The organism is Streptomyces sp. NPDC031100, assembly GCF_055570785.1.
The window spans coordinates 113,127-170,797 of the sequence record NZ_JBVIGN010000012.1 but is presented as its reverse complement, the minus strand read 5'-3'; the positions used below and the strand labels follow the sequence as shown (position 1 = coordinate 170,797).

Genomic DNA, 57,671 nt, shown 5'->3' with positions numbered 1-57,671 from the left:
GATCTCATGAAGCTCAGCCGCCCGGTCTCCTGGTTCCTGCTCGCCTTCGGGGTGTGGAGCTGGGTCATCTGGGTCACTTTCGTCAAAAACCTGATCAAGGACAGCAGCGGTCTCGCCTTCGACGACGGTCACCCGACCGCGTACTTCTGGGTGCACCTGCTGCTGGCGGTCGTTTCCTTCGTATTGGGGACGGCCATCGGGGTCATCGGGTTGCGCGGACTGCGCGCACTGCGCCGGAAGTCATAGCGGGGGATACGGCAGCGTGGTCATCGTCTTCGTGCTCGTGGCGCTGGTCGTCCTGGCCGTCCTGGCGCTCGGCCACTGGTACGTGTGGCGGCGCCTGGTCCGCGACACGACGCGCGGCCCGGGCCTCGCCCGCCGCGCCGGCACGGCGGTCTTCGTCGCCGGCCCGCTGCTGATGATCACGGCCCTGGTCGCCGAACGCTCCGGCGCCCCCTTCCGGCTCCAGCGCACCCTCGCCTGGCCCGGCTTCCTGTGGATGGCGCTCGCGCTGTACCTGCTGCTGGCGGTGGTGGCGGGAGAGGCGATACGACCGCTGCTGCGACGCCTCCTGGACCGGAGGCCGGGGGTCCAGGGGGCGGAGCCCCCCGGCACGCCCACTGCGGCACCGGAACCGCATCAGGAACCCACCCGCCGCCTCTTCGTCTCCCGCGTCGTCGGCGGAGCCGCTGCCGCCGCCGCAGTAGGGACCGTCGGCTACGGCACCTACGGCGTCCTGCGCGGGCCGCGTGTGAAGCGGGTCACGGTCCCGCTCGCCAAACTGCCGCGCGCCGCGCACGGTTTCCGGATCGCGGTCGTCAGCGACATCCACCTCGGCCCGATCCTGGGCCGGGACTTCGCGCAGAAGGTCGTCGACACCGTCAACGCGACCCAGCCCGACCTGATCGCGGTCGTCGGCGATCTGGTGGACGGCAGCGTCAAGGACCTCGGTCCGGCCACCGCACCCCTCGCCCAGCTCACCGCCCGGCACGGCGCCTACTTCGTCACCGGCAACCACGAGTACTTCTCCGGCGTCGCACAGTGGGTCGCCGAGGTGCGCACGCTGGGCCTGCACCCGCTGGAGAACGCCCGCACCGAGCTGCCGTACTTCGACCTGGCCGGGGTGAACGACCTCCAGGGCGAGAGCGAGGGCCAGGGCCCCGACTTCGAGAAGGCGCTCGGCGACCGGGACCCGGCACGCGCGTGCGTGCTCCTCGCCCACCAGCCGGTGCAGATCCACGAGGCCGTACGGCACGGCGTCGACCTCCAGCTCTCCGGCCACACCCACGGCGGCCAGCTCTGGCCCGGCAACCTGATCGCGGCCGCCGCCAACCCGACCGTGGCCGGTCTCGACCGCTACGGCGACACGCAGCTGTACGTCAGCCGGGGCGCGGGCGCCTGGGGTCCGCCCACGCGCGTGGGCGCGCCGTCGGACGTGACGGTGATCGAGCTGGCCGCAACGCGCGCGTGAACCAGGCCCCAACGGGCGCTTGACGGAAATCGCTTGCAGCCGCTGTGAAGACGCTGTGGAACCCGGCGGAGACAACGCCTCGGTAAGTTCTTTCTCATTCGGTCGGATTGCTCTTCCCCCCGCTGAAACACGTGTGGTTAGGTGAGCCGCGCCACTAGGGGAGTGGCGGAATTTGTGCTGGGCCAGGGGTAGGGCTCTGACAGGCCTGGGGAGGGCACCACCATGCGATCTGTTCGCATGCGCATTCTCGTGACGCTGCTCGTACTCGCCGTCGTGGGAATCGGCGGCTGGCAGTTGCTGCCGTCGCAGGAGGACAAGAACAAGACCATCACGGTCGGCACGACGGACGCCGTCACCTCACTGGACCCGGCCGGCGCCTACGACGCCGGATCCTGGGCCCTGTTCAGCAACGTCTTCCAGACGCTGCTCACCTTCGAACCGGGCGGTGTCGAACCGGTCCCGGACGCGGCGAAGAGCTGCGCCTTCGAGGCCGGCGGACTGACCGCGTACCAGTGCACACTGCGCGGCGACATCAGCTTCCCGAGCGGACGCAGGATGACCGCCGAGGACGTGAAGTACTCCTTCGAGCGCGTCAAGAAGATCAACTCCGAGGTCGGCCCGGCGTCCCTCTTCTCCACGCTCCGCTCGGTGAGCGCCGACAACGCGACGACGGTGACCTTCCACCTGTCGTCCCCGGACGCCACCTTCCCGCTGAAGGTCGCCACCGGCGCCGGTTCGATCGTCGACAAGGACAAGTACCCGGCCGGTGCCCTGCGCACCGACACCGGTGTCGACGGCACCGGCCCGTACACGCTGGCCTCGTACACGAAGGACACCAAGGCCGTCCTGGCGCCGTACCGGAACTACCGGGGCTACCTCGGCGGCACCGGCCGCCCGATCGAGCTGCGTTACTTCGCCGACTCCGAGAAGCTGAACGGCGCGTGGAAGGACAAGCAGGTCGAGGTCGCCACCCGGACGCTGCCGCCGAGCGTGCTCTCCCGGCTGAACCCGAGCGACCCCACGCAGCGTGTCACCGAGTCCGACAGCTCCGAGATCCGCAACCTCTACCTCAACACCCGCGCGAGCTCCCCGCTGCACGATGTGCGCGTGCGCCGCGCCCTGGCCTGGCTGGTCAACCGCGAGCAGCTGGCGGCCACGGTGTACGAGGGCACGGTCGATCCGCTGTACTCGGTGATCCCGACCGGCATCACCGGCCACACCACGTCCTTCTTCGACAGCTACCCGCAGCAGAGCACCAGGAAGGCGCGGGAGCTGCTCACCGAGGCCGGGGTGAGCCTGCCGGTGCGCTTCACCTTCGGGTACGGCAAGGGCCGGGGCGCGGGCGAGGAGGAGGCCGCGGAGCTGAAGAAGCAGCTGGAGGCGGGCGGCCTGTTCAAGGTGGACGTCCAGGGCTACGAGTGGACCGACTTCCAGAAGCGCTGGGCCGCCGGGAAGATGGACGCCTGGGCGGTCGGCTGGGTGGCCGACTATCCCGACCCGGACACCTTCGGCGCACCGCTCGTCGGCACCGGCTCCACCATGAGCACCGGCTACAGCAACAAGGTCGTCGACAACCTCATCCTGGACAGCCAGCAGTACGCCGACCGCTCGCGGGCCGCCGCCGACTTCCGTTCCCTCCAGGCGGACGTGGCGGCCGACGTGCCGCTGATCCCGCTGTGGCAGCGCAAGGAGTACGTGGTCAGCACCGAGGACGTCGGCGGCAGCCAGTACCTCTCGGACGGCACGGGCGTGTTCCGCCTGTGGCGTCTGCAGTGGATCTGATCAGCCCGTCGCGTCGCGCCGCGCCCTGGCCTTCGGGTCCGGCAGTGCCTTCGTCATCCCCGGCAGGAAGTCCGTGAACAGTTCGTGGACGTCGAGCACCAGGGGGCGCAGCACCCGGAAGCGGGCCAGGGCGACCCCGCGGGCGGTCAGCCGTGCCCCCCGACGAGCCAACCGGTAGCTGCGCTCGTACGCCTCAGTGCGGTCGAACACCCAGTACAGGACGAGGCCCATCTGGGAGAGCCACATCAGCTCCGGGAGGATGTCCCTCAGTTCGGGTGGCACCTTGGACTTGGAGCCGGCCAGTACCTCGCGGTGGACGCTGATGGCCTGCTCGCGGGCGTGCTCGCTCTCCGGTGAGAAGGGGCTGAGCGGGCTGTCCGGGTCGGCGGCGTTCTTGAAGAACTGGACGGCGAACTCGTGGTACGGCCGGGCGATGTCCAGCCATGCCGTCAGCACGCCCGCGAGGCGCGCCTCCAGGTCGGTCTCCCGGTCCAGGATCCCCCGGACCGCCACCTGGTGCTCGGCGGCGATCCGGTCGTAGAAGCCCTGGATCAGGTGCTCCTTGCCCGCGAAGTAGTAATAGGCGTTGCCGACGGAGACCCCGGCCTCCTTGGCGATGGCCCGCATGGTCGTCTTGTCGTAGCCGTGCTCCTGGAACAACCGCATCGCGGTCTCCAGGATCAGCGCGCGGGTCTGCTCGGACTTGGTCTGGGGGCCGGCCTCGGGGCCGTCGTTCTTCGCGGGCACGACAGGAGCCTAACCAGTGGCGCAGGCACCGCCGGAGCAGGACGGCGGGTTGTACGTCCAGCCCGTGCTCGGGCGGTATTCCCAGCCGTCCGCGCGGGGGTACGACTGCCCGCCCCACTGCCCGTTCCGCCCCTGCGCACCCCGCCACTTCGCGGCCGCCAGCACCGCGCCCCGGGCCAGCTTCGCCCCGGCCGGAGTGCTCAGCCTGTGGGCCAGCGGCCGGTGTTCGCGCAGGGCCCACAGGACGACGATCCAGGCCCGCGAGCCCTGGTAGACCTGGCCGGAGTCGCCGATCACGGTGACCTCGTCCAGGGTGGCGCCGTGATCGAGCCCCGGAAAGCGCCTGCGTGCCTCGGCCGACCCGGCCGGGACCAGCTCCAGCGGCACCAGCTGCGCCTGTCGTACGAGCCAGCCGCGCAGATGCGTGCACAGGCCGCACTCGGCGTCGTACAGGACGGTGAGTCCGCGGACCGGAGCGCCTGCCGCGCCCCGGTCCTGACCGGCGGTCACGGTGGTCACGCCCCGACCGTCGGCGCAGCCCAGCCCTGCGGGGCCACGGGCGGCTGCTGCTCGCGCTCCATGAGCCCGCGCCGCCGGATCTTGTTGAGCACGTACACGTTGCCCAGGTGCATCGCGCCGAGCACCAGCAGCACCACGCCGAGCTTGACCGACAGGACCTCGAAGATCGCCCGGGTGTCGCCGACGTCGCTGTTGTCGGTCAGGAACAGGGCCACGAAGCCGAGGTTGACGAGGTAGAACCCGACCACCAGGAGGTGGTTGACGGCGTCGGCGAGCTTGTCGTTGCCGTGCAGCACATCGGCGAGGAAGACCCGGCCGTTGCGGCTGAGCGTGCGGGCGACCCACACGGTCAGCGCGATGCTGACGACCAGGTAGATGACGTAGGCGATGACAATGCGGTCCATGCGCCCCACCCCTTCTTGAACGCGTTCAAAACGCTGACAGGGATGACTGTAGCCCTGCTTTTGAACGTGTTCAACTCAATGGAGGAGGGGGCTGGTGAGGCCTTCGTCTCAGCTTCTGCGGCCCAACTCCCGCCGCTTGGTGTAGTCGGTGAGGCCGAAGACGTTGCCCCAGGGGTCCGCGAACTCCACGGTCCAGCCGGTGGCCACCTGGAACACCTCGTCCAGCGGCTCGATCCCGGCGTCCGCCAGCCTCCGCGCGGCCACCCGCGCGTCCGGCACCTCCAGCCAGAGGCGCGGCGCCAGCCAGAGCGGCGGCCGCTCTACCAGCGCCTCCTCGGCGCGCAGCAGGATGCCGGGCGTCTCCCCGCCGACCTTCAGCAGCGCGATCCCGGCCTCGTCGAACCGGAACCCCACGGTGAACCCTGCCTGTTCGTAGAAGGCGATCGCCTCGTCGAGGTCGCCGACGGACAGCAGTACGTTGTCGAAACCGAGTAGCTCGTACGACTCTTCGTCTGACATGTCGTCACATTAGTGGCCAAGCCGGACAAGATGCGAGGAGCCCCACCGAAGCGGATTCGGCGGGACTCCTCAGGAAGAGCTGGAAACCTGCCCGTTCCCGGCCCGGGAGACGCAGAGCCCCAGAGGGGCTCACGGGCGGCGAGGGCGGCCCGCTGCGAGGATGGCGGCCACGTCCAGGGTGACCTTGGCGCCGATGGAGTCGGGGAGGGTGACGATCTCGCCGGGGGCGTGGACGCGATGGCTGTCGTAGTCGTCCTCTGCGGGGTTGGTGAGGACGTGAACGCGCTGATGCTTGCGGTCGATGATCACGTACACCGGCACGTCGGCGTCGGCGTATGCGGCGGTCTTGATCTGCAGATCGGACTTCCAGTTGTTGGAGGTCACTTCGAGAACGAGACGGAAGACCGCGGGGTCGTAGCAGTTGCGCTCGATGTGGTGGTCGTCGATGTCAGCGTCGACGACACACAGGTCGGGGGTCGCGAAGCCCCCTGGTCCGCCGGGGAGCCAGATGCTGATGTTCTGACCGACCTTGGTCTCGGCACCGTGGAGGCCGGCCGTGACGAACGGGATGGTGAGGTCGGTCAAGATGAAGGAATGGGGAGCGTCCGGGGACGGGGTCACGAGGATCTGGCCTCCGATGATCTCGACGCGGTAGCCCGGATGATGCTCCATGATCTCGTCGGCCACGTCCCACAATGACGGCTCGTCGTTGTGCGGCTGCTCGACAGCTTCTGTGGACATCAGATGCCTCCTGTGGGCTGGTGCCGAGGGAATCATCGTAGGCGCGATGTGCCAGGCGTGTCCTGTACGAACCGGTTCACCCGATCGTGTCCCAGACATATGCCTGGGGCCCCGATTCCCGGTGCGAAACCGGGAAGCGGGGCCCACAGCCACGTACAGGTAGGGACCTCAGAAGCGGCGCGTGATCAGCGCCTTCTTCACCTCGGCGATCGCCTTCGTGACCTCGATACCGCGCGGGCAGGCGTCCGTGCAGTTGAAGGTCGTGCGGCAGCGCCACACGCCGTCCTTGTCGTTGAGGATCTCCAGGCGCTGCTCGCCCGCCTCGTCACGGCTGTCGAAGATGAAGCGGTGCGCGTTGACGATGGCGGCCGGGCCGAAGTACTGGCCGTCGTTCCAGAAGACCGGGCACGAGGACGTGCACGCGGCGCAGAGGATGCACTTCGTCGTGTCGTCGAAGCGCTCGCGGTCCTCGGCGGACTGCAGACGCTCACGCGTCGGCTCGTTCGTGTCCTTCGTGATCAGGAACGGCATGACGTCCCGGTACGCCTGGAAGAACGGCTCCATGTCCACGACCAGGTCCTTGAGGACCGTCAGGCCCTTGATGGGCTCGATCGTGATCGGCTTCTCGGGGTTGATGTCCTTGATCAGCGTCTTGCACGCCAGGCGGTTCTTGCCGTTGATCCGCATGGCGTCGGAGCCGCAGATGCCGTGCGCGCAGGAACGGCGGAAGGTCAGCGTGCCGTCGACGTCCCACTTGATCTTGTGGAGACCGTCGAGGACACGCTCCTTCGGGTCGATCTCCAGCTGGAAGTCTTCCCAGGTCGCCTCGGCCGAGACCTCCGGGTTGAACCGGCGGACCCGGAAGGTGACCGTGATGTACGGGGAGGCCGCGGACTCCGCCTCGACCTTGTCCAGAACAGGGGTAGCCATCAGTACTTACGCTCCATCGGCTGGTAGCGGGTCTGGACGACCGGCTTGTAGTCGAGACGGACGGTTTCCGAGCCGTCGGCGCCGACCTCGCGGTACGCCATCGTGTGGCGCATGAAGTTGACGTCGTCGCGGTTCGGGTAGTCCTCGCGGTAGTGACCGCCGCGGGACTCCTTGCGGGCCAGCGCCGACACCGCCATGACCTCGGCCAGGTCCAGCAGGTTGCCCAGCTCGATGGCCTCCAGCAGGTCGGTGTTGAACCGCTTGCCCTTGTCCTGGATCGCCACGTTCTTGTAGCGCTCGCGCAGCTCGGCGATCTTCTCGACCGCCGTCTTGATCGTCTGCTCGGTGCGGAACACCATGACGTTGGCGTCCATGGTCTCCTGCAGCTCGCGACGGATCGTCGCCACCCGCTCGTTGCCGGTGGAGTTGCGCAGCCGCTCGATCTGCTCGACGACGAACGCCTCCGGGTTCTCCGGCAGCTCGACGAAGTCGGCCGTGTGGGAGTACTCGGCGGCGGCGATGCCCGCACGGCGGCCGAACACGTTGATGTCCAGCAGCGAGTTGGTGCCGAGGCGGTTGGCGCCGTGCACCGAGACACAGGCGACCTCGCCGGCCGCGTACAGACCCGGGACCACCGTGGTGTTGTCCGCCAGGACCTCACCCTCGACGTTGGTCGGGATGCCGCCCATCGCGTAGTGCGCGGTCGGCTGGATCGGGATCGGGTCCGTGTACGGCTCGATACCGAGGTACGTCCGCGCGAACTCGGTGATGTCCGGGAGCTTGGCGTCCAGCTGCTCCGGCGGAAGGTGCGTCAGGTCCAGGTAGACGTGGTCGCCCTCGGGACCGCAGCCGCGGCCCTCGCGGATCTCCGTGTAGATGGAGCGGGAGACGACGTCACGGGACGCGAGGTCCTTCATGACCGGCGCGTACTTCTCCATGAAGCGCTCGCCGTCCTTGTTGCGGAGGATGCCGCCCTCACCACGGGCGCCCTCCGTCAGCAGGATGCCCATGCGCCAGATGCCGGTCGGGTGGAACTGGAAGAACTCCATGTCCTCCAGCGGCAGACCGCGGCGGTAGACGGCGGCCTGGCCGTCACCGGTCAGGGTGTGCGCGTTGGAGGTCACCTTGAAGAACTTGCCGGTGCCGCCGGAGGCGTAGATGACCGCCTTCGCCTGGAAGACGTGGATCTCACCGGTCGCCAGCTCGTACGCCACGACACCGGCCGACTTCTTGACGCCGTCGACCTCGGTGATCAGCTGGTCCAGGACGTAGAACTCGTTGAAGAACTCCACGCCCTCCTTGACGCAGTTCTGGTACAGCGTCTGGAGGATCATGTGGCCGGTGCGGTCGGCCGCGTAGCAGGAGCGGCGGACGGGCGCCTCACCGTGGTTACGGCTGTGACCGCCGAAGCGGCGCTGGTCGATGGTGCCGTTCGGGGTCCGGTTGAACGGCAGGCCCATCTTCTCCAGGTCGAGGACGGCGTCGATGGCCTCCTTCGCCAGGATCTCGGCGGCGTCCTGGTCGACCAGGTAGTCACCGCCCTTGACCGTGTCGAAGGTGTGCCACTCCCAGTTGTCCTCCTCCACGTTGGCGAGCGCGGCGGCCATACCGCCCTGCGCGGCGCCCGTGTGGGAGCGGGTGGGGTAGAGCTTGGTCAGGACCGCGGTGCGGCTGCGCTTCGTCGACTCGATGGCCGCGCGCATGCCCGCGCCGCCGGCGCCGACGATGACGGTGTCGTACTTGTGGATCTTCATGTTTCTCGCAGCCCCGTGCCTAGCGGATGTTCGGGTCGAAGGTGAAGATCACCAGCGTGCCCAGCAGGATGGTGAACACCGTGGCCGTGTAGAGCAGGCCCTTCAGCCACAGCCGGGTGTTCGCGCGCTCCGCGTAGTCGTTGATGACCGTGCGCAGGCCGTTGGCGCCGTGCAGCATCGCAAGCCACAGCATCAGCAGGTCCCAGACCTGCCAGAACGGGGACGCCCAGCGGCCGGCCACGAAGGCGAAGCCGATCTTGGAGACGCCGCCGTCCAGCACCAGCTGGATCAGCAGGTGGCCGAGGACGAGGACGACCAGCACGACGCCGGACAGGCGCATGAACAGCCAGGCCGCCATCTCGAAGTTGCCCCGGGTCGACTTCGGGGTCTTCTTGGTGCGCTTGCGCGGAGGCTCGATGAGCGGGGCCGGGTTGTCGACCGTGTAGAGGGGGGCGCCCTCGACGGGGCCGACTCCGGACGCGGTGGTTTCAGTCGTGGACATGGGCGTCAGCTCCCGAACAGAACACGAGCGGCGTGGCCGAGGACGGGGTAGAGCGCCCCGGCCATCAGGACGACCCAGATGCCGACGACGGTCCAGAGCATCTGCTTCTGGTAGCGCGGGCCCTTCGACCAGAAGTCGACGGCGATGACGCGCAGGCCGTTGAGCGCGTGGAAGAGGATGGCGGCGACGAGGCCGTACTCCAGCAGCGCGACGATCGGCGTCTTGTACGTGGCTACGACCTTGTCGTAGTCCTCGGGGGAGACACGGACGAGTGCGGTGTCCAGCACGTGAACGAACAGGAAGAAGAAAATGAGGACGCCGGTGACTCGGTGAGCCACCCAGGACCACATTCCTTCCCGGCCGCGGTACAGCGTTCCAGCCGGCACGGAAGAACCCTCCGGGAGCGGGGACTAGGGCCGCGCCGGCTTCGGTGTCGGTCGGGCCCGGCCGGGTACGGTCCACCGGCCCCCAGCATCGTATCCATGCGGTGCGCTGCCGCTTACGGGGGGCCTGCCTGTGTGATCAAATTGGCACGCGGTTGGGCTAGCCGTGCGGCATCCGGGGTGGTGTGTGCGGTTATGTGCCGTGTGCGGGTGTGTTGTGGCCGGCCGCTCCCCCCGGCGAAGCCGCTGGTAGATGCAGGCCCGCGCCCCGCAGGGACGTGGCCAGTCTGCTTCTTGCCAGGCGCCGTAGTTCCTCCGCCGCTATCACCCGCTCCTCCTCCGGATCGTTTGTCAATCGTGATCGGATGCCTTCGAGGATGCGGTCGATGGCCTCGTCCGGGTGTACATCCCCCAGATAGATGACGAACGCATGCCCGAATCGGGCTTCGTAGGCGGCGTGTGCCGCGCCCAGGGCCATGTGGGCTGCCGAGTACGTGCCTTCGGGCAGCTCCGGAAGTGACTCGCCCGCCAGGGCCTCCGACAGATCCCCCGGGGACAGGTCGTACGCCGCCTCGTCCGCTGCCGCCAGGAGGGAGTCCAGGTCGGGGTAGGGGCGGTGGGCCGTGATGCGGAGGGACCAGCGCCGGCTGCGGAGGCAGTGGAGGAGCAGGACGCCGGCCTCGTCGGCGGGGGCCGCGTTGAAGGCGTCCAGTGGTGCGGGGAGGTACGGGAGACGATGCGCAGGCAGCGTGGGTCCTCGCGTCACATGTGGTGTGGCAGGGGATCTGGTGAAAGGTGTGTCATCACGTTATCGAGAGTGGTCACTGTGTGTCCGAGGGATGCCCGAATTTCACTCGAACGGGAGAGTTTCGGAACGTGTCGATGACGAATGATCCGCCGATCGGTCGTACGTTGTTTGAGTGAGCCAGCACAGGCGCCGGGCTTCGGCGCAGCAGGTCAGACGGAAGCAGGCGGTCGTGGCCGCCGCGTTCGTGGGCACCGTCGCGCTCGGTGTGGGCGTCGGCGTATGGGCCTCGGCGGACGGCGGCGAGAAACCGGCCGGAGGGGTGGCACCGGCGTCGTCGGAGCGTGGCTCCACGGCCGCGAGCGGGCGTGTCGCCGCGCCGAGCAGCCCGTCGCCCAGCCGGTCCTATCCGCTCTCCCAGGCGCCGCGCACGATCCCCGCGGTGCGTTCGCACACCGCGGCGCGTGGCCCCGGCTGGCGGCCGCAGCGCGGCGGGCGGGTGGTGGTGAGCGATGCGCGGCTGGCCGACGAGGGGCGGCTGATAGCGAGCGAGCTGGGGCTGGCGTACGCGGGGGAGAAGGGCGACCGGCGGGCGGGTGACGTCCGGCTGGCGCTCGGGGGCAAGGGCGGGAACCCGGAGTCGTACACCATGACCGTCCGCGGCGGGCGGGTCGACATCAGCGGGCCGGGCGAGGCGGGCGTCTTCTACGGCAGCCGCACCCTGAAGCAGGAGGTCCACGGCGGCGGTACGGCCCCCGAGGGCGTCGTACGGGACGAGCCCGCGAAGCCGGTGCGCGGCTTCATGCTCGACATCGCGCGCAAGCCGTTCACCGCGTCCTGGATCGAGGACCGGATACGGGAACTGGGCGACCTGAAGTTCAACGAGCTGGGGCTGCACTTCTCCGACGACCAGGGCTTCCGGATCGAGTCCAGCAGCCATCCCGAGATCGTCTCCCGGGACCATCTGACCAAGGCGCAGGTCAAGCAGATCGTCGACCTGGCGGCCGCCCGGCACATCACCGTGGTCCCCGAGATCGACTCGCCCGGGCATCTGGGCGCGGTCATCGCCGCCCACCCCGACCTGCAGCTGCGCAATGTGAACGGGGTCGCGACGCGGGGCGCGATCGACATCTCCAAGGACGCCTCCGCGAAGATCGTCGACGACCTGCTCAACGAGTACGCCGGCCTCTTCACCGGCAACCAGTGGCACCTCGGCGGCGACGAGTACCAGGCGCTGACCGTGGCGAACCCGCAGGCCTCCTTCCCGCAGCTGGCGGCCGCCGCCCGGCAGAAGTTCGGCTCCGGCGCCACCGTCGCCGACCTCGCCACCGGCTGGCTGAACGACCGGGCCGCCACCGTGCGCGCCCACGACCGGGCCATGCGGGCCTGGAACGACGGCTTCTTCCGCAACACCTCGGTGCAGCCCGCCAAGGACCTCCAGGTCGCCTACTGGACCGGCAAGGAGATCGGAGCCCGGACGCCGGTGCAGTACCTGAGCGCGGGCCGCAAGGTGCTCAACTACAACGACGAGTTCCTCTACTACGTCCTGGGGCAGCCGCAGACCTTCGTCTACCCGACCGGCCGGCGGATCTACGAGCAGTGGAACCCGCGGGTGCTGCGCGGCACGACCGCCGTGCCGGCGAGCTACGACGGGCAGATACTGGGCGGGTCGTTCGCGGTGTGGTGCGACCTCGCCAACTCCCAGACGCAGGCCCAGGTCGCCGCCGGCATCCGGATGCCGCTGCGGGCCACCGTGCAGAAACTGTGGGACCCGGGCGCGCCCGCGCTGTCCTGGGCGCAGTTCAAGCAGCTGGCGGGCCGGCTGGGCTGACCGTTCGAGTGGACATGACAGGTCGGTGAACCGTATCTTCCGCGTGCACACCGCACCTGAGGGACCTGGGGGGAATCACCGTGAGCAACTACGCCCCGAGCACCGACGCGAAGGGCGCCCGGCTGCGTTCGCCGGTCGGGCTGGGCAAGGCCACCGCCGTGCTGCTCGGACTGGTTGTTCTGACCGACCTGTCGGCCGTCGTGGCCGGCTTCCACGTGTACCGCGTGGAGGACGACCTCTTGCACAAGGGCCTCTCCGGGCGCGTCGACCAGGCGGACACCCTGTACACGGCGGCGGGCACCGCGCAGACCCTGGCCTGGCTGGTCTGCGAAGTCGTGTTCCTGGTCTGGTTCTGGCGGGTGCGGGTGAACGCCGAGGTGTTCAGCCCGGACGGGCACAGCAGGGCGCGCGCATGGACCCTCGCCGGCTGGGTGGTGCCCCTCGCGAACTTCTACATCCCGCGCCGGATCGCCCTGGACGTCTGGGACGCCAGCCACCCCGCCGGCGGGCGTGCGCGGCACGGGCTGATCAACGCCTGGTGGGCGTGCTGGCTGGTCACCACCCTCGGCCGGCTCGTGGCGAACGAGTACGACGCGGCGCGCACCGCCTCGGCGATCCGGGATGCCGCGCTGCACGTCATGGTCGCGGACGGCGTCGACATCCTGGCCGCCGTGGTCGCCCTCCTGCTCGTGCTGCGACTGACCCGCATGCAGCACGAGAAGGCCCTCGCGGGCCCCGTCTTCGTCCCGGCCCTTGGCTGAAAACCATCTGCTGTGACACTCTCTCGCCGTCGCACGCAGTAAGGGGAAGTGCGGGCTCCGTAAAGGCGGCGCCCTGGCGAGGGAGGCTTTCATGAGCCTGATGGAACTGATCACTCAGGCCGACGAACGCGGACTGGCCGCCAGTGGGCTGGCTTGTTTGGATCGGTGCGTGCCACTGCTGGGCGGGGACGACGAGGTGCTGCGCCCGCTGTGGGCGAACATCGCCGACGGCTCCGAGTGGGGCGGGAACCTGGAGAAGGCACGCGGCGCGCTCGGTCCGGCCCAGGCCGGCGAGGACGAGGCCGAGCTGCTCGCCCACCGCATGCTGGACGCGGCGCCGGCCGAGCGCACCGGCGAGGCGATACGGGCCTGGGCCGACGCCTGCTCCGTCGCCTCCCTGCGCATCCACCGGCTCCTCGACCCCGCCGCGGACGTCACCTCGTCGACCGACGGCGCGGAAGCCGGGCGCGCGGGCGGCACCGAGGACATGTCCCCGCTCGTCGCCGCAGAGCTGCGGCGCCAGGTCGTCGTCCTGGAACTCCTCGCCGAGCACGGCAAGCACGGCCTGCGCCGCGCCCTGGACGTCTCGGTCGAGGGCCGCCGGGTGCTGCAGGCGGTCGTGTCCCGCCGGGCCCGCGTCCGCGGCTGACCGCAGTCAGCCCGCCGACCGGACTTCAAACCTCACTTCTGGGCGAGTCCTGTGCCCGTCGTGGGGTGGCGGTGGGGCGGTCCTGCACCGGTTGCGGAAACGTTCCGGATCCGCGTGACGGATGCCCGGCCGCGCCCGCTCTTCCCTATGTGACAGCCCAGTACGTGACAGCACAGCAGGAGACCAGGCCGCACGCCGCGGCGAAGCCCGTGCGGTGGGCGGCGGACGCGGTGGCGACCATGCGCGAGGGCGCGCGGGTGCGGCTCGACTACTCGGCGCAGAGCCTGTGGCGGGTCGACCGGATGATCGAGGAGATACGGCGCGAGGGAGCGCCGTACGAGGCGGTCGAGAACGTGCTGCGCGGCTTCGGCGCCTACGCCGGCGAGGTCGTCGTCCGCCAGACCGGCGCCGAGTGGTGGGCGAGCGGCTCAGACCACTGGATCCGGACGCCCGACGGCCGCCTCTGGGACCCCATGGCCGAGGCCCGCCGCTGCTTCACCGGCAACGGCTCGCTGCGCCTGCTGTGCCGGGACGCGACCGCCGCCGGCTGACCGCCCGGCCGGGCTCCTTCGACCGGGCGGGGCAGCACGGCGTGTCCCGGACCGGTGCCTGGGGAAGAGGCGTGCGGCACGTCAGGCGGAACCGCGCTGCCGGGCGGGCCGGTCGAGGTGCCGCTACGGCTGTGGGCGGACAGGAAGACGGCGCTGAGAACCACGGCGGTGGCGAGCGCGAGCCTGCCCGTGTTCCGGCGCAGGGAACTCACCCCGCGGCCCCCGAGGGCGCCGGCGTCGCCGAGGCCGGCTCGGCCTGGCAGGTGGCGCGCCCGAACCTGCCGTACGCGGACGCCGTCTGGACGTGCCGGCCGCGCACCGCGAGCGAGCAGCTGGCCTGTCCGCCCTTCTCGCCGAGCGTGATCGAGACCAGCGGCGGCTTGCCGAGCGGCACGTCCACGGTCTTCTTCCAGGGCAGTGCGACGGCACGGTCGACGGTGGCGGTCCCGGCCTCGCTGCGGCCCTGGTAGGCGATGTCGGCGGTGCCCTTCCCGGTGACCTCGTAGGTCACGGGGGCGGTCGGGACGCGGGGCCGGGCCGACGTGTCGGCGCTGCCGAGCACGCCGTGGAGGACGAGCGCGCTGCAGGCGGCCAGCAGGGCGCCGCCGATGAGGAGGCCGGTGCGGTCCGGGCGCAGGGCGCGCGCCGGGGCCTCGGTCCCGGAATTCCCGCCGGGCTCCCCGGAACCGGCCGTGCCCGCTGCCATTTCCTGTTGTTCAGCGCCCATGAAAAGTCCCTTGTGAATCGGCCCCTCGGAATTCGCGTGCGTGCGCCGGAATTCCCGGATCCGGGCTCTTATACATGACGGCGGACAACGTTCGCCAGCGCATGGACAAACCGGACGCCGATTTCCCGTGATGGGTGAACTGTCATGATCTGCGAGCTCGATTGACACGCCGTGACCTGCGTGATTACAACCGCGGCGCCGCTACGTGCGGCCTGCCTCTTCTCGGGCGGGCCGGACGTCGCCGGTCGATGTTTACGACGTACGAGCAAGAGGAAAGGGTTGCTTTGAAACCCAGATTGGGCAGGCTTATAGCATGCCTTGTGGTGTCCGCGGTGACGAGTACCGCGCTGCCACAGGTCGCCTATGCGGCGTCCGATACGGACGGCGGTGACGGAAAGGGAGTAGTCGATACCGTCAAGGGCTGGCTGGGCGTCGACGACGATCACCCGCTCGCCGAGCCGCCGTCCCACGACGAACTGGACGTGGCCGACCGGCAGAAGCTGCCGAAGGGCAAGAACGCTCCGAAGGCGAAGCGGGTCAAGGAGCTGACGAGCCGCCGCACCTCGACCGCGCGGTTCTGGCAGCTGTCCGACGGCCAGGTACAGGCGGAGCTGTCGGCCGTGCCGACCTCGTACCGCTCGGGCTCCGGCAGGAAGGCGGACTGGAAGCCGATCGACACCTCCGTCCACGCGACGGACGCGAAGGGCTTCGACTTCGCCAACACGACGAACGAGGGCCGCAGCTGGTTCGGTTCGGACGCGGACCACCTGGTGCGCTTCCGGTCCCCGGACGGCCGTTCGGTGACGCTGGGCCTGGAGGGCGCGGACGGTGCCCTGAAGCCGGTCGCCAAGGGCTCGACGGTCACGTACAAGGACGCCGTGCACGGCGCGGACCTGGAGTACGGCGTCGGTCCCGGCCGGGTGAAGGAGAACATCACCCTCGCCGAACGCCCGTCCGGACCGCTGAAGTTCACCTTCACTCTGGACACCGACGGTCTGGTGCCGCGGGCCCGCAAGGACGGTTCGATCGCGCTGTACGGCGCGCTGCCGAACACCCCGGTGATGGTGATCCCGGCGCCGTTCATGACGGACGCGAAGAAGGCGGACCGGTCCGTCTTCGGCAAGACCTACAGCACGAAGGTCACGCAGAAGCTCACGAAGGACGGCACGTCCTGGAAGCTGACCGTGACCCCGGACACGAAGTGGCTGGCGTCCAAGGACCGCCAGTACCCCGTGGTGATCGACCCGACGATCACGATCGCGCCGTCGCCGACGGACTCGCAGGACACGATGGTCCTGCAGGAGGCGCCGACGACCAACTACAACACCAGCTGGAAGCTGTCGGTCGGCCGCACGGCCACCGGCACGGCCCGCTCCCTGATCAAGTTCCCGCTGAACGAGATCCCCTCGGGCACGAAGATCGACTCGGCGCGTCTGGAGATGTACTTCGACAACGCGCACGACGGCGGCGGCACGAAGGTGCCGGTCGAGGTGCACCGGGCGACGGGAGCCTGGGACGAGACGACGGCGAACTGGAACAACACCAGTGCGCTGGCGGGTGAGCTGTCCGGTACCAGCTACACGGTGGACGACGGCGACGCGGGCACCACGGCGGCCACCGGCTCCTGGCCGCTGACCACGTCCTCCCTCGCGCAGTACGGCATCGGCGGCGACTACCGCTACAACAAGGACACGGTCGCCGGCGACACCTACACCTGGCAGCCCGACATCAAGGACGCGGGCACCTACCAGGTCGACGTGCACTACGTCGCCGCCACCGACCGTGCCACCAACGCCCCGTACACGGTCACGTCGAAGACCGGCTCCACCACCTACACGGTGAACCAGCAGTCCGGCACGAACGGTGTCTGGGCCCCGCTGGCGGGCGGCGCGCAGATCGACTTCGCCGCCGGTACGGCGGGCAAGGTCGTCCTCGGTGACGGTCCGGCCTCCGCGACCACGTCGGTGATCGCGGACGCGGTCCGCTTCACCAACCCGGCGATGATCAACAAGGACATCGGCGAGTACAGCCAGTGGCACAAGTTCCCGGTGACCGACACCGTGCAGCAGTGGCTGGACGGCACCTCGGTCAACAACGGGTTCGTGCTGAAGGCGGCGGACGAGTCGACGGCCGGTCCGATGGGCGGTCCGCGCTACGAGGCCGGCGACGGCGACTACGGCGGCGAGACCTCCACGATCCCGCGGCTGACGGTGACGTACGGCAAGGTCGGCACCACGCTGAACTCGCCCACCGTGGTCCACGGCACGGGCCCGGAGCTGTCCTGGAAGGCGTACTCGAACACCACCGGTGACCCGAGCAACGACATCGTCGAGTACCAGCTGCACCGCTCCACGCAGCAGGCGTTCACGCCGTCCGCGGCCACGCTCGTCGCCCCGATCGACAAGTCGGCGACGGCGTACACGGACACCACCGCGACCCCGACGCCGGACTCCTCCTCGGTGGAGATCGGGCGGTCGTACTACTACCAGCTCGCGGTGAAGACGAAGGGCGGCCAGCTCCTCGGCTCCCCGACCCGCGTCGTCGGCGTCCCCAAGGCGGGCCGCACGATGCAACTCGTCCAGGGCACCGCGGCGAGCGTCACGGACACCACCCTGTCCTCCGCGACGCCGACCACCAACCTGGACACCATCAGCCGGGACGGCGTGGGCCAGAAGTGGCTGAGCGTGGGCAACAACACGCCCACGAACGCCACCGAGAAGACCCGCGCGGTCATGAAGTTCCCGACCACCGCGATCCCCACCACCGCCACGGTGCTGGAGTCGCGGCTGTTCCTGTGGGGCGCGGAGACCACCACCAAGACCAACGGTGCGATCTACGAACTCCACGGCCTGAACAAGGACTTCACCGAGACCCAGGCCACCTGGAACAACGCCGCGACCGGCACGGCCTGGACGACCGCGGGCGGTGACTACTCGGCCACCGTCTCCGACACGGTCGCAACGGTCTCGGACGTCGGCCGCCACTGGTGGGACGCGACCTCCCTCACCCAGGGCTGGACCCGCACCCCGTCCTCCAACCACGGCGCCCTGATCAAGCTGAAGGACGAGACCTCCACGGGTCCGCAGGAGCAGACCATGTTCCTGGCCTCGGAGGCCGCCGACCAGCAGATCGGCCCGCTGCTGCGCGTCATCTACGTCGACTCCACGACGGACGACACGTACTACGCGCCGCAGACCCCGGCCCGTATGACCCCCAACTCGGCCTACACGGTGGACTTCACGGTCACCAACACCACGTCGAGCGCGTGGGCGAGCGGTGAGCGGGTGCTGTCGTACACCTGGAAGCTGCCCGACGGCACGGACGTGACCAACGGCGGCAACCAGCTCTCCACGGCCATCCCAGCGCTCAGCCCCGGCCAGTCGGCGACCATCCAGGCGCAGGTCAAGACGCCGGTCAACTCCGACTCGGGCAGCAAGCGCACCAAGTACACGCTCGGCTGGGACGTCAAGAAGGTCTCCGACGGCAGCTGGCTGTCCGCTGGCACCGGCGGCATCCCGACGCTGAAGCAGGACGTGGCCGTCGAGGACCCGACGTCGAATGCGCTGGGCCTGGAGAAGTTCTACTCCTACACCGGCAAGAACACGGGCGCCGGCTCGACGGTGATGAACAACACGGCCTCCGGCAACACGGTGTGGTCGTACAACGCGTTCACCAACCCCGGCCGGGGTCTGACGACGTTCGCGCGGTTCGCGTACAACTCGCAGGACACCGACAACACCACCGGTGGTGCGGGTGCGGGCTGGTCGGCGCAGTTGGGCGGGCCGATCCGGCTCGGTGCGCAGCTGGACTTCCACCCCAACCCGGTGCAGAACGCCTCCGAGATCCGGCTGCCGGACGGTGACGGCACCACGCACACCTTCACCAAGCAGGCCGACGGCACCTGGAAGGCCCCCGCGGGCGTCCACTACCGCATCACGATGAAGGCGGGCCTGGACTGCACCCCGACGAAGGACCCGGTCCCGGACGCGTGGACGCTGCTGCGCCCGGACGGCACCCGCTTCCTCTTCGGCTGCGACGGCTACCTGACGTCTGTCGTGGACAAGAACGGCAACACGCAGACCTACACCTATGAGCAGCACAAGACGCAGGGCAAGGCGGCGAAGTTCCTCGCCTACGTCACCGACCCGGCGGGCCGGCAGTCCCTGACGATCGACTACTACAAGAGGGGCGACGCGTCCTACGACTACATCGACGGCACGGGCGCCAAGGTCACGGGCACGAGCCTGACCGACCCGGACATCTACGACCACGTGAAGTCCATCACGGACATCTCGGGCCGCAAGGTCTCCCTCTTCTACACGGTGCAGGGCCTGCTCGGTCAGTTCACCGACGGCGACGGCTCCGCCCAGCCGAAGAACTTCAAGTTCACCTACGACGCCATCCAGGGCAACAAGAACGTCAAGCTGGTCACGGCCACCGACCCGCGCGGCCATGACACCAAGCTGGCGTACTACGCGCCCCAGACGGGTGACGACCCGAAGTACCACTGGTGGACGAAGACCATCACCGACCGTCTCGGCGGTGACATCGGCTTCGCCTACGCCGCCGACACCGTGAACACCAACTTCACCGACACCACGGTCACGGACGCCGAGTCGCACGCCACGAAGTACGTCACCGACGACTTCTTCCGTCCCGTCCAGACGACGAACGCCAAGTCCCAGACGTCGAAGATGTCATGGGACGCGGACAACAACGTCACGTACATGGAGGAGGACAACGGCGCCAAGACCGCGTACTGCTACGACCAGAAGACCGGCTACCCGCTCTGGCAGCGTGACGCGGAGAACAACAAGGCGGGCGTGCCGGACCAGACGGCGACCTGTGTCACCGACGCCACCAAGTGGCCGGCGAACGCGTCGAAGTACGAGTACCAGACGCGCGCGGACGGTTACTCGGCGGACCTGTTCCGCAAGACGTCGCCGGAGGGCCGCGCCTGGCAGTTCGGCTACGACTCGTTCGGGAACATGAAGACGGTCACGGACCCGAAGGGTGTCGCGACGACGTCGGTGCCCGACGACTACACGACGAAGTACGACTACGACGGCTACGGGCAGTTGACCAAGGCCACCGACGCCAACGGCAATGCCACCGTCAACTCCGACTTCGACGCCGTCGGCTACCCCAAGACGATCACCGACGCGGAGAGCCACGCCACCACGTTCGTCTACGACGAGCGCGGTCAGGTCACCTCGGTGACCGACGCGCTGGGTACCACCACCACCCAGACCTACGACACCTTCAAGCGTCCGCTGGTCAACAAGCTGCCCAAGGAGCAGGACAAGGGGGTGTTCATCACCACTCCGGCTCCGGTGTACGACGCCAACGACAACGTCACCAGCAGCACCGCCGCGGACGGCGTGGTGTCCACCGCGGTCTATGACTCCGCGGACCAGGTGACCGAGACGACCGGCCCGGACAACAACCTGAGCGGTCGCACGACGCGCTACACCTACGACAAGGTCGGCAACCTCAAGACCACGACCGAGCCCAAGGGTGTGGCGACGACCTCCGTCCCGGACGACTACGTCACCACCAACAACTACAACGAGATCTACCAGCTCATGTCGGTGGTGAACGCCACCGGCGACAAGGTCTCCTACGAGTACGACAACGTCGGCAACGCGGTCACGGTCATCGACCCGAAGAAGAACGCCACCGCCGACACCACCGACTACACCAGCAAGTCCGCCTACGACCTCAACCACCGCGTCACCAAGGTCACCGACGCGGCGGGCAAGTTCACCACGCGCGAGTACGACAAGGACTCGCTGATGGTCAGGAGCACCGACAAGGAGGGCAACACCAGCGAGGTCGTCTACGACGAGCGCGGCAAGACGATCGAGCAGCGGGTCCCCTACTCGGGCACCACCCTTCGCACCACGAAGTTCGAGTACGACCAGATGGGCAACACCACCAAGGTGATCAGCCCGCGCGGCACCGCCACCGCGGCCGCGGACGACTTCACCAGCCGCACCGAGTACGACAAGCTCAACCGTCCGGTCAAGCGGTTCCAGCCCTACGACCCGGCGGACGGGCGCTACAACGACCCCAACGTCTACACCCAGACGACGTACGACGCGGTCGGCCGCGTCTCGCGGGTCTCCGCGCCGCCGTCGGCGGGTCAGACGGTCCGCAACGACACCGACTACACCTACTTCGACAACGGTTGGACCAGGACGTCCACCGACCCGTGGGACATCGTCACCTCCTACGGCTACAACCAGACCGGCCAGCAGGTCTCGCGCACCCTCACCTCCGCCGGCGGCTCGAGCTCGCGGACCCAGGGCTGGGCGTACTACCCCGACGGCAGCCTCCAGGCCCGCTCCGATGACGGCGTGCCGGTCGGCTCCCACGTGGTGGTGGCCGACAACTCCGACACCCAGACCACTTCGTCGACCGGCACCTGGGCCACGGCTTCGGCCACCGGCCAGCAGGGCTACGACCACCGCACGCACGCGGCGGGGGCGTCGACGGACACGTTCACCTGGACTCTGAACGTTCCGCAGGACGGCAGCTACACCGCCTACGCGAAGTACCCGACGACCTCGGGCGCCTCCACGGCGGCGAAGTACACCGTCACCCACGACGCCGGCACCACCGACAAGACGGTCGACCAGACCACCGGTGGCGGCACCTGGGTCTCCCTGGGCTCGTTCACCTTCAAGCAGGGGAACACGTCCAAGATCACCCTGGCGCCCGACGCCTCCGGCAAGGTCGTCGCCGACGCGGTGAAGATCGTCCGCACTGTCACCGAGACGGACAACGAGAAGAAGGACTTCACCTACTCGTACGACCTCAACGGCAACCTCACCTCGATCGCGGACGCCTCCTCGGGTGCCAAGATCGACAAGTACACGATGACCTACACCGGGCTGAACCAGGTCCAGAAGGTCAGCGAGTCGCTGAACGGCACCGAGAAGAAGGCCACGTCGTTCACCTACGACGCCAACGGCCAGAAGGAGACGACGAGCCACCCGGACCAGTACGCGCAGTACTTCTACGACGTGCGTGACCTGGTCAAGACGGTGAAGATCGGCAAGTCCGCCTCGGACGCCTCGCCGGAGACCACCGACTACACCTACACCGACCGCGGTCTGCGGCTGAAGGAGACCAAGGCCAACGGCAACACGGTCGACTACACCTACTACCTGAACGCGGCGCTGAAGACCCAGACGGAGAAAAAGCCCAACGGCACCCTGGTCTCCTCGCACACCTACGCCTACGACGCCAACGGCAACCAGGCGCAGGACGTCGCGTCCAAGATGAACGCCGACAACCACGGCGCGTACCTGAACTCCACCACGGACTACACCTACGACCCGGTCAACCGGCTCGCCCAGTTCGTGAAGACGGGATCCGGCGCGGGCACCGAGACCTACGTCCACGACGCCAACGCCAACGTCGTCACCCAGACGATCAAGAACGTCACGACCGACTACACCTACGACCGCAACCGGCTCCTCAGCTCGAGCATCGGTTCCGCCACCAACAACTACAACTACGACCCGTACGGCCGACTGGACACGGTCGTCGCGGGCGGCAAGGTCGTCGAGGACCGGGACTACGACGGCTTCGACCACGTGGTCAAGAACGCCAAGCTGCAGACCGACGGGGTCACGACGAAGACCACCACCTACGTCTTCGACCCCCTGGACCGCACGGCATCAAAGACGGAGGCCGGCAAGACCACCGACTTCAACTACCTCGGTACCTCCAGCGAGGTTCTCAACGAGGCCGTTGCCGGCGAGGTCACCAAGTCCTACCAGTACAGCCCGTGGGGCGAACGCCTGACGCAGCTGAAGAAGAACACCGACGGCTCCGAGGAGCTCGGCGTCTACGGCTACAACGGCCACACCGACGTCGAAACCCTCACCGACAGCAGCGGTGACACCAAGTCCACCTACGGCTACACGGCCTACGGCACCAACAACGACGCCGAGTTCACGGGCATCGACAAGCCGGACACCGCCCAGCCGGACAAGGAGGCGTACAACCCCTACCGCTTCAACGGCAAGCGCTGGGACGCCGCCAGCGGCACGTACGACATGGGCTTCCGTGACTACAGCCCCGGCCTGAACCGCTTCACCAGCCGGGACATGTACAACGGCGCCCTGGCCGACATGCAGCTGGGATCGGATCCCTTCACCGGGAACCGCTACGCCTTCACCGGCGGCAACCCGATCAGCAGCGTCGAGCTCGACGGACACAACTGGTGTGAAGGGGGCGCCTTCTGCCCCTGGGACGACAACTTCGCCTCTGCCTGGGTCGGCACCGTCGAGACCGTCGCCGACACGCTTGCCAGCCCCGTGATCGCCGCGGAGCCGATTCTCCGGGAGAAGTGCCCTGGATGTTTCGGAACCCCTGGTGATCCCAATGGAGTGGACCTGGGATTCGAATGGGTCTCGGGCAAGGGCCCCAAGCATCGGGACTTCGGCGGAAACGACGCCTTCACGCAGTCGCTCATGGACCACTACCACGTCCAGCGGGTGCGGGAGATCGCGGCCGACAACATCAACATCGGCAACTACAATCTGGGCAAGAATGTCCACCAGTACACAGATGATTCGGGGGTCGTGCAGAACAACGGCCTGGATCAATCGCTGAACACCAAGTCCCTCATCAAGGACTTCACGTCGAACATGTCCGCGGCGTTCCTCGGTTCCTACACCATGGACTACACGGTCAAGTCGGTCGACAAGAAGGCGGGGACGGCGACCATCCAGTTCCATGTGCAGAACAGCAGCACCATGAACTCCGGAACGCATATTGCCCCGGGGCTCGGCGGGTACAGTGACTGGTGGACTGAGCACATCGCCAAACCCCTCAACAAGTATTACGATACGGGGCGTTTCAGCACGAAAACGCAGGACATCACGTGGACGGAGACGGTGGACCTCGACCATCCCAAGGCCCCGTCGGCGTCCTCGGGTTCATCGGGCTCATCGAGCTCGTCGAGCTCATCGGACTCGTCGTCCGGCCTGCTGGAAAGCATCACAAGTTGGGTCTCCAGTCTCTTCTGACGGCAGCCTGACGCGCTCGCTCCCGCCGGTCGTCCGGCCGGGATGCGCCCTGAAAAACGGCGGGTCGCCCCCAGGAATCCCTGGGGGCGGCCCCGCCGCCCGGAACGACTGGAAGTAGATGGCGTGAAGCTCGACATATTTCGCATCGGTGCAGGCCTTGCGACTGCCACCTTGACGGCGCTCGCCTCGACCGCTTGCGGGGGGACAGGTAAGCCCGTCTACATCTATCCGGAGACCGTACATCATTCCGAATTGGTCGGCCGATGGGGCGGGGATCGGAAATGCGGATCCCCACTTCCGGTAGTTCGACTGCGTGATGACTACACGTTTTCCGCCAAGGATTATCCGATCGAGTGGGACGGCCCCGTGCCGGACGCAAAGGTGACGCGCATTTCAGCCGGCGGGAAATGGCATGCGGTCACAAAAGACCCTGGCCTGCCTCCCTATTTGGTTCTCAATTTCGAGAATCGGAATGACAGCAGGACTCTCACGTTCACTTTGGATCATGGCAAGCTGCGAATGGATGGGAGTGTCCAGGCGAGCGGCGGGGACCCCTATATCTACCCATGTCACTACAAGCGCACTTCTGCCGACCCTGAATCCGGGCGATAGCAAGCCTGTCAAACGAAGGTACCGGCCCGCGTCCCACCGCTACGCGTTTACCTTCCTCGTGCCGTTCCAGGAGCCGGCCGAGGTGAAGTGATCAGCAGCGACGCACGCCAGGGTAAGAAGGTTGTACGCTCGGTGTGAATTCCTCTGTGGCGATTGACACTTCCGTCACCCGTGACGCTGGAGAGACAGCTTCCGCTTGGTGATCTGGGGGAGCGGGGTCGCTGCTCCCCTGATCCGGGTGAAGGGGGAGCGGTTCTCATGGGTGAAGTGGACACGCGGCCGTACGCGAGCGCGATGCGTGCCTACGCGGCGACTTTCGTTGCACGCGCCACCGCCCGCAACCGGCTGCCGCTGGACTACTCCGTGCGCAGTCTGCGGGTCGTGGACTTCCTGATCGACGGGCTGCGCAAGGGCGGCGCCGACCGGGAGCCGGCGCGGGGCGCGCTCTTCGGGCTCGGGGCGTACGTGGGTGAGGTGCTCGTGCGCCGCGCGGGGGCGGCGTGGCTGGACTTCGATGCCGAGCAGCGGGCGTACTTCGGGCAGCCCGTGGGCGTACGCATGCCGGACGGGCGGGTGTGGAACCCGCTGGGCAAGGTGGCCAACCGATTCGAGGCGGGCGGTCCGGAGGACTCGTTGCAGACCTTCTGGCTGACGCTGCACGGGCGGGCACATCGACAGGGGCGGCACTGACCGTGGCAGCACTGACAGTCGTCCCGGGTGCGCGGTTCGCGCGGACTGTCCGGTTCATCTTCCCGGTCGCCTCCGTGTTCACCGCTGTTGTATAACCGGCCCTCGTTCCGGTCGGCCGCCGTTCTCTGGCCGAGCTTTCGCGTTCCGCTGCCCATCGAAGGGTCTCTTCGTGCTGCCCTCTTCGCGTTCCCGTGTCCGTATGTGCTGCGTCGCCGCGCCTGCCGTCGCCGGTGTCCTACTGATGGCGTCGGCCTGTGGAGGCCCAGGTGGGGAGGGAGGAGAGGCGACGGGCGACGCCGGGGCCGACAGCGTCGCGGTGGAGGCGTCGGGCGGGGCGGGGGCGCCGAGTGGCTCCGCGTCGTCATCGGCATCGTCTTCGTCGTCATCCTCGCCGTCGAAGTCCGCGTCCGCGTCCGCCTCCGCCTCAGCGAAGGCCAAGGACGGAGCCGAGGGCCCGGGTAGTGCCTCCGCCTCGCCGAGTGCAGTCCCGGGGGCGACCGGCACCCCGCAGACGGCGGCCGCGGCGCCCGCTGCCGGCTCCGCCCCGAACTTCCCCGTCCCCGCCTCCCCGGGCGACGCCACCCAGCTCATCACCGTGCAGGCGAGCGGCTCCTACGCCACCGTCACCGCCTGGGCCAAGGGAGCCTCGGGCTGGAAGGCGCAGTTCAGCACGGGTGCCGGCCGGGTCGGCTCCAACGGCGTCACGAACGGGGCGACCCGGAGGCAGGGGACGTACACCACGCCCTCCGGGACGTACACCCTCACCGAGGGTTTCGGGGTCGAGGCGGGCGGGACGAGCATGCCGTACCACGTCGTCAACAGCTCCGACTGGTGGGTGGAGGACCCCCAGTCCAGGTTCTACAACTCGATGCACAGTGCGGCGGGCGCCGACTTCCCGCTCACCGAGGCCGGGGACCGGGGCAGCGAGCATCTGATCAACTACCCGGCCCAGTACGCCAAGGCGCTGGTCATCAACTTCAACCGGTGGCCCGCCACGCCGGGTCGCGGCGCCGGCATCTTCCTGCACGTCAACGGGAAGGGTGCGACTGCCGGCTGTGTGTCCGTGCCGCGCGCCACGATGGACCGGATCATGGCGTGGATACGGCCCGGCGCCCACCCTCGCATCGCCATCGGCTGATGAGCCGGGGCAGGTGAGGAGGACCACAGGGGGCGCCGGGGGCTGTGACACTTCTGTGAGCCCTGACGCTGATGTCCCTGGGGGACGCGGGACGCGGGAGAGCCGTGTCGCGCCGTGCTGATTCGCTATGAGCACGAGCACAGGTCCGAAGGCGGGCCCAGTGCTCGGTACGGACGAGGACGGTTCTTGGGCCACGTAGGGGAACGCCGGCGTCAGCAGGCGTACGACGGTGAGCTGGGGGCGGCCGTACAGCGGGCCCAGGACGGTGACGAGAACGCCTTCGCGGTGGCCTACCGGATCGTGCAGCCGGGGCTGCTCGGCTATCTGCGCGGCCTGGTCGGCGACGACGCCGAGGACGTGGCGTCCGAGGCCTGGCTGGAGATCGCCCGCGACCTCGGGCGGTTCAAGGGCGACGGGGCCGGGTTCCGTGGCTGGACCGCGACCATCGCCCGGCACCGGGCCCTGGACCACCTGCGCAGACAGCGGGTACGGCCCCGGGCGGCGGCGCTCGAACAGGACGTACTGGACCTGCCCGGACCGCACAGCACGCACGACCAGGCGCTGGAGTCCCTGTCCACCGAGCGCGCCCTGACCCTGGTCCGCGGGCTGCCGCAGGACCAGGCCGAGGCCGTGCTGCTGCGGGTGGTCGTCGGCCTCGACGGCCCCTCCGTCGCGCGGGTCCTCGGCAAGCGCCCCGGCGCGGTCCGCACGGCCGCGTACCGCGGACTGAAGCGGCTGGCCCGCCAGCTGGGTGTCGAGGGGGCGGCGGACACAGGTGTGACGGATGACGGCTCCCGGACGCTGGGTGAGTCGAAATGAACGGTGACGACCGCCGTACGTATGGATCTGACAGAAACAGTGGGGCGGGGCCCCCGGCGGAAACGAGCGGCCCGGCGGCCGGACTGGGAGCGGGAACGGACATGGGTGAACGGGACAGCGGCGACGGATCCGGTCGTCGGCGCGCGCACCCCGGCGGCACCGTCCTGGGCCCGGCGCCGGCCGACGGGGACGCCGAGTTCGAGGCGCGGTTCGCCGCCGCCCTCCGCCGGGACACCGCCCAGGCAGGCATCGATCCCGAGGCCGAGCAGCGCGCCGTGGCCGCGTTCCGCGCCGCCCGGGACTCCGGGGCGCACCGGGTGCGGACCCGACGCCAGGACGACTGGCGGCCCCGACGGCCGCGCCGTCCGCGGCACTCGCTGAAGACCACCCTCTCCGTGTTCCTCGCCAGCGCCACGCTGGGCGGCGTCGCCGTCGCCGCGATCGGCGCCGCCGGGTCCGGGAAGGACGCCCACGACCGGCAGCCCGCCCACCCCTCGGCGAGCACCTCCGAACAGCCGGGCACCGAGCCGACCGCGCCCGCGTCCACCGCCCCGTCGGCCCACCCGGACCGCCCCGAGACGGCCAAGGACACCCTGGCCCACTGCAGCGCCTACGAGCAGCACGTCAAGGACCGCGGCAAGGCCCTGGACTCGACTGCCTGGCAGCGGCTGGTCAAGGCCGCGGGCGGCGAGGAGAACGTCGCCGCCTACTGCGCCGCCCAACTCGCACGCACCGACAGCCCGAACGGCTCGAACGACGCGAAGGACTCGAACAGCTCGAACGGTTCGAAGAGTTCGGACGCCGACAAGGGCGACAAGTCGAGCAACAGCGGCAGTGGCGGCAGCAGCGGTAATAGTGGCAACAGCGGCAATGCCGGCGACAAGACGGCCGACTCCGAGAAGGCCGGCGGCAAGAAGTGACTCTGGTCACCCGTCACCGGGTGCCAGGGCAACGGCCGGGGCCGCCACCCCCCACAGGAGAGGCCCCGGCCGTCGCGCTCGCGGGCCGCGCGGCGGCCCGTACTTCCTACAGCGCCTTGAGTGCGTTATCTGTCACACCTGGGCGTGTCACGAGTTAGTTGCATCTTCTACAGACATGGACGGGGAACGGTTTAACGCCGTAACGTGCCTTTCGCGCCGGACCGAAGACAGGCGTAAAGGGAGTGCGGTGCTGGGGGACGACGCGGAGCTGACCGCCGCGGTGCGTGCGGCACAGGACGGGGACGAGACCGCGTTCCGTACGGTGTACCGCGCGGTGCACCCGAGGCTGCTCGGATACGTACGCACGCTGGTCGGAGACCCGGACGCGGAGGACGTCGCGTCCGAGGCGTGGCTGCAGATCGCCCGGGACCTCGACCGGTTCAGCGGCGATGCGGACAGGTTCCGCGGCTGGGCCGCCCGGATCGCCCGCAACCGCGCCCTGGACCACATACGGATGCGCGGCCGCCGCCCCGCGATCGGCGGCGACGAGACCGAACTGACCGGCCGGGCGGCCGAGTCCGACACGGCCGGCGAGGCCATCGAGGCCCTGGCCACCGACAGCACCCTCTCGCTCATCGCCCGGCTCCCGCAGGACCAGGCCGAAGCGGTCGTGCTGCGCGTGGTGGTGGGCCTCGACGCCAAGACCGCGGCCGAGACGCTCGGCAAGCGCGCGGGCGCCGTACGCACCGCCGCGCACCGCGGTCTGAAGCGGCTCGCGGAGCTGCTCGGCGACGATCCGGAATCGGCCGGCGGGCTCGACGCGCTCCCGCCCCAGCGAGAACCGCGCGGTCGCGCGGTGACGTCCACTGTGACGCATACACGTGCGCGGACGCAGAAGGACATGTGATGGCCGACGAGCAGTACAAGTGGCTTACCGGGGAAACGGCGGAACGTCTGCTGCGCGGTGAGTCGCTGGAAGCCGTCGATTCTCCTGCCCCTGACCAGGCGAAACGCCTCGTCGATGCGCTCGGCGCCCTCGCTGCCGAGGCGGCTCCCGCGACCGGTGAACTCCCCGGCGAACAGGCTGCGCTGGCCGCGTTCCGCAAGGCCCGCGAGGCGGCCGGGACCGAGCGGACCGCCGCCGCGCTCAGTGACGACACCCGCGCAGGGCGCTCCGCCCTCGCGCGCGGCTGCGACGCCGGCCTGGTCCGCATCGGTGCGCCGACCCGTAGCGGAACCCGCTCCCGCCGGCCGCGCTGGGCCCGCCCGGTGCGCCTCGCGCTGGCCGCCGCCGTCGCCGCGGGCACGCTCGGCGGGGTCGCCATGGCCACCGGCGGCGGAGTCCTGCCGATCCCGTTCCACGAGGACCGCCCGGATCCCGGCGCGTCCGTCTCCGCCCACGCACCCGAACAGCCGCTCCTCTCGCCCTCCCCGCAGTCCCCGCAGGGCACCCGCCCGAGCACGGACACCCCGAACGGCGGTACGAGCGGCTCCCTCGCCGGTGACCCCTCCGGGCAGGCCACCCCACCGGACCAGGGCACGGGCCAGGGCGCCACGCCCGGCTCCGGCGCTCCCTCCGGCGCCTCCGGCACCTGGTGGCAGGTCACCGCCGCGGCCTGCCGCGATCTGCGGGACGGCAAGGATCTGGGCACCGACCGCAAGCGGGCCCTGGAGAGCCTCGCGGGCGGCTCCGCGCGGGTGACCGTCTACTGCAAGTCCGTCCTGGCGGGCCAGTCCACCTCCGGCAGCCAGGGCAAGGACACCGGCGAGGACGGCACGGGCGGCGGCAAGGACAAGGGCAAAGGCAAGGGCAAGGGGGACGGCAATGGCCAGGGCGGTGACGACGACGGTCATCCGGGCCGGGGCCACGGCGAGGAGGGCCACGGCGGCCACGGTCACGACCGCCGCGGTGGCGGCCGCCGGGGTGGCGACGGCCAAGGCCACGACCGCCTCGCCCCCGCCGCACCCTCGCCGAGCCCTTCGTACAGCGTGCTCTGAGTCTTCCCGCGCCTCTGACCTGCGGTTTTGTAATCCGCGAAAAATTTTCCGCGAGAGGTGTGACGTTTCCGGCCCGCAGTACGCAGTAATGAGTGAGCCGACTGGTCATCGGCCGTCGCACTGAGCCGGGGTTCCCCCCGTACCCGTGGCTCGTGCACCTGGCGCGGGCGGGACACGTTCCCCCGGTCCCGCCCGCGCCCTGCAAGCCTCACCAGGAGACGACGACCTTGTCGCCGATCCTCACCTGCGCGAACAGCTCCGCGATCGCCGCCTCGTCCCGTACGTTGACGCACCCGTGCGAACCGCCCGCGTACCCGCGCGCCGCGAAGTCGTAGGAGTAGTGCACCGCCTGGCCGCCGCTGAAGAACATCGCGTACGGCATCGGGGAGTGGTAGAGCGTCGACACATGGTGCCGTGACTTCCAGTAGACGTGGAACACACCCTCACGGGTGGGGGTGTACTGCGTACCGAAGCGGACGGACACCGTCTCGACCGTGCGCCCGTCGATCATCCAGCGCAGCGTCCGGCTGGTCTTGTCGATGCACAGCACCCGGCCGGTCAGACAGCGCACATCGGGCGCGGCGGCCGGCTGACCGCCCATCAGGTACAGCTCCCACCGGCCCGGCTCGTGCGTCATGGCGAGCAGCCGCTGCCAGGTGACGGTGTCCAGCTCGCCGGTCGGCGGCAGCCCGCGCTTGCCCTGGAAGCCCCTGACGGCCTGCTCGGTCAGGTCGCCGTACGTGCCCGTCGGCCCCTCGAACAGCCAGGCGACCTGGCGCAGCCGGGCCTGGAGCTCGCGGACACCCGAGCCGGTGTCCCCGCGCGAGAACAGCACCCGGGGCGCGGGCGCGGCGGGCTTGGCGTCCGGCGCGGCGGGCGGGCTCTCGGCCGTCCGGGTGGGTTCGGCAGCGCGGCTGGAGGGCAGCTGGACCCGCACCGGCAAGCGGTGCTTGCCGTCGTCGCCCGGGGGCTGCACGGTGCAGCCGCAGAGCGCGGCGAGGGCGGTGACCGAGACGAGTACGGCGGCAGGTCTCCCCGGGATCCTCATGCCCGAGATGCTTCCCCGCGTGACCGCCGTCGAACTACGGGGCATGGTGAGGGGGGATAAAACGTACTGCGGAGGCATCCATGGCACGCGAGTCGGAGTCGGGGCTGCCGATCGAGCCGGTCTACGGGCCGGCCGACCTGACCGGCTGGGATCCGGACCGGAAGCTGGGCGAACCGGGGGCGTACCCGTACACCCGCGGGGTGTACCCGACGATGTACACCGGCCGCCCCTGGACCATGCGCCAGTACGCCGGCTTCGGCACGGCGGCGGAGTCCAACGCCCGCTACCGGCAGCTGATCGCGCACGGCACCACCGGCCTGTCCGTCGCCTTCGACCTGCCCACCCAGATGGGCCACGACTCCGACGCGCCCCTCGCGCACGGTGAGGTCGGCAAGGTGGGTGTGGCGATCGACTCGGTCGAGGACATGCGGGTGCTGTTCGACGGCATCCCGCTGGACCGGGTCTCCACCTCGATGACGATCAACGCCCCGGCGGCCCTTCTGCTGCTCCTCTACCAGCTGGTGGCGGAGGAACAGGGCGTATCGGCCGACCGGCTGACCGGCACCATCCAGAACGACGTCCTGAAGGAGTACATCGCGCGGGGCACGTACATCTTCCCGCCGAAGCCCTCCCTCCGGCTGACCGCCGACATCTTCAAGTACTGCACCGCCGAGATCCCGAGGTGGAACACGATCTCGATCTCCGGCTACCACATGGCCGAGGCGGGCGCGTCCCCCGCGCAGGAGATCGCGTTCACCCTCGCGGACGGCATCGAGTACGTCCGTACGGCGGTCGCGGCGGGCATGGACGTGGATGACTTCGCCCCCCGACTGTCCTTCTTCTTCGTGGCCCGTACGACGCTGCTGGAGGAGGTCGCCAAGTTCCGCGCGGCCCGCAGGATCTGGGCGCGGGTCATGCGGGAGGAGTTCGGCGCACGGAACCCGAAGTCCTGGATGCTGCGCTTCCACACCCAGACGGCGGGCGTCCAGCTGACGGCCCAGCAGCCCGAGGTGAACCTGGTCCGGGTCGCGGTGCAGGCCCTCGGAGCCGTCCTGGGCGGCACCCAGTCCCTGCACACCAACTCCTTCGACGAGGCGATCGCGCTGCCGACGGAGAAGAGCGCCCGGCTGGCGCTGCGCACCCAGCAGGTTCTGGCGTACGAGACGGACGTGACGGCGACGGTGGACCCCTTCGCGGGTTCGTACGCGGTCGAGCGGATGACGGACGACGTCGAGGGAGCCGCCCTGGACCTGATGCGGAGGATCGAGGAGCTGGGCGGCGCGGAGGCGGCCATCGAACGGGGCTTCCAGAAGCAGGAGATCGAACGCAACGCCTACCGCATCGCGCAGGAGACGGACTACGGGGAGCGGGTGGTCGTGGGCGTCAACCGCTTCCAGCTGAACGAGGAGGAACCGTACGAGCCGCTGCGGGTGGACCCCGCCATCGAGGCACGCCAGAAGGAACGCCTGGCCAGGCTGCGGGCCGAGCGGGACCAGGGAGCGGTGGACGCGGCGCTGGCCGCGCTGAAGAAGGCGGCGGAGGGGGAGGAGAACGTGCTGTATCCCATGAAGGAGGCGCTGCGGGGGCGGGCGACTGTGGGGGAGGTTTGTGGGGCGTTGCGGGGGGTTTGGGGGAGTTATGTGCCGAGCGATGTGTTCTGAGCTGGGCGGTTCCCTCGAATGAGTGATCGGGGGCGGAAAGTGCACGTCCCCGGTTAATCTCGTGGAGGGTGTTCCCGAAAGGAGGGTGCCGTGGCTGTGATGCTGCACGAGTCGTCGCTTTCTGATGCTGCCGACTGGCTCTGGGAGGAGCTGCCCGGGCACCGGGTGGAGATCCTCAACGGGAGCATTGTCGTGACACCGCCGCCGGATGGGCCGCATCAGGAGACGCTGACCTGGCTCATCGAGGAGTTCTTGAAAATCAGGGCCAGGCAGGCGGGGCTTAGGTACGTGCAGAACATCGGTTTGTGGCTGCCCAGCGGACCGGACGATTACGCCGTGCCGGACTTCTCCGTCGTCGACGCTGACTACAAGGACGCACTCGTCGAGAAGAACTGCTACGCGCCGCATGTCTTCCGTCTGGTTTTGGAGGTGACCTCCTCCAACTGGACCAACGACACGGCCACCAAGGTCGATGTCTACGCCCGGGCTAACATCCCCGTCTACGTCGTCGCCGACCGCAAACACGACGAGGTCCTGCTCTACACCGACCCGGTCGACGGCAAGTACCCCGACCCGACCCGCTACCAGCGAGGCCAGTCCGTCCCCGTTCCCGACTCCGTCGGCGTCACCCTCGACCTCTCCGTGGACACCCTCCTGGACGGCGACGACTGACTGTCGTACCCCCGTGCGACACTCCCTCTCATGTTCGGCGTCATCGATCTCCCCACCTATCTGGCCGGTCTCGTCCTGATCGTGCTGCTGCCCGGCCCCAACTCCCTCTACGTCCTCTCCGTGGCCGCCCGCCGCGGAGTGCGAGCCGGCTACACCGCCGCTGCCGGGGTGTGGTGCGGGGACACCGTGCTGATGACGCTGTCCGCCGCCGGAGTCGCCTCGCTGCTGCAGGGCAACGCCGTGCTGTTCGGGATCGTGAAGTACGCGGGCGCCGGATATCTGACCTGGCTGGCGATCGGGATGCTGCGGTCCGCGTGGGCGATGTGGCGGACCCGGCGGGAGAAGGCCGCCGAGGAGGCCGCACCCGTCGCGTCGACGGAGGAGCGACCCTTCCGCAGGGCCCTCGTCGTCAGCCTCTTCAACCCCAAGGCGATCCTCTTCTTCGTCGCCTTCTTCGTGCAGTTCGTGGACCCGGGGTACGCCTACCCGGCCCTCTCCTTCGTCGTCCTCGGCGCCTTCGCGCAGCTGGCCAGCTTCCTCTACCTCAGCGCGCTGATATTCGGCGGCACCCGGCTGGCCGCCGCCTTCCGCCGCCGCAAGCGCCTGTCGGCGACGGCCACCTCGGCGGCGGGGACCCTGTTCCTGGGGTTCGCGGTGAAGCTGTCGCTGGCCGGCGCGTAGCGCCTAGCGGCAACCGACCCGGGCGAGATACGTGTCCAGGCCGGCTGTCGTGTCGCCCGCCCAGCCGACGTACCCGTCCGGGCGGACCAGGTAGACGCCGGGGCCGTAGGACTGCGGGGCGGCCGGGAAGGACCGTATCCCCGCCACGGGTGTCGTCGCGCCCAACAGCGTCCAGTGCGGTCCCCGGAACGCGTCGAAGAGGCGTACGCCGTCCACCACGCCGTCAGGCGCACGGTCGCCCGCCCGGACACCGGCCGTCGGTGCGGCACGCCTCTCCTCGCTCAGGGACGACTCCCCGTACCCCAGCCCGAGCTGCACCGTCGCCCTGCCGCGCTGCACCTCCCCGCGGTGCACGCCGGTCGACAACTCCAGCATGGCCGCGGCGTTCGCCCGGCGCTCCTCCTCGTATGTGTCCAGCAGCGCGTCGGGTGCGCCGCCGCGCAGCACCGCGCCGAGCTTCCAGCCCAGGTTGTAGGCGTCCTGCACGCTCGTGTTCAGGCCCTGCGCGCCGGCCGGCGAGTGCACGTGCGCCGCGTCGCCCGCGAGGAACACCCGGTTCACCCGGAACCGGTCCGCCAGGGCGGCCCGCGGCCGGAAGTCGGACGCCCAGCGCACCTCTGTCACGTCCTCGACGTCCAGGTGCGTGTACCGGGCGACCAGCTTGCGGATGCCGTCGACGGACAGGTCCGGTTCCGAGCCCTCCGGAAGGCGCGCTGCCAGCTGGAAGTCTTCCGTGCCGGCCAGCGGGCACAGCCCGAGGACGCTGCCGTCGTCCCCGGGGAAGGCGTGCCAGTAGTCCCGGTCCAGGCCCTTCAGCCGTAGGTCCGCCACCACGAACGGCGCCGGGTCGACCGTCTCCCCGGTCATGCCGACACCCAGTGCGCGCCGGACCACCGAGCGTCCGCCGTCGGCCGCGACCACGTACCGCGGGCGGACCGTCGTACCGTCGGCGAACTGCGCGCTCGGGCCCTCCGCGTCCTGCGTCAGGCCCGTCACCTCGCGTCCGAAAGCCACCTTCCCGCCGAGCTCCACCAGCCGCGCGTACAAGATCTCCTGCGTCCGCCACTGCGGGATCATCCGCGGCTCGGTGTACGGCGTGCCCTCGTCCGCCTCCACCTTCTGGAACATCGACTGTTCGCCGAGCCGTTCGCCGTCCTTCCAGATCATCCGGTTCGGATAGGGCCCGCTCGCCGCCCGGATCGCGTCCAGCACGCCCAGGTCGTCGAAGACCTCCAGGGTGCGCGGCTGGATCCCCTTGCCGCGCGATCCGGGGACCAGCGCCTCCGCCCGCTCCACGACCAGCGCGTCCACGCCCCGGCGGGCGAGGTCGATGCCGAGGGTGAGGCCGGTGGGACCTGCGCCCACGATCAGGACATCCATCACCATTCTCCTTAACGCCGTTAAGTGCCGTCGCTCATGAGCCTGCCCTTAACGCGGTTAAGCTGTCAAGTGTGAGCCCCGAGAAACGCGCCCCCCTGGATCGCCGCCGCGTCGCCGACACCGCCCTGCGGCTGCTGAACGAGGTCGGCCTGGAGGGCCTGACCCTGCGCGCCATCGCCAAGGAGCTGGACGTCAAGGCGCCCGCGCTGTACTGGCACTTCAAGGACAAGCAGGCGCTGCTGGACGAGATGGCGACGGAGATGTACCGGCGGATGGTCGCCGGGACAGCGCTCGACCCCGCCGACACCTGGCAGGAGCGGCTGTTGAAGTCGAATCGCGGACTGAGGGCCGCGCTGCTCGGCTACCGCGACGGGGCGAGGGTCTTCAGCGGTTCACGCTTCACGGGCACGGACCACGCCCCCGAACTGGAGGCGAACCTGCGGCTGTTGACGGACGCGGGATTCACCCTCGTCCAGGCCGTCCACGCGGGCCGTACGGCGAGCGCGTACACCCTCGGCTTCGTCACCGAGGAACAGGGCGTGCAACCCCTCCCGGGCGAGCGCCGGGAGGGGTACGACATCGAGGAACGCGCCCGGCGCATGGCCGACTTCCCGCTCGCGGCCGAGGTCGGAAAGGCGCTCTTCGACGACTACGACCAGCAGTTCGAGGAAGGGCTGGCGCTGGTGATCGCGGGCATCGAGGCCCGCTACGGGATCGGCTGAACGGGCGGTCAGCCCCGGGCGGCCCGCGCGCTGCGTATCGCCCGCGTGACGACCGGCGGCAACAGGTCGACGGCGACCCGGCGGACCCGGTCGCCGCGGCGGGCGGGCGGCACTGCGGGGGCGGGTGCGGGCCCATGCGCCGGCGCCGGCTGCGCGGTCCGGGGCATGGTCCGGGCGGTTCCCCGCGCATGCCTGGAGGGCGGGAACTCCGGCGCCTGCATCCCCTTGGACTTCAGGCGGACGATCCGGTGCCCGGCGGCCTCCTGGACGCTCAGGTGGCAGTCGGGCCGCTCCCGCGCCATGGCCAGCAGCCTCTCCTGGACCGGCTCCGGATCGCCCCAGGTGCCGTAGAGTTTCTGCGTGCTCAGGCAGAGGGGGCGCAGGCCCCGGTTGAGCACGGCCTCCCAGGTGGCCACGGAGACACCGGGCGTGTGCTCGGAGCGGAAGTCGTCGAGGACGACGATGCCGCCGGGCAGCAGCAGGTCGCGGGCTGCTCCTATGTCGTCGTGCACGTGCTCGTACAGGTGCGAGGCGTCGATGTGCACGAACCGGCAGGAACGCGGCGCGACCTCGGCGGGCACCAGGGAGCTGGGCCCCTGGATCACCCGGGGGAGTTCGTCGTGGAAGGAGCGGTAGTTCTCCTCGAAGACGCACCGGGTCAGTGCGCTGTAGGACTTGGTCGACTCCGCCCGGTTGGCGTCGTCCGGGGCGTCGCCCTCGAAGAGGTCGCACACGGTGTACTTCTCACCCGGCTGCCGGTGCCGGCCGATGAAGATCGCACTCTTGCCCATGTAGACGCCGATCTCCAGCAGGTCGCCGTGGGTTCCGGCGGCCTCCTGGAGGTTCAGGAACCAGTCGAAGAGCAGCTGGTCGAGCACCGGGAACCAGCCGGGCACGTCGTCGAGACAGCGGGGTGGTCGCGTCGCTTCCTGGGTGGTGGCCATGAGGCGGGGGCACTCCCTCGGTAGGCGGTCTGTGACCACGGCGCCTGCCCCGAGGGCCCGTTCGAAACCCAAGACGAGATGAACGGATGCCCAACGTCCGGATCGCCCGCCCGGTCAGACGATCGCCCTCTTCAGAGCCCTTTTCAGGCGCGGCCCGAACGGCTTCTCCACCAACCGGTGCATCAGCCAGGCGAGCAGCAGCATGCCGAGCACCGTCGTCGCGAGCGTCGCGTACGGCGGCAGGCCGAGGCCCCGGTGCAGCACCCGGATGACGAACCAGCCCAGGTGTTCGTGGACCAGGTAGAACGGGTACGTCAGCGCGCCGGCCGTCGCCAGCCAGGACCAGTTGGCCCAGCTGGTCCAGCCCACCGCCACGACCGCCACGGCGGCGAAGGCGACGGTGACGATCAGGAGTATGACGTGCGGGTCGCGGACGAAGTCGCCGTGCGCGCCCGGGTGCCACAGCCCGTGCGTGGCGGTGCTCTGCCCGAGCAGCCAGGAGACGGCCACGATGCCCCACAGCAGCAGGTCGCTGCCGAAGCGGTGGATCAGGTAGAGGGCGAGGCCGCCGATGAAGAAGGGGGCGTAGTCCGGCATGACGATCTGCTTCAGCAGCTCGTTGTCGGACGTGTTGCACAGCACCGTCGCCAGCGTCCACACGCTGCAGAAGAGCACGACCCGCCGGTAGGTGACCCCGCGCAGGACGACGAGCAGGGCGAACAGCGCGTAGAAGCGGACCTCGACCCAGAGCGTCCAGCACACGCCCAGCACACGGGTTGCGCCCATGGGCTGCTGCAGCATCGTCAGGTTGACCAGGAACTCGTCGAGCCGGACCGCGTGCACGACGGCCGGCAGGACGAGGGACGCGCCGGTGACCAGCACCAGGGCGACCCAGTAGGCGGGGTAGAGCCGGGCGACGCGGGAGCGGAAGAAGTCGCCGAGGGTGCGGCCCCAGCTGCTCATGCAGATGACGAAACCGCTGATGACGAAGAAGAACTGGACGCCCAGGCAGCCGTACGTGGCCACCTGGGACAGGCTCGGGAAGAGGAGGTGCGGGCTCTGGTGCCAGGACTCGGAGACCGTGCCGCCGCGTCCGGCGTAGTGGTAGAGGCAGACCATCAGCGCGGCCAGGAGCCGCAGGCCGTCCAGGGCGTGCAGGCGGCTGTGGCGGCCGCCGGAGCCGACCGGGGCGGGGGCTTTCCCGGGTGCGGGCGGAGCGCTGGTGAGGGTAGAGGGCGAAGAAGGCATGATGCTCGACATTTTTCCCGAACAAACGCTAAGCACCTCGGATTTTCATGTGAATTTCCGTGGCATGCCTGCGCTCCAGAATTCGCCCGACTGACCTTGTCCGTTTACCTGCTCGTCGTTTTTACTTCCCGCCCAAAGGAAAAGGGCGGGCCCGGTACCGGGCCCGCCCTCATCAGGAGTGCAGGGTCAGCGACGTACGACCCGGCGCAGATTGCGCGCCTTGCGGGCCATCCGGCGGACCGTGGCGTTGCGCGGAATGAACGCCAGCTGGGCGGGCACCCCGCCGGGCAGCGCCAGCGAGGTCAGCCGCTTGCGCTTGAAGTAGCGCAGGGTCTTCTCGTTCAGGTTCTTCGCGAGGTACTGCTCGGTCTCCTCGCGCAGCCTCGGCAGGATCTTGGGCTGCATCGCGAAGCCCACCGCACGCACCAGCGCGCCCAGCGTCTCGACGTCCCTGCCCCGGCGCTGCTCGGTGACCGCGGCGCGGTCACCCAGCTCCGGCAGCAGCGCGTCCACGATGGTGACCGGGATGCGGTTGCTGTTCTCGTACGGCGTCAGCTGCTCCAGCAGCAGGTCGGTGCCGACCCGGGCGACCGGCAGGCCGTACAGCGCGGACGCGGTGAGCAGGGCGGTGGAGAAGCAGCCGACGACCAGCGCGGGACGCATCCGCTGGTACAGCACCTCGGCGAGGACCGGCGTGTCGAGGACGGTGAGGTCGACCTTGAGCTTCTCCGCCTCCTGCTCCAGCGTGCGGGTGAAGCGGGCCGGAGCCGTCGGGTGCGGCTTGAACACCACCTTGGTGTGCCCGAGCTGGACGGCCCCCTTCAGCATCCGCACATGCAGGTTCTCCTCCTGCTCGGCGGTGAGGATCTCCAGCGCGGACAGGTACTGGCCGAGCAGCAGCGCGGGCTCCTCCACCTCGGGCAGACAGTCGCCGAGGGGGGCGAGCTCGGCCAGCACCTTGGTGAAGGCCTGCGTCGGCACGATCTCGTCCGGCACGCCGAACTCGGTGAGCAGCAGCGGCTTCAGGCCCGGCACGAGGTCGAGGTGGAGCACCCGGTCCACCCGGGTGCCGACCAGCGGGTCGATCTTGTTGCGGGTGGGGCCGTAGCTCATCAGGCCGTCGGCGTAGACCGTGACCGGGGCGCCGGTGAAGATCTGGGCGAGCGCGAGGGAGGGGTTGACCTGGATCGACTCGACGGCCAACTCCACGTCGTCGTCGCCCAGTTGCCACTCATGGCGCAGAAACCGTTCCCACAGGGGCATGTCGTCCACCCGGGGCGCCCAACCGCCGGGGTGGAAGGGGAAGATCGTCTCGTTGTACGAGATCACGTCGTCGAAGCGCTCGCGCAGCCGCTCGAAGCCGGGCATCTCGTCCAGGCCCGGCGTGGTCTCGGGCGTCACGGCGTTGTTGCAGACCAGCAGGATGCGCCGGCCGGCCGGGCGGAAGCTGCCGGAGTCCAGGGCGGCGGCGAGCGTGGCCGTGCCGTACAGCGTCGACGCCTGGAAGATCTGGGTGGTCACGCGGCGACCCCCGCGGAGGCGGGACGGCGGCGCAGCCGGCGCAGCTTGGTGGCGCGCTGGAGGTCCATGGAGTCCAGCGCGTCGTCCAGCACGCCCTGCGGCATGCGCCGCAGGGCCGCGGCACTCATGGATTTCAGTTGCTTCGCCACCGCGGGCTCGAACCTTTCGATGGATCCCAGATGATGGGAAATGATGGCGCAATACGTGCGGACGGCCTTCGGCAGGAGGGCATCGGCTTCCGGGTCCGCGGCCGTTTCCGCGATGACCTGGTCGAACGCGCGAATGAAATCGAGCTGCCGGACATCACCGATCTGGGTGAGTGACGTGGCGACTCCGCGCCGGTAGAACACGCCCAGCAGGCTGACCGCGGCGAAGGATTCCGCCTCCCGGTGCAGCTTCCAGATCCACGGCCGGTCCTCGGCCGTGCGCAGTCCGTCGGTGAAGTGCAGCAGCCCCTTGTCCACCAGCCGCCGGTGGTAGATGCCCGCCCAGGCGAAGGCGTAGTCCACGGAGGTGGACCGGTCGGCGGGCAGGATCGCCTCGCGCGGGTTCAGCACGACACCCCGGCGGCCGACCGGTACCCGCTGCACGCTGCGCGCCCGCGCGGTGCACTGCACATGGTCGGTGCGCAGGAAGTCGCAGCCCAGCTCCTCCATGGCGGCGACCAGCTTCGGGTAGTAGCCGGGGGCGAGCCAGTCGTCGCCGTCCAGGAAGGTCAGGTACTCGCCGCGCGCCCGGTCGATGCCGGTGTTGCGGGCGGTCGCCAGCCCTCCGTTCTTCTCGTGTCTGACATAGACCGCGCCTGGCAGCTCGCGCTCCGCGCGCGCGAGAATCTCTGGCGTCTCGTCGCGGGAACAGTCGTCGACGAGAATGAATTCGAAGTCCTCACGTGCGTTCGCACTGAGGCTCCTCAGGGTGTCGGGCGCGTATTGCTGCACGTTGTAGAACGGCACGATGACGGAGAGCTTGACCACGTGGTGGACGTTAGGGCGAAGCCCGTCATTCGTCTTGACCACTAACTTGATACCAGGTGAACGACGCGTGGCGAACCTGTGAACCGGGCTTTTTTCCTGTGCCCTCGCGGCCTGATTCGCCATTCGGCGATGTGCTGTTAACCGTTTGTTGTATTCGGGTTGGGCGGATCCTCGGAATGCCTTCCTAGCGTCTTCGACGTGCCAGCAAGTGCAACGAAGTCCCTGCGGGTCGCCGTCCTCGCGGATTCCGACACCCGGTGGAAATGGGGCGCGCTCACCGCGCAGCGTGTCACCCCCACGGGAGCCGAGATCCGGCTCGACGGCTACCTCCTGCGGGGACGCGCCACCCCCACCGCCCGCCAGCTGAAGGAAGTCGGCGTCCGCGCGGACTCCCTCCGCGAGGTCACCGGCGTCGAGTTCCTGCGCGCCATGGGCGAAGGCCCCGACGGCGGGTACGACGTCCTCGTCCTCGCCCTGGTCGGCGGCGGTGTCCAGGCGATGCTGCACGGGCTGCGGAACGTCTGGGGCTCCGGGAAGCGTCCCGTCGTCGTCACCGGCTATGTCGGCGTCGTCTACGAGAAGCTCGCCGACGGACTGCTGCTGCGCCACGGCGCGGACCTCGTCCTCGCCAACTCCCGCCACGACGCGGACCGTTTCCGGGCCGTGTACGAGGGAGTCGGCGCCGACGCCTCCGCGGTGACCGAGGTCGCGCTGCCCTTCCTCGGCGGGGCGCCGTACACCGGTGAACACGAGCCCTACACGGTCGTGTTCGCGGCCCAGCCCTCCGTCCCGGACAGCCGCAAGGACCGTACGTACCTGCTGAACCGGCTGATCGGGCACGCCCGCAGGCACCCCGAGCGCGAGGTGCTGCTCAAGCTGCGCTCCAAGCCCGGTGAACACACCACCCACATCGAGGAGTTGCCGTACCAGAAGCTGGTCCAGGGCAAGGATCTGCCCGCCAACTTCCGCCTCGTGTACGGTCACATGGGCGAGGTGCTGGACCGCACCGACCTGCTGGTCACGGTCAGCTCCACGGCCGCCCTCGAGGCCCTGCACCGCCGCATCCCGACGGTCGTCCTGACCGACCTGGGCGTGCGCGAGGTGCTCGGCAACCACCACTTCACCGGCTCCGGGTGCCTCGCCTCCTGGGACCAGCTGGACGCCGGGCACCGCCCGGTGGCCGACGAGGAGTGGGTGGCCCGGCAGGGCGTCGCCGCCGACGGCTCCTACGCCACCGCCTTCGACGCGGCCCGCGAGCGCATCGCCGAGCTGCTGGACCGCGCAGGCGGCCTGCCGCCCCTGAACCCCTACTACACACCCGAGACCGCGCCCGGCTACCTCCCCGGAATCCTCGCGCGCCACCACCTCGGCCCCGACGGCGCCCCGCTGCCCGGCGCGCCCGCCGCCGACAAGCAGCCCGGCCCCGTCCGCCAGATCGTGCGCCGGGCCGCGCGCGGCGCCTACCGCCACGGCGTGCAGCGCGTGGCCCCCGTGATCCGACGAATGGGAGAGCTGTGAGCGACCGGATCCCACGGCAAGGAGCAGAGCACATGACCGACGCCAACCCCGACGCACCCGCGGTGCGCCGCGTGCTCGCGGTGATCCCGGCGCGCGGCGGCTCCAAGGGTGTCCCCGCCAAGAACCTCGCCCCCGTCGGCGGCATCCCGCTGGTGGCCCGCGCGGTGCGCGAGTGCCGCGCCGCCCGGCTGGTGACCGACGTGGTCGTCTCCACCGACGACCAGGCGATCGCCGCGGCCGCCCGCCAGGCCGGCGCCGAGGTCGTGCTGCGTCCCGCCGCCATCGCCGGCGACACCGCCACCTCCGAGGCCGCCGTCCTGCACGCCATGGACGCCCACGAGGCCCTGCACGGCGCCGCCGTCGACGTGGTCCTGCTCGTGCAGTGCACCAGCCCCTTCATCGTCCGTGAGGACCTCGACGGGGTGGCCGGCGCGGTCGTCGAGAACGGCGCCGACACGGCCGTGACCGTGGCGCCCTTCCACGGCTTCATCTGGCGGGACGCGGCGGACGCGCCGGTGCCCGTTCCGGTCACTGGTGAGGCCAACTCGGCCTCCGCGAGCGGCGGTTACGGCGTCAACCACGACAAGTCCTTCCGCCCCCGCCGCCAGGACCGCCCCCAGGACCTGCTGGAGACCGGCGCCGCCTACGCGATGGACGCGGCCGGGTTCCGCAAGCACAACCACCGCTTCTTCGGCCACACCGAGCTGGTCCGCACCGACCCGGCCCGGGTGCTGGAGATCGACGACCCGCACGACCTGGCGCGGGCACGGGCGCTGGCGCCGCTCTTCGACGCGGACCGCCCCGGGGCCCTGCCCACCTACGACGACATCGACGCCGTCGTCCTCGACTTCGACGGCACCCAGACCGACGACCGGGTGCTGATCGACTCCGACGGACGGGAGTTCGTCTCCGTGCACCGCGGAGACGGACTCGGCATCGCCGCCCTGCGCAAGAGCGGCCTCAAGATGCTGATCCTGTCCACGGAACAGAACCCGGTGGTCGCCGCCCGCGCCCGGAAGCTGAAGCTCCCGGTGCTGCACGGCATCGACCGCAAGGACCTCGCGCTGAAGCAGTGGTGCGAGGAGCAGGGCATCGCGCCGGAGCGCGTGCTCTACGTCGGTAACGACGTCAACGACCTCCCGTGCTTCGCCCTCGTCGGCTGGCCCGTGGCGGTCGCGAGCGCCCACGACGTCGTACGCGGCGCCGCACGCGCGGTCACCACCGTCCCCGGCGGTGACGGCGCGATCCGAGAGATCGCCAGCTGGATCCTCGGCCCCTCTCTCGATTCCCTCCCCAAGTAAGGACATCCCCTGATGAGCACCAACTCCCGTCTGCGTACGTTCGGTTCCCGCGAGGTCGGCCCCGGCAAGCCCGTCTACATCTGCGGCGAGATCGGCATCAACCACAACGGTGAGCTGGAGAACGCGTTCAAGCTGATCGACGTGGCCGCCGAGGCCGGCTGCGACGCCGTCAAGTTCCAGAAGCGCACCCCGGAGATCTGCACCCCGCGCGACCAGTGGGACATCGAGCGCGACACCCCCTGGGGCCGGATGACCTACATCGACTACCGCCACCGCGTGGAGTTCGGCGAGGACGAGTACCGTCAGATCGACGAGTACTGCAAGGAGAAGGGCATCGACTGGTTCGCGTCCCCGTGGGACACCGAGGCCGTCGCCTTCCTGGAGAAGTTCGACGTCCCCGCCCACAAGGTCGCCTCCGCCTCCCTCACGGACGACGAGCTGCTGAAGGCGCTGCGCGCCACCGGCCGCGCGGTCATCCTCTCCACGGGCATGTCGACCCCCAAGCAGATCCGCCACGCGGTCGAGGTCCTGGGCAGCGACAACATCCTCATGTGCCACGCCACCTCCACCTACCCGGCGAAGGCCGAGGAGCTGAACCTCCGCGTGATCAACACGCTGGAGAAGGAGTACCCGAACGTCCCGATCGGCTACTCCGGCCACGAGACCGGCCTGCAGACCACGCTCGCCGCGGTCGCCCTCGGCGCCACCTTCGTCGAGCGCCACATCACCCTCGACCGCGCGATGTGGGGCTCCGACCAGGCCGCCTCCGTGGAGCCGCAGGGCCTCGTGCGCCTCGTCCGCGACATCCGCACCATCGAGGCCTCCCTCGGTGACGGCGTCAAGAAGGTCTACGAGTCCGAGCAGGGCCCGATGAAGAAGCTGCGCCGCGTCGCCGGCGTCGTCGCCGAGGCGGAGATCGCCGCGGCGGCGGGCGAGCCGGTCTCGGTCTGAGCGCCCTGATCGCCTTAACTGCCCTACGACGGGACGGTCGTACGCCGATGAGCCCCCGCGCCGGTCGAGCCGGCCACTCCGCCCGCACGCTCGCCTTCGTGGAGAGCCCGGTACAGCTGCTGAACGTACTGGAGTGGGCACACCTGCACGGCCTGCGCGACGCCGCAGAGCCGGCCCGGCCGTCCGTGCCCGCGCAGGCACGGCGGTCGCCCGCCGGCACCGCGGCGCCGGCCGACGCGGAGCTCACCGTCGTCGTCCTGTCCCCGACCGACCCCATGACCCGGGGCCAGCTGCGCCGCATGGCGGACCTGGCCCGCGACGAGGGGTACCGGGTGCGCTGGGAAGAGGCGCGGGGCGGTACGACCGCGCCCTTCCACACGATCGGCGGCCTGGCGGGTGCGTTGCGCCGGGCCGACCGCATCGTGATGGGAGACCCGTTCTCCCGCTACGTACAACTGCTGCTGACGATCACCCGTGCCCGCGATCTGGTCGTGGTCGACGACGGCACGGCCACCATGGAGTTCGTCGCCCAACTGGCCCGCGGCGAACGCCTGGTCCGCTGGCACCGCAAGGGCGGCCGCCCCGGGGCCCGCGACCTGCTCTTCGCCCCGGTCTCCTCCTCGGCCCGCCGCCGGCTGACCCCCAGCGCCCACCGCCGGGTCGAGGTCTTCTCCTCCATGCCGGTGACGGAGACCCCCGACGGCGTCACGGTCACCGCCAACGACTTCGCCTGGACCCGCGCCCGCTTCGGCCCGCCGCGCATCACCAAGGGCGCCGACATGGTCGGCACGTCGCTGGTGGAGACGGGCGTGGTGGACGGCGACCGCTACCTGGAGGCGGTGAACACCCTGGCCAAGGCACACGGCGCCACCCGCTACTTCGCGCACCGCCGCGAGAGCGCCGAGAAGCTGCACCGGCTGGCCGCCGAGACGGGCCTGGAGATAGTCCGCCCGGACCTCCCCCTGGAACTGATCGCCCGCCGGGGCCCCATCGGCCGTACGATCCTCAGCTTCCCCTCCACGGTCGTCCACACCCTGCCCCTGGCCCTGGTCGGCACGGGCGTCCGCGTAGCGGTGTGCGACATCGACCCCAGCTGGCTGACGGAGAACGCCTCACCTCGGGCACAGGGCTTCCTGTCCGGCGTGACCGGCACGGCCCGGGACGTCCACCGACTGGCAGCGGTGAGCCTGGCCTAGCCGGCCCGCGTCCAGCCACACCCGCTGCCCGTCAGATCGGTTCTTCGTCGGCCTGCGCGGCGGCCATGAGTGCGGTCTCGTACACGTCGACGACCTGCTCCACCGTCCGGTCGGTGTACTTCGCGAGGTCGGCGATCGCCGCGACCGCCCAGTTCGCCAACGACAGTGCGAAGGCCAGCAGTTCATCCTCACTACGAGTTCGCTTGACCGCCAGCAGGTAGGCCAGGTTCAGATAGGGCACGAGGTCGGGTTCGGAGGCCTGCCCCCCGCTCGTCCTCACCATGTCGATCGTGGTCCGCGTCGCCTCTTCGCGGAGCGGCAGCAGTCGGTCGCGTTCTGCGTGGACCTCGCCGAGAAATCGCCGGCGCTCGTGTTTCTCCATGTTGTACCTCCCGGACTTCGTCCTACCCAATGGTGCGGATCGGACGGGGGTGTCACATCCCCGTCGGTCCAACTGCGTAACTTGTTGGATCCTTCGAGGCCGGGGGGTCCGCCGGCGGTGAGGTGGGCCAGGCGAGCCGTTCCTGGAGCCAGTCGCGGGCAAGGTGCCAGCTCGGGCTCGCGGGGTCGATGCCGGTGACGGCGTCCACGGCGACGTACGTGTCGAACCCGGCGGCCGTCGCGGAGATCGCGGGCAGGGCCACGCACACCTTCTGCGACACCCTGGCGAAGATCAGCTTCCCGTCCGGTGGCTTCGGTGGCCTCCCGGACCCGGTCGTCGTGCCAGACGTCGACCGTGCTGCGGTCGATGATCTTCTGTCCGGCCGGCAGGGCCCCGACCAGCTCCGGGGTGTCGAACGCAGAACCGACCCAGCGGACCGCCGCGCCAAACCGATCTTCCCCACCGAACGCGGCCTGCTCCAGATGGAGACCGCCGCCTCCATCATGCGCAACTGAGCGACCGGTGGGGCTTGTTGTGCGCCCCTGAACGCGACGAGCGCCAACTCGGCGCGCGGCGAGTCCGCCGTGCCGACGACACACAACCGAACCGGGATCAGCCGGGCTTCCGTGCCAGCAGGAACCCCCGTGGCCGGGTCTCCTCGTCGTGCGGCTCTCGGACCACCGTGGCCACCGGCTCCAGGCCCGCCCCCGCGAGCAGCGCCCCCGCCTCCTCCGGGGTCCGCCAGTAGTAGTCCAGGTCGATCTCGTGGCCGAAGCGTTCGGCCAGGTGGAGGTGGCCCGGCTCGGTGGCCGTCTGGAAGCCGAGGAGGACGGAGCCGCCGGGGACCAGGGCGCGGTGGAACTCGGCGAAGGCGGTCGGGAGGTGGTCGTCGGGGACGTGGATGGTCGAGTAGAGGGCGAGGACGCCGCCCAGGGTCGCATCCGGGAGGTCCAGGGACGTCATCGAGCCCACGTGGAAGCGCAGTTGGGGATGCGCCTCGCGGGCCAGCGTCACCATGGCGGGGGAGATGTCCACCCCGAAGACCGGGACGCCCAGGTCGTGCAGGCGCGCGGTGACGTACCCGGGGCCGCTGCCGAGGTCGGCCACGGGGGCCGGGCCGTTCGCCGTGACCAGCTCGGCGAAGGCGGTGACCAGGGTGCGGTCGAGAGGGTGGGAGAGGCTTTCCGGGTGCTGGGACGCGTAGTCCTCGGCGATCGCGTCGTAGGAGGAGCCGGTGGTCTGCAGGAAGTGCGCCGTCGAGTCGCTCACGCGGGCGGAGCCTACCGGCCGGGGCGGGTCCGATCCGTGGACTTGTAGAGCGGGACCCTAGCGAGGCGTGGTATCCGTGGAGGAAGGAAGCAAAGGTTTTACCCACCAGAGTCCGCCGCCATGCGCCCGCCGGTCAGATTTTCTTCACCTAACGGGCTGAAGTTTTGTTGATCGAGGCACAGTTGACCGGTCGGGCGTCCTACCCTTCAGAGGGTGAACCAAGTGATGTCCCTAGAGTCCGAGGCCGATCTCCCCGGGGATGTGCTCCCTGGTGCGCTCAGCGAGTCCCTGCACGCCGAACTCGTCGCGTTCCGCCGTGACTTGCACATGCACCCGGAGCTGGGCAACCAGGAGTTCCGTACGACCGCCGCGATCAAGGAGCGGCTGGAGCGGGCCGGGCTGCGCCCCCGCGTCCTCAGCACCGGAACCGGGCTCATCTGTGACATCGGGCTCGCCGAGGGCCGGCGGCCGGCCGTCCCGCTGCTCGCCCTGCGGGCCGACATCGACGCCCTGCCCATCCCGGACACCAAGACCGACTGCCCCTACCGGTCCACCGTGCCCGACCGCGCCCACGCCTGCGGCCACGACGTGCACACCACGGTGGTGCTCGGCGCCGGGCTCGTCCTCGCCGATCTGCACGCCAAGGGGCTGCTGCCGCGCCCGGTGCGGCTGGTCTTCCAGCCCGCCGAGGAGGTCATGCCCGGCGGTGCGCTCGGCGTCATCAAGGACGGGGGCCTCGACGGGGTCGGACGGATCCTCGCCGTGCACTGCGACCCCAAGGTCGAGGTCGGCCGGATCGGGCTGCGGCACGGGGCCATCACCAGCGCCGCCGACCGGCTGGACGTCGCCCTGGACGGCCCCGGTGGGCACACCGCCCGCCCCCACCTGACCACCGACCTGGTCACCGCAGTCGCCCGCGTCGCCGTCGACGTACCCGCGATCGTCGCCCGGCGCGTCGACGCCCGCAGTGGCCTCGCCCTGACCTGGGGCCGGATCGAGTCGGGCCACGCCCCGAACGTCATCCCGCAGCACGCCGAGCTGTCCGGCACCGTCCGCTGCCTGGACCTGGACGCCTGGCGGCAGGCGCCCGACATCGTGCACGCGGCCATCGACGAGGTCGCCACCCTGCACCGCGCCAAGTCGGAGATCACCTACGTACGGGGCGTGCCGCCGGTCGTCAACGACCGGGAGTCCACCGAGCTGCTGCGCAGGGCCATGGTCGCCCGACGCGGACTGCAGTCCGTCGAGAGTACCGAGCAGAGCCTCGGCGGCGAGGACTTCTCCTGGTACCTGGAACACGTGCCCGGCGCCCTGGCCCGCCTCGGCGTCCGCACCCCCGGCGACCGCACATCCCGTGATCTGCACCAGGGCGACTTCGACGCCGACGAGCGTGCCATCACGGTCGGCGTGGAGATGTTCACGGCCGCGGTGCTGCTCGACGACCAGTAGGCCGTCCGGAGGGGGGAGGGGCACCCGTTCGGTGCCTCTTCGTCCCCTTGTTTCACCTTGTCGTAACCGGCGGCGTACGGTCGTAACCCAGAGTCGGCACGAATCGATAACGGCCGGGAGAAACACCGTTCCCCTCCCCTTCTACGCGCGTTACTGTGCGCCGAAAATCGCCACCAGTGGCGGCACATTGGGGACAGCGGCCCGTGACGGCGCCGTGGGGATGAAGGGGTGCTTGTTGTGCGTCTGATGTCTCGGAAGATTTCCCGGAGAACGAGGTTCTCCCAAGCTGCGGTGACCGTCGCGGTCGTCGCCCTCGCGGCTGCCGCATGCGGCAAGTCCAGCACCGAATCCACCACCACGCCCTCCAAGGACGGCAAGTACTCCGCCAAGGGCATCGGCCTCGCCTACGACATCGGCGGCAAGGGCGACCAGTCCTTCAACGACGCCGCCTACTCCGGCTTCAAGAAGGCCCAGGACGAGTTCAAGATCGGCGGACGGGACATCGAGCCGCAGGCCAACGAGTCCGACGCGGACAAGGTGCAGCGCCTGGAGACCTTGGCCAAGGCCGGTTACAACCCGGTCATCGGCGTCGGCTTCGCCTACGCGCCGGCCGTGAAGCAGGTCGCCGTGAAGTACCCGAAGGTCACCTTCGGCATCATCGACGACAACACCATCCAGGCGAAGAACGTCGCCGACATGGTCTTCCACGAGGAGCAGTCCTCGTACCTGGCGGGCGTGGCCGCGGCCAAGGCCACCAAGAAGAACCACATCGGCTTCATCGGCGGCGTGGACATCCCGCTGATCCACAAGTTCGAGGCCGGGTTCGACCAGGGCGCCAGGTCCGTCAACCCGAAGATCAAGATCGAGTCGCAGTACCTCACCCAGACGCCCCAGGAGGGCGGCTTCTCCAGCCCCGACAAGGGCGAGAACGCGGCCAACGGCCAGATCGACGCCGGCGCCGACGTCATCTACCACGCGGCCGGCCTCTCCGGCCAGGGCGTGATCAAGTCCGCCGCCGAGCACAAGGCGTGGGCCATCGGAGTGGACTCCGACCAGTACACGCAGAGCGCGCTCGCCAAGTACAAGGACTACATCCTCGGCTCGGCCCTGAAGAACGTCGGCGGCGCGGTCTACGACCTCGCCAAGTCCGTCTACGAGGGCAAGCCGCTCAGCGGCGAGGTCCGCGGCGACCTGAAGTCCGGCGGCGTCGGCTTCGCCGACTCCAACCCGAAGTACCAGGCCATGAAGGACGTCGTCGCCGCGGTGAACAAGGCCCAGAAGGAGATCATCGACGGCAAGATCACTGTCAGCACCAAGTGATCTGACCCCACGCTTCCACGCCCACCCAGGCGTTGTTCCACCCGTACGCCCCTTGCCTCCTGCAAGGGGCGTACTGCTGTCCGTAACCTTGACAGTGACAGTGGCCACAGCTAGATAACGGACCGGACATTGGGGGTTTTCCGTCTGGTCTACGCGCGTTACGCTGCGGCGGAACCAGCGCCTGGTTTGGGCGCTTGCACAAAGGAGTCACGTTCCATGCGCCGGGTGTCCCGCATCACGATTGCAGGCGTTGCGACCGCAGCGCTCGCCGTCACCGTCTCTGCCTGTGGCAGCTCGTCCACCTCCTCTTCCTCCAGCGAGGGCAAGTCCAAGGGCATCGGCCTGGCGTACGACGTCGGTGGCAAGGGCGACCAGTCCTTCAACGACGCCGCCTACGCGGGTCTCCAGAAGGCCGAGAAGGACTTCGGCGTCAGCGGCCGGGACGTCGAGCCGCAGGACAACGAGACGGACGCCGACAAGGTGCAGCGCCTGGAGACCCTGGCCAAGGCCGGCTACAACCCCGTCATCGGCGTCGGCTTCGCCTACGCCCCGGCGGTGAAGCAGGTGGCCGCCAAGTACCCGAAGGTCACCTTCGGCATCGTCGACGACAACACGATCAAGGCGAAGAACGTCGCCGACATGGTCTTCCACGAGGAGCAGTCCTCGTACCTCGCCGGTGTCGCGGCCGCGAAGGCGACCAAGAAGAACCACATCGGCTTCATCGGCGGCGTGGACCTCCCGCTGATCCACAAGTTCGCGGCCGGCTTCGAGCAGGGCGCAAAGTCGGTCAACCCGAAGATCAAGATCGAGTCGCAGTACCTCACCCAGACGCCCCAGGAGGGTGGCTTCTCCAGCCCCGACAAGGGTGAGAACGCGGCCAACGGCCAGATCGACTCTGGCGCCGACGTGATCTACGCCGCCGCCGGCCTCTCCGGCCAGGGTGTGATCAAGTCCGCCGCCGAGCACAAGGTGTGGGCGATCGGCGTCGACTCCGACCAGTACAAGCAGGCCGCGCTGGCCAAGTACAAGTCATACATCCTGACCTCGGCCCTGAAGAACGTCGAGGGCGCGGTCTACGACCTGTCCAAGTCCGTCATCAAGGACAAGAAGCCGCTCTCCGGCGAGATCCGCGGTGACCTGAAGTCGGGTGGCGTGGGCATCGCCCAGTCCAACCCGGCCTTCGCGAACAACGCCGGCATCCAGGCCGCGATCAAGAAGGCCGAGGAAGGCATCAAGAACGGCACCATCACGGTGAAGACCTCCTGACGATCTAGTCAGAAGCCTTGGCCAACAGAACGCTGTAATGGCAGCGTTACGGCCACGGAACGGGGTGCGGAGAGGATGACCTGCCCGCACCCCGTTCGCGCGGCAGAATGCTCGGAACGGATCGGATTTTTGATCGAGGCGAAGTTCTCGATCAAGGTCGGTCAGATCCGGGCACTATTTAAAGCAGGGGCGCTACGCGCGTAGAGCGGCCCCTTTCCCGAGGAGAGTGCGCCATCGACGCGTCCAGCAGCCCTCCGCTCACCGCTCCGTCGACAGTCGCGGTCGAGCTCGCGGGCATCACCAAGCGATTCCCGGGTGTCGTGGCCAACCACGACATCCACCTGACGGTCCGCAAGGGCACCGTCCACGCCCTCGTCGGCGAGAACGGCGCCGGCAAGTCGACCCTGATGAAGATCCTCTACGGCATGCAGAAGCCGGACGAGGGCACCATCCAGGTCGACGGCGAGCAGGTGAGCTTCTCCAGCCCCGCCGACGCCATCGCCCGTGGCATCGGCATGGTCCACCAGCACTTCATGCTGGCCGACAACCTGACCGTGCTGGAGAACGTGGTGCTCGGCAGCGAGAAGCTGTACGGCATCGGCGGGGCCGCCCGCAAGAAGATCAAGGAGATCTCCGACCGGTACGGCCTGGGCGTCCGCCCGGACGCCCTGGTCGAGGACCTCGGTGTGGCCGACCGCCAGCGCGTGGAGATCCTCAAGGTCCTCTTCCGCGGCGCCCGCACCCTGATCCTCGACGAGCCGACCGCCGTGCTGGTCCCGCAGGAGGTCGACGCGCTCTTCGACAACCTGCGCGAGCTGAAGTCCGAGGGCCTGTCCGTCATCTTCATCTCCCACAAGCTGGGCGAGGTGCTCTCCGTCGCCGACGACATCACCGTCATCCGGCGCGGTACGACGGTCGGCACCGCGATCCCCTCCCAGACCACCCCGCGCCAGCTGGCCGAGCTGATGGTCGGCAGCGAACTGCCCACGCCGGAGACCGCCGAGTCCACCGTCACCGACCGGCCGGTCCTGGAGGTCAGGAACCTCACCGTCCACGCCCGCGGCGCCGTCTCCATGGGCACGGAGGAGGAGCCCTCCGCCGAAGGCCTCACCGAATTCGCGCCCGCCGGCGAGGTCAAGAAGGTCCTCGACGACGTCTCCTTCACCATCCACGCCGGTGAGGTCATGGGCATCGCCGGTGTCGAGGGCAACGGCCAGACCGAGCTGATCGACGCGCTGATCGGCACCAAGCACGCCGACTCCGGCTCGATCGCCTTCCTGGGCGAGGACATCACCCCCTGGCCCACCCGCAAGCGCCGTGAGTCCGGCGTCGGCTACATCCCCGAGGACCGCCACCGCCAGGGCCTGCTCCTGGAGTCCCCGCTGTGGGAGAACCGCATCCTCGGCCACGTCACCGAGCAGCCCAACGCCAAGGGCTTCTGGCTCAACCCCAAGGGCGCCCAGGCCGACACCCGCCGGATCGTCGAGGAGTACGACGTCCGCACCCCCGGCATCGACGTCACCGCGGCCTCCCTGTCCGGCGGCAACCAGCAGAAGCTGATCGTCGGCCGCGAGATGAGCCACGACCCGAAGTTCCTGATCGCCGCCCACCCCACCCGTGGTGTGGACGTCGGCGCCCAGGCGCAGATCTGGGACCGTATCCGCGAGGCCCGCCGTGAGGGCCTGGCCGTGCTGCTGATCTCCGCCGACCTGGACGAGCTGATCGGCCTGTCGGACACCCTGCGCGTCATCTACGACGGCAGGCTGGTCGCCGACGCCGACCCGGCCGCCATCACGCCGGAGGAGCTGGGCTCGGCCATGACGGGTGCCGCAACCGGTCACCTGGAGCACGAAGAGACCGCCCCCGAGGGCGACGACACCGCCGGTCCGGAGGACGAGGCCCGATGAAGAAGTTCGACAAGGAGCGGGTGCTCGTCGCGGTGGCCGGACCGGTCATCGCGCTCGTCCTGGCGATCGCGCTGACCTCCGTGGTCCTGCTCGCCTCGGGCAAGAACCCGATCGAGCCGTACACCCTGATGCTCCAGCAGCTGCCGTTCTCGGACATCCAGGTGCTGATCATCAACCAGGCGTCGCTGTACTACATCGCCGCCATCGCGGTCGCCCTCGGCTTCCGCATGAACCTGTTCAACATCGGCGTCGACGGCCAGTACCGCCTCGCCGCGGTGATGACCGCCGTCGTCGGCGCGCACGTGGCCCTGCCCAGCTTCCTGCAGATTCCGCTGCTGCTGCTGGTCGCCATGGCCACCGGCTCCTTCTGGGCCGGCATCGCCGGTGTCCTGAAGGTCACCCGGGGCGTCAGCGAGGTCGTGGCGACGATCATGCTGAACGCGATCGCCACCGCCGTCATCGGCTACGTCACCCTCACCGACGTGTGGGGCGTGCAGGTCGGCAACAACTCGACGACCGGCATCATGAAGAAGTCCGGCTGGTTCCCGGGCATCAACCTGGGCTCGGACGTCGGCGAGATCTACGGCCTGGTCTTCCTCGCCGTCCTCCTCGGCATCGGCTACTGGGTCGTCCTCAACCGCACCCGCTTCGGCTTCGACCTGCGCGCCACCGGCGCCTCGGAGACCGCCGCCGCGGCCTCCGGCGTCGACGCCAAGCGCATGGTGCTGATCTCGATGCTGATCTCCGGGGCCATCGCGGGCCTCGCCGGTCTGCCGTTGCTGCTCGGCGAAAGCCACACCTACAGCCTGAGCTTCCCCGTGGGCCTCGGCTTCACCGCCATCGGCATCGCCCTGCTCGGCCGGAACAACCCGGGCGGCATCGCGCTCGCCGCCCTGCTGTGGGCCTTCCTCGACAAGGCCTCGCCCGCCCTCGACTACGCGACCCCCGTGGCGTACGACAAGGAGATCGCCACGATCATGCAGGGCCTGATCGTCTTCGCGGTCGTCATCTCGTACGCAGCCGTCCAGCAGTGGGGTCTGCGCCGCCAGCAGCAGCGGGTCGGCGCCGAGCTGGCAGCGGCCGCCGCCAAGAACACCAACAAGGAGGTGGCTGCCTGATGTCCACCGCGACCATCGCCAAGCCGCAGGCCAAGCAGCCCGGCAAGGGCGGCCGCCGTATGTCGCTCCCGGTACTCCTGCTCGTCATCGCGGGCGTGCTGGTGCTGACCTCGATCGTCCGCCTGATCACCGGTGCGGACGGCATCACCTCGACCGGCCAGATGTCCGCCGCGCTGCAGCTCGCGGTGCCGATCGGCCTCGCCGGCCTCGGCGGCCTGTGGGCCGAGCGCGCGGGCGTCGTCAACATCGGTCTCGAGGGCATGATGATCCTCGGTACCTGGTTCGGCGCCTGGGCCGGCTACCAGTGGGGCCCGTGGACCGGTGTCGTCTTCGGCATCATCGGCGGAGCGCTCGGCGCCGTCCTGCACGCCATCGCCACCGTCACCTTCAACGTCAACCACATCGTCTCCGGTGTGGCGCTGAACATCCTGGCCCTCGGCACCACCCGTTACCTGTCGAAGTTCACCTTCGCCAACGCCCCGCAGGGCTCCACCAAGCAGTCCCCGCCGATCGACTCCCTCGGCGACTTCAGCATCCCGGGTCTGTCCGACTGGCTGAACACGCTCAACGGCAAGCACTGGTTCCTGGTCTCCGACATCGCCGGTCTGCTCGGCGGTCTGGTCACCGACCTGTCGCCGCTGACCGTGATCGCGGTCGCCCTGGTCCCGCTGACCTGGTGGGTGCTGTGGCGGACCTCCTTCGGTCTGCGCCTGCGCTCCTGCGGCGAGAACCCGGTGGCGGCCGAGTCCCTCGGCGTCAACGTGTACAAGTACAAGTACATCGCCGTGATCATCTCCGGCGGCTTCGCCGGCCTCGGCGGCGCGTTCCTGTCCATCGTCGCCTCGAACGTGTACCTCGACGGCCAGACGGCCGGCCGCGGCTACATCGGTCTCGCCGCGATGATCTTCGGCAACTGGATGCCGGGCGGCCTCGCCCTCGGCGCGGGCCTGTTCGGCTACACCGACAGCCTCAACCTGCGCGGCGGCACGGTGAACGTCCACGCGCTGATCCTGCTGCTGGCGATCCTGCTGGTGTTCGGCGCCGCCTACCAGGCGTGGAAGAAGAAGTACGTCCCCGCCGTCGTCACGGCCGTCATCGCGGCCCTGATGTTCCTCTGGTACGTCTCCACCAACGAGGTCCCGCGCCAGCTGGTGACGGCGACCCCGTACATCGTCACGCTGCTCGTCCTGTCGCTGTCCGCGCAGAAGCTGCGCATGCCGAAGGCGGACGGCCTGCCGTACCGGAAGGGACAGGGCAAGTGACGTCCCCGTCCGGCGACTTCGACTGGGAGGCCCTGCGGGCCGAGGCGCGGGAGGCCATGTCCCACGCCTACGCCCCCTACTCGGGCTTCCCGGTCGGCGTGGCGGCCCTGGTCGACGACGGGCGCACGGTCACCGGCTGCAACGTCGAGAACGCCTCCTACGGCCTCGGCCTGTGCGCCGAGTGCGGGCTGGTCTCGCAGCTGCAGCGCACGGGCGGTGGCCGCCTGACGCACTTCACCTGCGTGGACGGCACGGGCGGCCTGCTCGTCCCGTGCGGCCGCTGCCGCCAGCTGCTGTACGAGTTCGGCGGCCCCGACCTGCTCATGGACACCCCCGCGGGCATCCTCCCGCTCTCCGAGATGCTGCCCCAGGCCTTCGGCCCGGACCATCTCACCCAGTAACTCCCGTACGGCCCCCCTGACCCGCTCGCAGGGGGGCCGTGCACTTCGCACTCCCGGAAGGAAGCCATAGCCATGGCCATGGACGTCATCTCCGTCATCCGCACCAAGCGGGACCGCGGTGAGCTGACCGACCAGCAGATCGACTGGGTCATCGACGCGTACACCCGCGGCGAGGTCGCCGACGAGCAGATGTCCGCGCTCGCCATGGCGATCCTGCTCAACGGCATGAACCGCCGTGAGATCGCCCGCTGGACGGCGGCCATGATCGCCTCCGGCGAGCGCATGGACTTCTCCTCGCTGTCCCGCCCGACGGCGGACAAGCACTCCACGGGCGGCGTCGGCGACAAGATCACCCTGCCCCTGGCCCCCCTCGTGGCGGCCTGCGGCGCGGCCGTTCCCCAGCTCTCCGGGCGCGGCCTCGGCCACACCGGCGGCACCCTGGACAAGCTGGAGTCGATCCCGGGCTGGCGCGCGCTGCTCTCCAACGAGGAGATGCTGCACGTCCTGGACACCACGGGCGCGGTGATCTGCGCGGCGGGCGACGGTCTGGCCCCCGCCGACAAGAAGCTGTACGCGCTCCGCGACGTCACGGGCACGGTCGAGGCGATCCCCCTGATCGCCTCCTCCATCATGTCGAAGAAGATCGCCGAGGGCACGGGCTCGCTGGTCCTGGACGTGAAGGTGGGCTCGGGTGCCTTCATGAAGACGATCGAGGACGCGCGCGAACTGGCGTCCACGATGGTCGGCCTCGGCACGGACCACGGCGTGAAGACGGTCGCCCTCCTGACCGACATGTCCACCCCGCTCGGCCTCACCGCGGGCAACGCCCTGGAGGTCCGCGAGTCGGTGGAGGTCCTGGCAGGCGGCGGCCCGGCGGACGTGGTCGAGCTGACGATCGCGCTCGCCCGCGAGATGCTCGACGCGGCCGGCGTGAAGGACGCCGACCCGGCGAAGGCCCTGGCCGACGGCTCGGCCATGGACGTCTGGCGCCGGATGATCGCGGCCCAGGGCGGCGACCCGGACGCGGAGCTGCCCACGTCCCGCGAGCAGCACGTCATCAAGGCCCCCTCCTCCGGCGTCCTCACCCGCCTGGACGCCTACGACATCGGTGTCGGCGCCTGGCGCCTGGGCGCGGGCCGCGCCCGCAAGGAGGACCCGGTGCAGGCGGCGGCAGGCATCGAGATGCACGCCAAGCCGGGCGACACGGTGACGGAGGGCCAGCCCCTGCTGACCCTGCACACGG

At 69.5% G+C, this 57,671-nt stretch carries 51 protein-coding genes (1 of these 51 only partly in view); 32 read left to right on the top strand and 19 right to left on the bottom strand.

The window, feature by feature from the left end:
* Positions 1-6: 6 nt before the first annotated feature.
* The 3 genes from ACZ5DS_RS30795 to ACZ5DS_RS30785 all read left to right on the top strand — a co-directional run bounded on the left by ACZ5DS_RS30795 (position 7) and on the right by ACZ5DS_RS30785 (position 3,253).
* Positions 7-246 carry an SCO4848 family membrane protein gene (locus tag ACZ5DS_RS30795; protein ID WP_468244992.1) on the top strand — a complete coding sequence of 80 codons (240 nt, stop codon included), beginning with the start codon at positions 7-9 and terminating at the stop codon, positions 244-246.
* 16 nt (positions 247-262) lie between these two features.
* Positions 263-1,471 carry a metallophosphoesterase gene (locus ACZ5DS_RS30790; RefSeq protein WP_468244990.1) on the top strand — a complete coding sequence of 403 codons (1,209 nt, stop codon included), beginning with the start codon at positions 263-265 and terminating at the stop codon, positions 1,469-1,471.
* Positions 1,472-1,708: 237 nt separating this feature from the next.
* On the top strand, positions 1,709-3,253 hold the full coding sequence (locus ACZ5DS_RS30785) for an ABC transporter substrate-binding protein (protein WP_468244988.1): 1,545 nt from the start codon (positions 1,709-1,711) through the stop codon (positions 3,251-3,253).
* On the opposite strand, the gene ACZ5DS_RS30780 is transcribed toward ACZ5DS_RS30785, so the two are convergent.
* The 10 genes from ACZ5DS_RS30780 to ACZ5DS_RS30735 all read right to left on the bottom strand — a co-directional run bounded on the left by ACZ5DS_RS30780 (position 3,254) and on the right by ACZ5DS_RS30735 (position 10,518).
* A complete protein-coding gene (locus ACZ5DS_RS30780; protein ID WP_468244987.1) occupies positions 3,254-4,000 on the bottom strand; it encodes a TetR/AcrR family transcriptional regulator in 747 nt (248 codons plus the stop codon).
* A 9-nt stretch (positions 4,001-4,009) separates the two neighbouring features.
* Entirely contained in the window at positions 4,010-4,519 is a 510-nt protein-coding gene (locus ACZ5DS_RS30775; RefSeq protein ID WP_468244985.1) for a thiol-disulfide oxidoreductase DCC family protein, read from the bottom strand.
* The gene (locus ACZ5DS_RS30770) at positions 4,516-4,923 is read right to left on the bottom strand and encodes a hypothetical protein (protein ID WP_468244982.1); all 408 of its coding nucleotides are present in this window, start codon (positions 4,921-4,923) and stop codon (positions 4,516-4,518) included. The genes ACZ5DS_RS30775 and ACZ5DS_RS30770 overlap by 4 nt, the downstream gene beginning before the upstream one ends.
* 108 nt (positions 4,924-5,031) lie before the next feature.
* Positions 5,032-5,442 (bottom strand): VOC family protein, encoded by a 411-nt coding sequence (locus ACZ5DS_RS30765; RefSeq protein ID WP_468244981.1) that lies wholly within the window; start codon positions 5,440-5,442, stop codon positions 5,032-5,034.
* Positions 5,443-5,571: 129 nt separating this feature from the next.
* A complete protein-coding gene (locus ACZ5DS_RS30760) occupies positions 5,572-6,183 on the bottom strand; it encodes a Uma2 family endonuclease (protein WP_468244980.1) in 612 nt (203 codons plus the stop codon).
* 168 nt (positions 6,184-6,351) lie between these two features.
* Positions 6,352-7,113, bottom strand: a complete 762-nt coding sequence (locus ACZ5DS_RS30755; RefSeq protein WP_468244977.1) for a succinate dehydrogenase iron-sulfur subunit — start codon at positions 7,111-7,113, stop codon at positions 6,352-6,354.
* On the bottom strand, positions 7,113-8,867 hold the full coding sequence (gene sdhA / locus ACZ5DS_RS30750; protein ID WP_468244976.1) for a succinate dehydrogenase flavoprotein subunit: 1,755 nt from the start codon (positions 8,865-8,867) through the stop codon (positions 7,113-7,115). Before sdhA ends, ACZ5DS_RS30755 begins: the two co-directional genes overlap by 1 nt.
* A 19-nt stretch (positions 8,868-8,886) precedes the next feature.
* The gene (locus ACZ5DS_RS30745; protein ID WP_468244973.1) at positions 8,887-9,369 is read right to left on the bottom strand and encodes a succinate dehydrogenase hydrophobic membrane anchor subunit; all 483 of its coding nucleotides are present in this window, start codon (positions 9,367-9,369) and stop codon (positions 8,887-8,889) included.
* A gap of 5 nt (positions 9,370-9,374) precedes the next feature.
* On the bottom strand, positions 9,375-9,755 hold the full coding sequence (sdhC, locus tag ACZ5DS_RS30740) for a succinate dehydrogenase, cytochrome b556 subunit (RefSeq protein ID WP_468244971.1): 381 nt from the start codon (positions 9,753-9,755) through the stop codon (positions 9,375-9,377).
* Positions 9,756-9,945: 190 nt separating this feature from the next.
* A complete protein-coding gene (locus tag ACZ5DS_RS30735; protein WP_468244968.1) occupies positions 9,946-10,518 on the bottom strand; it encodes a 2-oxo-4-hydroxy-4-carboxy-5-ureidoimidazoline decarboxylase in 573 nt (190 codons plus the stop codon).
* 154 nt (positions 10,519-10,672) lie between these two features.
* Between ACZ5DS_RS30735 and ACZ5DS_RS30730 the strand changes: the two genes are divergently transcribed.
* From ACZ5DS_RS30730 to ACZ5DS_RS30715, 4 genes are all read left to right on the top strand, one after another.
* Positions 10,673-12,328, top strand: a complete 1,656-nt coding sequence (locus tag ACZ5DS_RS30730) for a beta-N-acetylhexosaminidase (RefSeq protein WP_468244965.1) — start codon at positions 10,673-10,675, stop codon at positions 12,326-12,328.
* Positions 12,329-12,408: 80 nt separating this feature from the next.
* Positions 12,409-13,089 carry a DUF4328 domain-containing protein gene (locus tag ACZ5DS_RS30725; RefSeq protein ID WP_468244963.1) on the top strand — a complete coding sequence of 227 codons (681 nt, stop codon included), beginning with the start codon at positions 12,409-12,411 and terminating at the stop codon, positions 13,087-13,089.
* Positions 13,090-13,180: 91 nt separating this feature from the next.
* Positions 13,181-13,738: a hypothetical protein gene (locus ACZ5DS_RS30720; RefSeq protein WP_468244960.1), complete on the top strand. Its 558-nt coding sequence runs from the start codon at positions 13,181-13,183 to the stop codon at positions 13,736-13,738.
* A 164-nt stretch (positions 13,739-13,902) separates the two neighbouring features.
* Complete coding sequence (locus ACZ5DS_RS30715) at positions 13,903-14,289, top strand: hypothetical protein (protein WP_468244957.1); 387 nt, start codon at positions 13,903-13,905, stop codon at positions 14,287-14,289.
* Positions 14,290-14,497: 208 nt separating this feature from the next.
* On the opposite strand, the gene ACZ5DS_RS30710 is transcribed toward ACZ5DS_RS30715, so the two are convergent.
* Positions 14,498-15,016, bottom strand: coding sequence for a hypothetical protein (locus tag ACZ5DS_RS30710; protein ID WP_468244955.1), 519 nt, complete (start codon positions 15,014-15,016; stop codon positions 14,498-14,500).
* 1,289 nt (positions 15,017-16,305) lie between these two features.
* Here ACZ5DS_RS30710 and ACZ5DS_RS30705 point away from each other — a divergent pair.
* From ACZ5DS_RS30705 to ACZ5DS_RS30670, 8 genes are all read left to right on the top strand, one after another.
* The gene (locus tag ACZ5DS_RS30705) at positions 16,306-24,060 is read left to right on the top strand and encodes a golvesin C-terminal-like domain-containing protein (RefSeq protein ID WP_468245289.1); all 7,755 of its coding nucleotides are present in this window, start codon (positions 16,306-16,308) and stop codon (positions 24,058-24,060) included.
* A gap of 123 nt (positions 24,061-24,183) precedes the next feature.
* Positions 24,184-24,672, top strand: a complete 489-nt coding sequence (locus ACZ5DS_RS30700; protein ID WP_468244953.1) for a hypothetical protein — start codon at positions 24,184-24,186, stop codon at positions 24,670-24,672.
* 258 nt (positions 24,673-24,930) lie between these two features.
* Positions 24,931-25,362 carry a hypothetical protein gene (locus tag ACZ5DS_RS30695; protein ID WP_468244951.1) on the top strand — a complete coding sequence of 144 codons (432 nt, stop codon included), beginning with the start codon at positions 24,931-24,933 and terminating at the stop codon, positions 25,360-25,362.
* 316 nt (positions 25,363-25,678) lie between these two features.
* Positions 25,679-26,500, top strand: a complete 822-nt coding sequence (locus ACZ5DS_RS30690; RefSeq protein ID WP_468244948.1) for a L,D-transpeptidase family protein — start codon at positions 25,679-25,681, stop codon at positions 26,498-26,500.
* A gap of 186 nt (positions 26,501-26,686) precedes the next feature.
* Positions 26,687-27,319, top strand: a complete 633-nt coding sequence (locus tag ACZ5DS_RS30685) for an RNA polymerase sigma factor (protein WP_468244945.1) — start codon at positions 26,687-26,689, stop codon at positions 27,317-27,319.
* A gap of 101 nt (positions 27,320-27,420) precedes the next feature.
* On the top strand, positions 27,421-28,239 hold the full coding sequence (locus ACZ5DS_RS30680; protein WP_468244942.1) for a hypothetical protein: 819 nt from the start codon (positions 27,421-27,423) through the stop codon (positions 28,237-28,239).
* Positions 28,240-28,486: 247 nt separating this feature from the next.
* Positions 28,487-29,146, top strand: coding sequence for an RNA polymerase sigma factor (locus tag ACZ5DS_RS30675; RefSeq protein ID WP_468244940.1), 660 nt, complete (start codon positions 28,487-28,489; stop codon positions 29,144-29,146).
* Complete coding sequence (locus ACZ5DS_RS30670; protein ID WP_468244938.1) at positions 29,146-30,237, top strand: hypothetical protein; 1,092 nt, start codon at positions 29,146-29,148, stop codon at positions 30,235-30,237. The genes ACZ5DS_RS30675 and ACZ5DS_RS30670 overlap by 1 nt, the downstream gene beginning before the upstream one ends.
* A 208-nt stretch (positions 30,238-30,445) precedes the next feature.
* Here the strand turns inward: ACZ5DS_RS30670 and ACZ5DS_RS30665 are convergent, their stop codons facing one another.
* Entirely contained in the window at positions 30,446-31,285 is an 840-nt protein-coding gene (locus ACZ5DS_RS30665; RefSeq protein WP_468244936.1) for a L,D-transpeptidase family protein, read from the bottom strand.
* Between the two features lie 80 nt (positions 31,286-31,365).
* On the opposite strand from ACZ5DS_RS30665, the gene ACZ5DS_RS30660 reads away from it, so the two are divergent.
* The 3 genes from ACZ5DS_RS30660 to leuE all read left to right on the top strand — a co-directional run bounded on the left by ACZ5DS_RS30660 (position 31,366) and on the right by leuE (position 34,299).
* Positions 31,366-32,946, top strand: coding sequence for an acyl-CoA mutase large subunit family protein (locus ACZ5DS_RS30660; protein ID WP_468244933.1), 1,581 nt, complete (start codon positions 31,366-31,368; stop codon positions 32,944-32,946).
* Between the two features lie 99 nt (positions 32,947-33,045).
* A complete protein-coding gene (locus ACZ5DS_RS30655; RefSeq protein WP_468245287.1) occupies positions 33,046-33,618 on the top strand; it encodes a Uma2 family endonuclease in 573 nt (190 codons plus the stop codon).
* Between the two features lie 30 nt (positions 33,619-33,648).
* Entirely contained in the window at positions 33,649-34,299 is a 651-nt protein-coding gene (gene leuE / locus ACZ5DS_RS30650; RefSeq protein WP_468244930.1) for a leucine efflux protein LeuE, read from the top strand.
* Between the two features lie 3 nt (positions 34,300-34,302).
* Here leuE and ACZ5DS_RS30645 read toward each other — a convergent pair whose 3' ends face one another.
* A complete protein-coding gene (locus tag ACZ5DS_RS30645; protein ID WP_468244927.1) occupies positions 34,303-35,685 on the bottom strand; it encodes an FAD-dependent monooxygenase in 1,383 nt (460 codons plus the stop codon).
* A gap of 65 nt (positions 35,686-35,750) precedes the next feature.
* Here ACZ5DS_RS30645 and ACZ5DS_RS30640 point away from each other — a divergent pair, with 65 nt between their 5' ends.
* Entirely contained in the window at positions 35,751-36,401 is a 651-nt protein-coding gene (locus ACZ5DS_RS30640) for a TetR/AcrR family transcriptional regulator C-terminal domain-containing protein (protein ID WP_468244925.1), read from the top strand.
* Positions 36,402-36,409: 8 nt separating this feature from the next.
* Here ACZ5DS_RS30640 and ACZ5DS_RS30635 read toward each other — a convergent pair whose 3' ends face one another.
* The 4 genes from ACZ5DS_RS30635 to ACZ5DS_RS30620 form a co-directional block, all read right to left on the bottom strand.
* A complete protein-coding gene (locus tag ACZ5DS_RS30635) occupies positions 36,410-37,345 on the bottom strand; it encodes a class I SAM-dependent methyltransferase (RefSeq protein WP_468244923.1) in 936 nt (311 codons plus the stop codon).
* Positions 37,346-37,459: 114 nt separating this feature from the next.
* On the bottom strand, positions 37,460-38,593 hold the full coding sequence (locus tag ACZ5DS_RS30630; RefSeq protein ID WP_468244921.1) for an acyltransferase family protein: 1,134 nt from the start codon (positions 38,591-38,593) through the stop codon (positions 37,460-37,462).
* A gap of 186 nt (positions 38,594-38,779) precedes the next feature.
* On the bottom strand, positions 38,780-40,114 hold the full coding sequence (locus tag ACZ5DS_RS30625; RefSeq protein ID WP_468244918.1) for an alpha-2,8-polysialyltransferase family protein: 1,335 nt from the start codon (positions 40,112-40,114) through the stop codon (positions 38,780-38,782).
* The gene (locus tag ACZ5DS_RS30620; protein WP_468245284.1) at positions 40,111-41,088 is read right to left on the bottom strand and encodes a glycosyltransferase family 2 protein; all 978 of its coding nucleotides are present in this window, start codon (positions 41,086-41,088) and stop codon (positions 40,111-40,113) included. Before ACZ5DS_RS30620 ends, ACZ5DS_RS30625 begins: the two co-directional genes overlap by 4 nt.
* Before the next feature lie 198 nt (positions 41,089-41,286).
* Between ACZ5DS_RS30620 and ACZ5DS_RS30615 the strand changes: the two genes are divergently transcribed.
* Genes ACZ5DS_RS30615 through ACZ5DS_RS30600 form a run of 4 tightly spaced genes read left to right on the top strand, consistent with a single transcriptional unit; the run spans position 41,287 to position 46,054 of the window.
* Positions 41,287-42,606, top strand: coding sequence for a DUF6716 putative glycosyltransferase (locus ACZ5DS_RS30615; RefSeq protein WP_468244915.1), 1,320 nt, complete (start codon positions 41,287-41,289; stop codon positions 42,604-42,606).
* A gap of 32 nt (positions 42,607-42,638) precedes the next feature.
* Entirely contained in the window at positions 42,639-43,907 is a 1,269-nt protein-coding gene (locus tag ACZ5DS_RS30610; RefSeq protein ID WP_468244913.1) for a cytidylyltransferase domain-containing protein, read from the top strand.
* 12 nt (positions 43,908-43,919) lie between these two features.
* The gene (locus tag ACZ5DS_RS30605) at positions 43,920-44,858 is read left to right on the top strand and encodes an N-acetylneuraminate synthase family protein (protein WP_468244910.1); all 939 of its coding nucleotides are present in this window, start codon (positions 43,920-43,922) and stop codon (positions 44,856-44,858) included.
* A 47-nt stretch (positions 44,859-44,905) separates the two neighbouring features.
* On the top strand, positions 44,906-46,054 hold the full coding sequence (locus ACZ5DS_RS30600; protein ID WP_468244907.1) for a hypothetical protein: 1,149 nt from the start codon (positions 44,906-44,908) through the stop codon (positions 46,052-46,054).
* 31 nt (positions 46,055-46,085) lie between these two features.
* Here the strand turns inward: ACZ5DS_RS30600 and ACZ5DS_RS30595 are convergent, their stop codons facing one another.
* Positions 46,086-46,436 carry a hypothetical protein gene (locus ACZ5DS_RS30595; RefSeq protein ID WP_468244905.1) on the bottom strand — a complete coding sequence of 117 codons (351 nt, stop codon included), beginning with the start codon at positions 46,434-46,436 and terminating at the stop codon, positions 46,086-46,088.
* 194 nt (positions 46,437-46,630) lie between these two features.
* On the opposite strand from ACZ5DS_RS30595, the gene ACZ5DS_RS30590 reads away from it, so the two are divergent.
* A complete protein-coding gene (locus ACZ5DS_RS30590; RefSeq protein WP_468244903.1) occupies positions 46,631-46,951 on the top strand; it encodes a hypothetical protein in 321 nt (106 codons plus the stop codon).
* Between the two features lie 97 nt (positions 46,952-47,048).
* Here the strand turns inward: ACZ5DS_RS30590 and ACZ5DS_RS30585 are convergent, their stop codons facing one another.
* On the bottom strand, positions 47,049-47,705 hold the full coding sequence (locus ACZ5DS_RS30585; protein WP_468244901.1) for a class I SAM-dependent methyltransferase: 657 nt from the start codon (positions 47,703-47,705) through the stop codon (positions 47,049-47,051).
* 225 nt (positions 47,706-47,930) lie between these two features.
* Between ACZ5DS_RS30585 and ACZ5DS_RS30580 the strand changes: the two genes are divergently transcribed.
* The 8 genes from ACZ5DS_RS30580 to ACZ5DS_RS30545 form a co-directional block, all read left to right on the top strand.
* Positions 47,931-49,154: an amidohydrolase gene (locus ACZ5DS_RS30580; RefSeq protein ID WP_468244898.1), complete on the top strand. Its 1,224-nt coding sequence runs from the start codon at positions 47,931-47,933 to the stop codon at positions 49,152-49,154.
* A gap of 291 nt (positions 49,155-49,445) precedes the next feature.
* Positions 49,446-50,474: a BMP family lipoprotein gene (locus ACZ5DS_RS30575; RefSeq protein WP_468244895.1), complete on the top strand. Its 1,029-nt coding sequence runs from the start codon at positions 49,446-49,448 to the stop codon at positions 50,472-50,474.
* A 216-nt stretch (positions 50,475-50,690) separates the two neighbouring features.
* A complete protein-coding gene (locus ACZ5DS_RS30570) occupies positions 50,691-51,740 on the top strand; it encodes a BMP family lipoprotein (protein ID WP_468244894.1) in 1,050 nt (349 codons plus the stop codon).
* 233 nt (positions 51,741-51,973) lie between these two features.
* On the top strand, positions 51,974-53,647 hold the full coding sequence (locus tag ACZ5DS_RS30565; protein ID WP_468245282.1) for an ABC transporter ATP-binding protein: 1,674 nt from the start codon (positions 51,974-51,976) through the stop codon (positions 53,645-53,647).
* Positions 53,644-54,765, top strand: a complete 1,122-nt coding sequence (locus tag ACZ5DS_RS30560) for an ABC transporter permease (protein WP_468244891.1) — start codon at positions 53,644-53,646, stop codon at positions 54,763-54,765. The genes ACZ5DS_RS30565 and ACZ5DS_RS30560 overlap by 4 nt, the downstream gene beginning before the upstream one ends.
* Complete coding sequence (locus ACZ5DS_RS30555) at positions 54,765-56,027, top strand: ABC transporter permease (RefSeq protein WP_468244890.1); 1,263 nt, start codon at positions 54,765-54,767, stop codon at positions 56,025-56,027. Before ACZ5DS_RS30560 ends, ACZ5DS_RS30555 begins: the two co-directional genes overlap by 1 nt.
* A complete protein-coding gene (locus ACZ5DS_RS30550; RefSeq protein ID WP_468244888.1) occupies positions 56,024-56,428 on the top strand; it encodes a cytidine deaminase in 405 nt (134 codons plus the stop codon). Before ACZ5DS_RS30555 ends, ACZ5DS_RS30550 begins: the two co-directional genes overlap by 4 nt.
* A gap of 78 nt (positions 56,429-56,506) precedes the next feature.
* Positions 56,507-57,671, top strand: the 5' portion of a protein-coding gene (locus ACZ5DS_RS30545) for a thymidine phosphorylase (RefSeq protein ID WP_468245280.1). It continues 113 nt past the right edge of the window; 1,165 of the gene's 1,278 nt are visible here — the first part of the coding sequence; it begins with the start codon at positions 56,507-56,509; the stop codon falls past the right edge of the window.

What these genes read in the sequence shown, in the direction of transcription:
- ACZ5DS_RS30695 (WP_468244951.1), top strand. Translation starts at nt 24,931, where the DNA reads ATGGGTGAAGTGGACACGCGGCCGTACGCGAGCGCGATGCGTGCCTAC.
- ACZ5DS_RS30630 (WP_468244921.1), bottom strand. Translation starts at nt 38,593, where the DNA reads ATGCCTTCTTCGCCCTCTACCCTCACCAGCGCTCCGCCCGCACCCGGG.
- ACZ5DS_RS30570 (WP_468244894.1), top strand. Translation starts at nt 50,691, where the DNA reads ATGCGCCGGGTGTCCCGCATCACGATTGCAGGCGTTGCGACCGCAGCG.
- ACZ5DS_RS30745 (WP_468244973.1), bottom strand. Translation starts at nt 9,369, where the DNA reads ATGTCCACGACTGAAACCACCGCGTCCGGAGTCGGCCCCGTCGAGGGC.
- ACZ5DS_RS30555 (WP_468244890.1), top strand. Translation starts at nt 54,765, where the DNA reads ATGTCCACCGCGACCATCGCCAAGCCGCAGGCCAAGCAGCCCGGCAAG.
- ACZ5DS_RS30705 (WP_468245289.1), top strand. Translation starts at nt 16,306, where the DNA reads ATGGTCCTGCAGGAGGCGCCGACGACCAACTACAACACCAGCTGGAAG.
- ACZ5DS_RS30665 (WP_468244936.1), bottom strand. Translation starts at nt 31,285, where the DNA reads ATGAGGATCCCGGGGAGACCTGCCGCCGTACTCGTCTCGGTCACCGCC.
- ACZ5DS_RS30560 (WP_468244891.1), top strand. Translation starts at nt 53,644, where the DNA reads ATGAAGAAGTTCGACAAGGAGCGGGTGCTCGTCGCGGTGGCCGGACCG.
- ACZ5DS_RS30595 (WP_468244905.1), bottom strand. Translation starts at nt 46,436, where the DNA reads ATGGAGAAACACGAGCGCCGGCGATTTCTCGGCGAGGTCCACGCAGAA.
- sdhA (WP_468244976.1), bottom strand. Translation starts at nt 8,867, where the DNA reads ATGAAGATCCACAAGTACGACACCGTCATCGTCGGCGCCGGCGGCGCG.
- ACZ5DS_RS30710 (WP_468244955.1), bottom strand. Translation starts at nt 15,016, where the DNA reads ATGGGCGCTGAACAACAGGAAATGGCAGCGGGCACGGCCGGTTCCGGG.
- leuE (WP_468244930.1), top strand. Translation starts at nt 33,649, where the DNA reads ATGTTCGGCGTCATCGATCTCCCCACCTATCTGGCCGGTCTCGTCCTG.
- ACZ5DS_RS30765 (WP_468244981.1), bottom strand. Translation starts at nt 5,442, where the DNA reads ATGTCAGACGAAGAGTCGTACGAGCTACTCGGTTTCGACAACGTACTG.
- ACZ5DS_RS30720 (WP_468244960.1), top strand. Translation starts at nt 13,181, where the DNA reads ATGAGCCTGATGGAACTGATCACTCAGGCCGACGAACGCGGACTGGCC.
- ACZ5DS_RS30600 (WP_468244907.1), top strand. Translation starts at nt 44,906, where the DNA reads ATGAGCCCCCGCGCCGGTCGAGCCGGCCACTCCGCCCGCACGCTCGCC.
- ACZ5DS_RS30580 (WP_468244898.1), top strand. Translation starts at nt 47,931, where the DNA reads ATGTCCCTAGAGTCCGAGGCCGATCTCCCCGGGGATGTGCTCCCTGGT.
- ACZ5DS_RS30670 (WP_468244938.1), top strand. Translation starts at nt 29,146, where the DNA reads ATGGCCGACGAGCAGTACAAGTGGCTTACCGGGGAAACGGCGGAACGT.
- ACZ5DS_RS30655 (WP_468245287.1), top strand. Translation starts at nt 33,046, where the DNA reads ATGCTGCACGAGTCGTCGCTTTCTGATGCTGCCGACTGGCTCTGGGAG.
- ACZ5DS_RS30660 (WP_468244933.1), top strand. Translation starts at nt 31,366, where the DNA reads ATGGCACGCGAGTCGGAGTCGGGGCTGCCGATCGAGCCGGTCTACGGG.
- ACZ5DS_RS30605 (WP_468244910.1), top strand. Translation starts at nt 43,920, where the DNA reads ATGAGCACCAACTCCCGTCTGCGTACGTTCGGTTCCCGCGAGGTCGGC.
- ACZ5DS_RS30795 (WP_468244992.1), top strand. Translation starts at nt 7, where the DNA reads ATGAAGCTCAGCCGCCCGGTCTCCTGGTTCCTGCTCGCCTTCGGGGTG.
- ACZ5DS_RS30785 (WP_468244988.1), top strand. Translation starts at nt 1,709, where the DNA reads ATGCGCATTCTCGTGACGCTGCTCGTACTCGCCGTCGTGGGAATCGGC.
- ACZ5DS_RS30755 (WP_468244977.1), bottom strand. Translation starts at nt 7,113, where the DNA reads ATGGCTACCCCTGTTCTGGACAAGGTCGAGGCGGAGTCCGCGGCCTCC.
- ACZ5DS_RS30760 (WP_468244980.1), bottom strand. Translation starts at nt 6,183, where the DNA reads ATGTCCACAGAAGCTGTCGAGCAGCCGCACAACGACGAGCCGTCATTG.
- ACZ5DS_RS30610 (WP_468244913.1), top strand. Translation starts at nt 42,639, where the DNA reads ATGACCGACGCCAACCCCGACGCACCCGCGGTGCGCCGCGTGCTCGCG.
- ACZ5DS_RS30645 (WP_468244927.1), bottom strand. Translation starts at nt 35,685, where the DNA reads ATGGTGATGGATGTCCTGATCGTGGGCGCAGGTCCCACCGGCCTCACC.
- ACZ5DS_RS30770 (WP_468244982.1), bottom strand. Translation starts at nt 4,923, where the DNA reads ATGGACCGCATTGTCATCGCCTACGTCATCTACCTGGTCGTCAGCATC.
- ACZ5DS_RS30680 (WP_468244942.1), top strand. Translation starts at nt 27,421, where the DNA reads ATGGGTGAACGGGACAGCGGCGACGGATCCGGTCGTCGGCGCGCGCAC.
- ACZ5DS_RS30635 (WP_468244923.1), bottom strand. Translation starts at nt 37,345, where the DNA reads ATGGCCACCACCCAGGAAGCGACGCGACCACCCCGCTGTCTCGACGAC.